Genomic DNA, 56909 nt, shown 5'->3' with positions numbered 1-56909 from the left:
GGGTGTTGCGGCGGATTATTATATCGTCCACAGCTATTATACGGCTTACAATACCAACTCCAATCCGCCGGAAGTGCTGGCATCTGCGGAAGCTGTTACCAAAGCCATGGCAGACCATGTGACAGCGGCGGCCACCGCCGCGGGCGTGCCTGTGAAGCCGCTGGCGCTTACGGAATGGAATATTTTCGCCGTGGGCTCACAGCAAATGGTGTCGCAGGTGGCGGGCATGCATGCCGTGATGGTGATAGGGGAGCTGATGCGCAACCGCTTCGGGCTCGCCTGCCGGTGGGACCTTGCCAACGCCTGGGAAAATGGCAATGATCATGGCCTTTTCAGCCAGGGCGAACCCGCTTCCGGCGAGCAACGCTGGGATCCCAGGCCAGCTTTTTATTATCTCTATTATTTCAAAAAATGCCTGGGCGACCGCTTCGTGAACACGTCAGTATCCGGTTCCAACAGCGGTATCAATGCCTATGCGTCTACCTTCAGCTCCGGCGAGGCGGGCGTTACGCTCGTCAATAAGTCCAGCTCCGCGCGCGATGTGCAGCTGGCCTTTAAAAACTTCAAACCCGGCAGCCGCTATTACTGGTACGTGCTCACCGGCGGCGATGGCGTGAGCAGCTTTTCACGGAAAGTGTTCGTGAACGGATCCGGCCCTTCGGGAATAGCGGGCGGGCCGGCGGATTATGCGTCTGTGAAGGCTTTCAGCGCCGAAGCCTCGCAGGGCGTGAAGGTGAGCCTGCCGCCCATGTCTGTGGTGTGCATGGTGATCGGGAAAAAATAGGTTGCAGAATAGGAAAACAAATGAGCCGGGGAAAAATGCAATGGCATTTTACCCGGCCATTTTTTTTGCATGCATGAAATCAACCTCGCGGGGCGATCAGGCCAAACTTACGGCGGCGTTCCCCAGATCAGCAGGAAATGAATAACTTGAAAAAAGATCAATTTCCTGTGTTATGCTCAACCGAAGAACCTATTTAAAACTGCAACAGTTGCGCATGATAATGATCACCTGGCTGGTGATCGGGTTCCTGATTGCGGTGTACGACCACCTGGTGCTGCATACCGGCAATTCAGCCGGACCTTCCGCCACGTATTCCTTCCCGCGCGCCATCGTGGTGAGCATGCTGGCGGGCCTGATCGGCGCGCTGCTGGGCGGCAGCCTGCTGGTATTCTATATTCACGAACGGTTCAGGGATAAATCCTATGGTTATACCATCGTGGCCGTTACCCTCGGCTTTGTACTGGTAATCCTTATCATCAGCGTGATCCTGCATTTTTTGGTGTATTCCGATATGGCGAGGGTGCTCAAAAGCGGGCTGGTATGGTCTGTAGTGGTGGCCGTAACGCAGCTGCTATTGCAGATCAACAGCAAGTTCGGGCCGGGCGTGTTCTGGAACATTATCCGCGGCCGGTACAATACGCCGCGCGAAGAAAAGCGCATCTTCATGTTCCTCGATCTCAATTCTTCCACCACTATCGCCGAAAAGCTGGGCGATAAAAAATATCATGCCTTCCTGAAAGACCTGTTCACAGACATTACCAATCCCATCCTTGACAACCGCGGCGAAATTTACCAGTACGTGGGCGACGAAGTGATCGTAGCCTGGAAGTACGGGGAAGGCGTGGAGAACAGCAAATGCATCCAGTGTTTCTTCGACATAAAACAACACCTGGAAGACCTGCGAAGCAAGTACATGGCCCGTTACGGCATTATGCCGGTATTCAAGGCGGGCATTCATTACGGGAAAGTGGTAGCGGGTGAAATAGGCGTTATCAAAAGAGACATCACTTACTCGGGCGATGTGCTGAACACCACATCGCGCATACAGGGGCTTTGCAAGGAATACAATGCGGAAGTGATCGCCTCCGGCGACCTGATGGCAGAACTGCGGCTCACCGGGCATTACGAAGCACAAACGCTGGGCAGCATCAGGCTGAGAGGAAAGGAAAAAGAAATGCTGCTGGTGGCCTTACGGCCTGTTGTGGGTTAACCGCAGCAAAAGCACAGCCCTGCCCGTTTTGAAGGCAGGGCTGGTCAATCAGGTTGATCATTTTAGTCGATCACTTCAATGCCTTCCATATTATCCAGCCGGGCAATCAATCCCCAGCCGTAGAAGTTATTGGAAATGCCGACGAGCAGTTCGTTTTCACCGGCTTTCAGCGGCAGATCGAAGTGCGCGTTGTCTGTAGACATCCTGCCCAGCGGCGGCTTGCTGGCGGGAGTGCCGAATACGTTCTTGTCCGTATACAACGAAATGCCATTGATGTATATCCATATCTCATCGTTGAAGCCCAGCTCCACGCGGCGTGTCTGGGCTACCGGGGTTTTCAGTTTCACCTTCAGCCATGCCAGTCTGCGGGCGCCGCGCGGCGTTCCGCCATGGAGGCGGGTAATGTTTATTATGCCCAGGCGTTCCGCGGTGATGCCGGTCCATTCTTCCTTCAGCTCAGGCGCTTTGACGTTGAAAGGTTCCTGGCCTACAGGCAGATCCTTCGGTTGGGAGATCTTCCACTTGCGGATGTACCGCGGGTCGTTGTAAGTCGGGTCCGACTCGGGTTCGGGGCTGAGGCCGCTCACCTGGTCGGGCCGTATGGTGAGATTGGCGATCTTGCCCGCTCCGTCGAAGGCCAGGGCGCCGGATTGGGTGTTGCCCATCAGCTGCGGCACTACCAGGGCAGGGCGTTCCATATCATTCACATAAGCCAGCATGCGCCTGCCGGAAATGACCAGTTTGAGGTGGTTCCATTCGTTCTTTTTGATATCGGCGGGCCCCTGGTAATTGGGCAGCAGGTCCCAGAGGTTTATCCCGTCCAGGTAGGGCGCGTATTGCACGGCCTGCATGGCATTGGGAACGCCTTCCACATGGGTGCGGAGGTAAAAACATTCCGTTTCCAGCGTGTCTTTGCGGCGGAAATAAAACGCGGCGAAATTAGGGCCGTCGGGCGCCCAGTCGAATTCAACGGTGCCATTGGTAAAATTGAGGTCTTTCACCACCACCGCATTGTTCTGCGTAAGCAGCTGGATGGCCGGTTTGGATTTGAACTCGGTGAACGTTGCCGTGCCAGCCTTAACTTCCCAGCGTTCGGGCGTCATAGGAACACGCACTTCTGCGGGCATTTTCTTTTGAGCGGATAATGAAAGGGCGGAAGGGAGGAATGCCAGTGCGATGATAACTTTTTTCATATCGGATTTTTTTTAAACTTTGAATGCGGACGGAAACGACCAGTCAAAGGTTAGAAGAATGAAAAGAGGGAGCATTCCAAACCCGTTTCAACTTTGTGCAAGTTCGTGCACGGAGTTAAAAAACTGACTATCAATGAAAAACAATAATGATGCGGAATACCTCGCCGCCTGTTGCAAAGCGGTGGAAGAGAAACTGAACTGGGGCGTCAGTGCCGTATGGACGAACCAGGACTTTGAGAATCTCTCAGAAAACATCCTCGAAGCCACCGGCGTTACCCTGAGCAGCACCACGCTCAAACGCATCTGGGGCCGGGTGAAATATGACAGCGCGCCTACGGTTACCACGCTCAATACACTGGCGCAATACCTGGGGTTTGAGCATTGGCGGGCGTTCCGGCAAAGCGTGGATAAAACACCGCAGCCGGGCAATGAAGACACCCGGCATAAAACGGTCATTACCCCGGTCATCCCGGGCAAACAGGGCCGTTACATATGGGCAGGTCTTGGTTTTGGGGTGATCATTGTGACAGCTATCCTGGGCTTCAATTCCATCAGGAATAAAAAAACGGCTGCGGCAGGTCCGGCTGCGGAAGTTTACCGGTTCTCCAGCCGCAAAACCGTTACGGAAGGCGTTCCTAATTCGGTCATCTTTGATTACGATGCGTCCGCCGCGCCGGAGGATTCGGTGTATATTCAGCAGAACTGGGACCCTACGCGGCGCATAAGAGTGTCCAGGAACCAGCGGCAGGCTACTTCGGTGTATTATTATCCCGGTCATTTCCAGGCCAGGCTGGTGGTAAGCGGCGAAGTGGTGAAGAAGCACCAGTTGATGATCACCACCAAAGGCTGGCTGCCCATGATCGAGCAGCAGGGCGTGCCAGTGTACTTTGAGGAAAAGGACGCTGTAAAAGGCGGTGAAATGGGGCTTAGCGAAGCGCAGATAAAAGCGAAGAACATTCCCATGCAGCCTGAAGCGCCCTGGGTGCGTTACAGCAAGATTGGCGGCTGGGATTCACTCAGCTCAAAAAATTTCCATTTCGAAGCGGAAGTAGTGAACGATTATGGGGAAGGCACTGCTGTTTGCAGGCATTCAGAGATATACCTGCTCTGCGCCGGCAGCGCCATTATCATACCGCTGGCAGGCGTAGGCTGTGTGTCTGACCTGAATATAATGGTAGTAGATAAATTCGTTTCAGGAAAAGAACATGATCTCTCCGGCCTGGGCGCAGACCTTTCCCAATGGACGAAAGTAGCCTGTGATGCAAAGGACGGACTGGTGACCGTGCGGGTGGATGGCCGGCCCGCTTACCAGGTTACGACCGGGGAAGATATGAAGATCGTGGGCGTTAGTTTCCGTTTTAAAGGAACGGGCAGGGTGCGGAATGTGAGACTTACGAAATAACCCTATATTTTAAGCATAATTCCAACGTCTATGAATAAGCGGCAGGCCCTTGTTTCCGGCTTCATTGTTTCCTGTATCGTCATCTTATCCCAATGCACCGGCAACCGCCCGGCAAAAAAAACAGATCTCCGCGGGGAGCAATATGCCAGCCAGGCTTCCTGTGCTACATGCCACCAGGCTGTGTACGATGCTTATCTTCAGACCGCTCATTTTAACACTTCTGCCGAAGCCGGCGCGCAAACCGTAAAGGGCAGCTTTACTGGCCCGGGGAATATCTATCATTATACCAGTGACAAGGTGGTGGCCATGGAAAAACGCGACAGCGGCCTTTTCCAGGCCAGTTACGATAAAGGCATACTGAAAGAAGCGCACCGGTTCGATATCACGGTAGGGTCGGGGAGAAAGGCGCAGACCTTTTTGTACTGGGATGACGGCAGTTTTTTCCAGCTGCCGGTTTCCTGGCTTAGCGGCGCGGGCCAGTGGGCCAACAGCCCGGGCTTTCCGCCCACCCACCCCAAGTTCGACCGAAGCATACCCAGCGCCTGCTTTGGCTGCCATACTTCTTCCGTGGGGATCAAAGACACGAAGATCGAGGGTTTGCAGATCAGGGAAACCTTTCACCGCGACCGTACCCTGTACGGCATCGATTGCCAGCGTTGCCACGGTCCCGCCGCAGCACATGCGGATTACCATACCACGCATCCCGGGGAGAAACAGGCGCAGCATATCACGCGCATCAGGGCGCTTACCAACCAGCAGCGGCTGGACCAGTGCGCGCTCTGCCATTCGGGCCTGAGCACCGCGCAGCAATCCGTTTTTGATTTCAAACCTGGTGACGACCTCACCGATTATTTCTTCCCGGACATCGGCATGCCGGCGAAAGCCGCTTCGCTGGACGTTCACGGCAACCAATACCAGTTGTTTACTGCCAGCAAATGTTTTATGGAAAGCAAAGACATGAACTGCTCCAGCTGCCACAACCCGCATATCCGCGAAACAAGCAATATGCAGGCTTTCTCCCAACGCTGCATGAATTGTCACCAGGCAGGCAGTAAAGACTTTTGTGCACTCACTTCCCTGCCGGCAGCCACATTGTCGCAGAACTGCATAGATTGCCATATGCCCGCGCTACCCAGCAACACGATCACCCTGCTTACCAACGGCGCAGCCAATCCCACGCCGGACTCCATACGTACGCACCTCATCACGCTTTACCCTGAAGAAACAAAACGGATCATCGCCATGCTGAAGGGTCAGTAAAAAAAAGTTCTATGCCGCGACGCACGGGCATAGAACCAGGGTTTACAACGGACGCTATGAAGATCATTTTGCAGCGCCTGCGGCCGCGGTTTCGATCACCTCGCAGACGGCTTTGGGCTGGCTGACATATACCACGTGACTGGCTTTCACCTCGGTAACGGTGGCGCCTGCACGTTTTGCCATGAAACGCTGGCCGTCCGGGTGAATGGATTCATCCTGCGTGGCCACCACGTACCAGCTTTTTTTGGTTTTCCAGGCGGGATTGGCGATCACGGCGCCAAATACAGAGGCCGCTACAGGTACCTGGGAGTCGGCCATGAATGCGGCTTTATCCTTCGGCAGGTCTGCACAAAAACCGGAGTGGTATTTTGTTTTGTCGTACCAAACGAAGCCATCCTTATCCGGCGGCAGGTAACCGGCTTTTGGAGTGGGAGGGGCAGATTCCAGCAGTTTCAGCAGCGGTTCGTTGGCATCGGGAGCAAATGCGGCTACGTATACCAAACCAGCCACCCGCTCGTGATTACCGGCTTCGGTGATGATGGCGCCGCCGTAAGAGTGACCTACCAGCAGCACGGGCTCGGTGATCTTGTCCAGCACGCGGTGAACGGCCGCCACATCATCCGGCAGGCCCGTGTTCGGATTGCCGACAACATGTACCGTGTAGCCTTTTTTGGAAAGGATCTTATACACATCCTCCCAGCCGGAACCATCGGCAAATGCGCCGTGCACCAGTACAATATTTTTCAGGGGGCTTTGGCCAAAAGCGAGGCCGGTTTGCAGGACCAGGATAAGGAACGCGGCGATGCATTTCGTGACGAGGGCGCCGTTCCGGGAAAGGGTTCGTTTTTTCATACTGATGAATTTTAAATAAGCGTGAAGCGGATACCAGCAAAGCTATCACGCTTATGGGGCGTCATCAATACCCGGATAGTGTTTAATGATGCGGAATTACTGTGTTTGTCCTGCCCGGCCGGGCCTGCGAACAAACCGCGTCACAATAACCCCTGCTGCACCGCTGTTTTGATCAGCGCGGCTACGTTCTTTACTTCAAATTTCTGTAAAAGGTTCCGGCGGTGGGTTTCTACGGTAAGCGGGCTCAGCGATAGTTCTTCCGCAATGCCGGCGGTGGTTTTGCCATCGGAGATCAGCTGGAGTATTTCCTTTTCCCGGCGCGTGAGTTGCGGCAGCTGCTTCAGTTCGCTCAGGCCCGGGCGCGCTATGATTTCCTTTACTTCCCTGCTGAATGTGACCTGCCCGCTGAGCGCCTCGTTGATGCAGCTCATCAGCTCGTCGCCGGATGCATTCTTCAGCAGGTAGCCGCTGGCGCCGTTCTGCAACATCTGCATGATGATGCTCCGCTCGCTGTGATTGCTCAGCGCCAGCACGCAGGTGGAAGGGGAGAGCTGCTTGATCTCTTTGCAAAGGTCCATGCCATTGGCGTCGGGCAAGGTAATGTCCAGCAGCACAATGTCCGCGCGGTTGGTTTTGAGGAAATCCATGATGCCGGCGCCTGTTGTAAAGCAGCCCGCAATGCGGATGTGCTCCTTGTTTTCCAGCAGCTTCTGCAGGCCCTCGATCACCACCGGGTGATCGTCTGCTATGGCCAGCGCTATCTTGTCGTTATGCAACATTCAATTCTATGTTTATAGTGGTGCCTTCATTTTCAGCGGATACGATCTCCATATTGCCATGCAGGTAATCCACCCTGCGTTTCACATTGCTCAGCCCGATGCCTTTGGCCCTGGACGCGAGCGCAGTGTCAAAACCTTTGCCATTGTCTTCGATGGTCACCAGGAAGGTATCGCCGTTCTGGCTGCATTGCACGAGGATGTTGCTGGCGTTGGCATGACGCGTGGCGTTGGTCAGCAGTTCCTGCACGATGCGGTAGATGGTCACCTGGGTGTTTTGCGGGATGGACCCTTCGATGCCGAAAGACTGGTAACCGATCTTCACGGTTTCCGTCATCATGGAACCGCAGAGGTCTTTCAATGCAATGTCCAACCCGAATTTCAGCAATGCTTCCGGCATCATGTTGCGCGCAATGCGGCGCAGCTCGCTGATAGAGGAATCCAATTGGTTGATCACTTTGTGAAGTTCGGAACCGTTGCCTGCCACGGGCGCTGCGGTAAGGCCGGTCAGGTTCATCTTCACGCCGGCCAGCATACCGCCGAGCCCGTCGTGCAGATCGCCGGCCACCCTGCGGCGTTCGCGCTCTTCGCCCTGCAGCATGGCCTGGCTGAATTGTATCTCCTGCTGCTGTTCGATCTCTTTGAGCTGCTGCTCCGCCAGTTTTTTGTTGTTGCGGTAGATCAGCCAGGAGAATACGGCGAGCACGAGCAGGAACATACTGGCGGTACCCAGCAGCCAGTTGATCAGGCGGTTGTTGCGGGCGGAAAGCTCGGCCTTTTCACGTTCTATTTTCAGTGCGGCGATCTCTTTTTGTTTTTCCGCCGAGCTGAATTTGATCTCCAGCGCATGTATGTTGTTGGCGAGCTTCACTTCATTCACGCTGTCGCTCAGCAGGCTGTAACGTTTCAGCCAGTTATAGGCGGCAGGCATGGAGCCCAGGGTAGAATTGGTTTCAGCAAGACCGTAATACACCTGCAGCCGGTTGCCGATCTGGCTCATCATTTCGGGTTGTTCTACCAGGTAGTTCAATACTTCCCGGGCATTCGTATAGTCTTTCGCGTTAAAGTACGTGTAATATTTCTGCAGCAGCAGGCGCTGTTCCTCATACTGTTTGCTGTGCTGCCGGGCGAGGGCAACGCCTTTGTCTATGCTGGCCAGCGATTTCCGGAAGTCCTTCGTTTCATCGTAATACATGCTTTCCGCGGTGTAGTAGTCAATGTAAAGTTCTTTGGCGGGCCAGTCTGCCAGCAGTTTCCACGCACTGTCCAGCATGGCTCTGGCTTCGGGATATTTTTTATCGAGCACGTAGTTCTCCGCGCCGGTGTTGTAGGCCACGATCAGGTCGCCGGCGGAGTATTTGGTCCTGAACACCTGGATGGACTGCAGGATGTAACCTGTGGCTTTGCTGTATTGCATGGTGTTCTTGAACACGAGTGAAAGGTCCAGGTAATTTTTCCCGACGGCAATGGTATCTCCCGCCTGTTGCGCCAGCGGGATGGCTTTGTGGATGAGAAGGTCCGCGAAACCTTCTTCGTCTCCTCCCGCCTGCCGGAGTATGCCTATGTTGCGCCAGGTTTTGGAACGGAAGCTGATGGCTTCTTTTGTGCTGAACTGGCTCAGCAGGCTGTCTGCCTTCATAAATGCGATCTCACTGCCTGCAACATCAGAAACGCCGTAGCGCGCTACGCCATCGTAGAAGTAGGAAAGTGCATAGAGGAACGGATATGGCGCGGCTGCTTTCCGGCCATGGTCAAGGTTTTGCCGGGCAAGGGCCGAATCGCGGAATGCGTAATAGTAAGAAAGAAGCAGGTAGGCGGATGCTTTGCTGCTGTCTGAAGCGGAATGCTGCGTAATGTGCAGAAGGCTGTCTGCATACTTGCTGCCGTTGGACTGCGCCCTGCCAACCAGGGACGCACACACGATGAGGCAGGCCAGGCATATGGATCGTTTCATGAGGGCAAATAAACAATAAATGTTGAACATTAGTTTCCGGTACCGCGAATATACCGGAAAACCAGTAGACAAAATTCGTTGTTTGGCGGTATTGATGAAAGGCATATGCACAGGTACCTTTGCGCTTGTAAGCAGTCCTTACTATATCTCCTATACCCCTGAATGCAGAGAAAAAAATTTAAACATACATAGATGAAGTACCTGTCATTAAAGAAAATTTTCGCGGGCTTTTTTACCATTTTCGCCGCTGTTACATTGTTGGCCTCCTGTTCAGACAAAGATGACCCGGTAAACCCCATGGCCGGTTACCCGAAAGACGTGAATATCGAGTACAGGGTAAGATCAACCACCGGTGTCACGAAGGCCGATATTGCCTACGACAACCAGACGGGGGGAAGGACCACCCTGGATGACGCGGCATTGCCCTTCAGCGTGAAATTCAAGCGCAGGGTAGAGTATGCGACCACTATCGGTTTCAGTGCACACGCTACCGTGGCCGGCACACTGATCATCGAAATCCTGGCGGACGACAAAGTGGTGAAAACCGAAACTTTTACAGCAACTAGCAACGTGGGAGGCACGGTAGTATATGGATTTAACTAAACGATTTCAGTAAACGGAAACCCCACAGTTTCACAAAAAAACAAAAACAGAGAATGCCTTGGTCTTCAGGGCATTTTTTATTTACACCATTTATCCCCGGTATTTTCCGTTTATCAGTTATTTCATCTGTTTATAGTACTATGTATAAAATAGTACTATGTTTCATTATCTTGTGGACGAATTTAAACATCCGCCATCAATGAAAAAGTATTTCCTCATTATTTTATTGACTGTTGCCACAACTGCGCGCCTTTTCGCGCAGGATAACAAATCGCAGCTTACCGCGCTCATCCTGGAAAAGGACAGTCTTTTCTGGCAAGCCTACAACACCTGCGACCTGAAAGGTCTTGCCGGCTTTTTTTCAGACAGCGTAGAGTTCTACCACGACAAAGGGGGCATCACCCTCGGGCTGGATGCGCTGCTGGCCTCCATGAAAGATGGTCTCTGCAAGCAGCCTGATGAATTTCACCTGAGAAGGGAGGCGGTGCCCGGCACAGTAAAGGTTTTCCCGATGGAAAAAAATGAGGTCATTTACGGCGCCATTATCAGCGGGGAACATTATTTCTATATCAACAAAAAAGGAGCGCCCGAGCACCGCGATGGCTGGGCAAAATTCACGCATCTCTGGCTAAAGCAGAACGGCCAGTGGAAGATGACCCGTGTGCTCAGCTACGATCATGCGCCTGCGCCATACCTCAGCACCCGCAAAGCAATCACGCTGCCTGCTGATGTGCTTCGTGCCTATGCGGGCAAATACAAAGGCCCGCAAACCGGCGTTGCTGAGATCAGCGCCGGCGAGGATGCGCTGCTGGTAACGGCCTATGGCAAACAATTCGCCATTTACCCGGAAAAGCAAGGCGTTTTCTTCATGAAGGAGCGCGACCTTACTTTCGAGTTTGTCAATGGAAACAAGCTGCTGGTAAAGGAAAAAGGAGAAGTGGCGGAAGAGCTGGTGAAGGAATAAGAGGGCTTTGCAATAATAGAAAATCCCCGGAAGCATCATGCCCCGGGGATTTTCTATTGTATCCCTGCTTATCGTTTCATTTTTGAAATATCGCAGAGCATATCCGAGTGGATATTCAATCCCAGGTTGGTCAGGTTGTACAGGTGCTCGCTGGCCACCAGCCATACAATGCCGCAGACCTGGCTTTCGTCGTAATAATGCGCCAGCCTTGCAAAGGTCGATGGATGTATCTTTTTTTCGCGGGTCAGCTCGGTGGCGTAATCCAGCGCGGCACGCTCCGCTTCGGTGAACAGCGGGCTGGTCTTGTATTCATCCAGCGCATCGAACTTGGCCGCATTCATGGAGCCGTTGATCAGCGCATAACGCGAAGCGTCCATGCAGAAGAGGCAGATGTTGATGCGGGCCACCTGGTGGCGGATCAGCAGGATGGTTTCTTCAGGCAGTTGTACTTTTTTGTCGAGGGAGTTCACTTTGCCGTAAAACATCCCGAAGGCCAGCGGCAGGCGCGCGGAGTGCACTTTCAGCGGCATCAGCACTTTGCCGAACTGGCGGCTCGTAAAGAAATACGCCAGTTTCATCATCAGCCCTTTGGGCTTTTCAATGGGAGCAAGAAATGTATCCATTTTACAGTCATTTTTGATGGTTAAATATCAGATTCAACCTTATAATGACCGGACTCACAGAAATTGGACATCTCCTACGGATTATTTTTAAACAGGTACTTAATTAACTCCTACCCACCATTGTGTGAACTGCTGGGCGGTATCTTTCAGGTTCACCGGCTCGCCGAAAAAAGGCGTAACGAGGGGAATGCCCGCCGTTTTATTCAGCTCCGAGAGTTTGGCCAGCGGCTCGTCCCAGGGGTGATTGGCCAGCATGAACTTGGAGGAATGAACGGGGAAAAGGCGTTTGGCCTTCAGGTCTTTAGCCGCCTGCAGTACTTCTTCGGGCATGGAATGGATGTATTTCCATTTCGGGTCGTATTGCCCGTTTTCGAGTATGGCAAGATCGAACGGCCCGAATTTGTGGCCGATCTCCGAGAAATGGGTGTCGTAGCCACTGTCCCCGCCGATGTATATCTTATGGGAAGGCGTTTGCAGAACGTACGACATCCATAGAGTGTTGTTCCGCACGAAACCGCGGCCGGAGAAATGCCTTGCGGGCGTGGTATGTACGGTGAAACCGCCGCCCAGCGGCACTTCCTGGTGCCAGTCCTTTTCGATCAGCTGGTCTTTCGCATAGCCCCAGTACTCAAAGTGGGAACCGACACCCAGGCCGCAGATCACCTTTTTTACTTTAGACCGCAGCTGGATAATGGTTTCATAATCCAGGTGGTCGTAGTGGTCGTGGGAAATCAGCAGGTAATCGATGTCAGGCAACTCCGCCACGGTGTAGATGTCCGCCCCGTTGAAGGATTTGGTGGTGCCCGGGATGGGAGAGGCGTTGCCGCTGAAAACGGGGTCTACGAGGAAACGTTTACCGTCCGCCTGTATAAAATAAGAGGAATGGCCGAACCATACCAGCACGTCCTTGTCTGCCGGGAGGTTCCGCAGGTCGGTCTTGATGGAAGGCAGGCTGTCTGCCGGCCTGCGGCGCGGCGACCTTTTGAAAAGGATTTCACTGATCACCCCGATGTAACCATAGCCTTCCGTGAGCGCAGGCGTGTTGTGGATGTTCTGGAATTTGCCGTCTTTATAGTTAGGCGATTGTTTCATGATTTCCAGCCTTTCCCCGGCCGGACTTTTACCGAACTTGCTTTGTTTCATGTATATAAAAGTTATGACAGTCAGCAGTACGAGGAGGCCCAGTACTGCCAGGAATGTGTGTGTGAGGATGCGGAATATCTTTTTTCTCATTTACAACAGTTAAAAGCTGTTGTTTCAGTAGACGAACAGGTTGGGGGAATATTTTAAGACTTGCAAAAAAGACCTGCGTACTGGCTAAGGGATTAAAGGCTGCCTTTTAAAGCTATTTTAAGATAGGAGTAATATTTCATATGTACAAGAGGGTAGGTAAGCGGCCCGCAATGCATGCGGGCCGCTATTCAGATGGATCTATTGTCACAAAGACATTCCGCCGTCCACCAGGAAATCGGCGCCCGTGATGAAGTTGGCCGGCTCCCCGCACAGGAAGACGACCATTTGCGCCACATCTTCGGCTGCGCCCCATTTGGCAAGCGGGATGCGGTTTACCAGCGTTTCGGAAATAAGTTTCAGCGTTGCTCCATCGAATGCGCCTTTATTCAGTACTTCCGTTTTGGTAGGACCGGGGCTCACGGCATTTACCCTTATTTTCCGCGGAGCCAGTTCCAATGCCGCGATCTTCATCACCGAATTAAGCGCGGCCTTGCTGGCTGAATACACGGATGAGCCCGGCCCGCTCATGCTCGCGGTATTGGAGGAAAGGAACACTACCGAAGCGCCGTCCGCCAGCAGGGGAATTAATTTGCTGAGCGTAAAATAAGCGCCTTTAAAGTTGATATTCATGATATCATCGAAGTGCTTTTCCGTGGCCTGTTCTACCGGGAGAGAACCGGTAATGCCGGCATTGATGAAAAGAATATCCAGCTTCCCGAAACGGTCCTTTACCTCTTCCGCCAGGCGGTCTGTGTCTCCCAGGCAGGACTGGTCAGCAACGAAGGGGATCACTCCCAGTTCCGCCGCAGCTTTTTCCACGGCTTCTTTCCTTCTGCCGGTAATGATCACTGCAGCACCCCTTGCTTTTAATTCCTTTGCCGTGGCATACCCGATACCACTGTTGCCGCCCGTGACCAGGGCTGTTTTGTGTTGCATGCTCATTAGCTTGTCATTTTTATGATTACAAAAACAAAGTTACCGGCAGATTGGTATAACTTTGTAACCAGTATAACGCATGATACCAGATGAATAAAGAGATACGCGAAATATTATCCAACCCGCGGAACCAGGCGGAGGAGGTGCAGGCCCTGCAGGACACCATCTACGTGATCGGCGGCAAATGGAAGCTGCCGATTATCAACTCCATTTGCAACGGCAACAGGCGATTCCGGGAAATTGAGCGCAGCATCCCCGGCATTACCACGCGCATGCTGTCGCGCGAGCTGAAGGAGATGGAGCTGAACAAGCTGGTGAAACGGGTGGAAGACCCTGATTTTCCCACGAAAGTGGAATATATGTCCACAGAGTACTGCAAGTCCTTCGGCGGCATCATCCTTGAAATGATCCGCTGGGGAAAGGAACATAGAAAAAAGATCAGGGGGAAATAGGAAGATGCCGCCTGCCCGCCGGGCCCGGAAAACAAAAGAGCCGCGTATTAAGCGCGGCTCTTTGCAATATGGGAATCGTTTAGTGCTCCTTTAATATCTCCTTATAGGTTCTTTCGTACTTCTTCGTATTGTCCAGGAATTCTTTCGCGATCTTGTCTGTTACCTGCACGGGCGGATAGTTCTGGCCAAACATGCTGGTGGCGAATTCCATCTGGAACAGCAAACGTTCTCCCTGTTCCAGCGGTTTGCCTTTGTGGAAGCCGGAAGTATCCACCGCCAGTATCGTTCCTGCTTTCCCGGTGATCTCCGCGAAATCGGCGGCGGGGTAGTTGGCCATCAGCTCCTCATCGGGTATCCTGCCGTCCCTGCGTACGGGCCTGGGTTTGATGCGGTGCGACCTTTTCACGTAGCAGTGGGGGCCGTTGTGCGTATTCACATCGGAGAGGTAAATGAAGAACTTGAGGAATTTGATCCTGTCCATATCGAAGTGATACAGCTGCGCGGCGCCGGAAAGGTCTGTGTTCCTGCGGGCGGCGGTACTCCACCACATGGTCACCAGGTCCAGCATGGGCCTGGGGCCCAGGTATTCCTGCGCTACGGCCAGGGCGGTGGGGTCTGTCAGCAGCGACTGTATCACCGGCGCTTCGAACAAGGATTGCGCCGTGAAATCGTATACCGGGCTCACTGGTTGTTCGCTGCTGTATACCGCCGGGGTTCTGTCGCCCGCGATGCGGGGAATGGCGGGTGTTGTGCGGGCGAACCTGATCAGCTCGTCTACTTTTTCTTTTTCCAGCGGGCGGGGAAAAACATAAAAGCCGTTTTCCCGGATGGACTGGCTCACCTGTTTCACTTCGTCCGGCGAAAGCGTGCCCAGTATGCCGTTAATGCTGGCGCCGAATTTATATTTGGGCAGGAAAGCAGTTTCCAGCGAAGCGGCAATGTTGTTGAAGCGGCCGTTGGTCTTGGCGAACAGCCTCCGCATGCTGAGATAGGCGGCTTCGGGTGTTTGTTTTTCCTTTTTGTATACGGAATAACCTTTGAGGAATATCCGTATATCCTTGATCAAGCTCATATGGGTAAGTTTATACTGTGAATGTTATTGAAGCCCTGCCTCAGCAAGGTAGAGCTTTGCCTGCCCCGGGCCTGCGGCGGCCGGGAATGTCAGTGTGAATTGATACATGCCATCGGTCGCCGCGCCGGCCGGGAATGTATATTTGTGAATACCCTCCTGCAGCGTTTGCGCGTGACCGTTATATTGCAGCGTAGTTCCGCCGGGAAGCTGCCGGGCGTCCACCTGCAGGCTGATCTCTTTTACAGCCGTTTCCGCCGCAGGTTTCAGGCAAACTACGAATTCTCTGCCCATTCGCATGAGGGAACTTCCGTTCTGTGTTTCCAGCAGGAGCCCGGAATAGAAAAAGGGCCATTGTTCTTTTACAGTTACATTGATGTAAGAAGGCGGTACGAAATTGAACCGTGGCTTCAGCTTTTTGGCGGGTATGCCGCCTGCGATCCAATAGGGGTCTATGTCGCGGGTGACCACCGCGTTCGCCCCGATGATGGCTCCCTTGCCGATCCTCACGCCCCGCATGATCACGACGTTCGTGCCGATCCAGCAATCGTCTTCAATCACCACTTCCTGGCTCCGCAGCGCTTCATATTCCGCGTTGGAATGCACCAGCTCGTCCTGGTAGCGGATGGGCGCATAAGGTTCCACATCGTAAAAGTGATTGCCGGAAGAAATAAAGACATTAGGCGCCAGCAGCACATTGGCGCCAATGGTCACCTCGCCGATCAAACGGCAGCGGTCCTGTATGGAACTCCGGTCGTTGATCACAACCGCGCCGCCGGGAACGGGTTCTATCAGCACGTCTTTGCCCACCCAGGAGCCCTTGCCCAGGTATATGCGCGACCGTTCGGTAAGGATGATGCTGGAATGCTCGCCTACGGCATTGCCCTGCGTGTAATCGAAAACGCCGCCATGCGCGAGGATGTTGGCGGAAGGGTGTATGTCAATTCCCCTGAACCTGCGCCTGTAGCGCATATATCTGAGGGGCAAGGAATAAGAGAGTGCAGTCTTTATCGTTCTGATGAATCTTTTCATGCGGAGATCATATCCAGCCTTTACCTGCCCGGCTGTCAATATATTTCAAAAATACAGTATTTCTTTTTCAAAGTCCATCAAAATCAAAGCGAATGCATGCCGTAAGCTATGCGGTCATTTCAAAATTCCTTCAAAATCGGGCGTCAATTTGTGGGCCAAGCACCGGCGGCAGAATATTATAGAAACTTGGATTATATTTAAGTAGCAATCGTAACATAAAACCATTTTATGAACATGTATCCGAAACCCGGCTTTCTGGCGGCGATCTGCCTTGGAGGCACTTTCATTTTAGCATCCTGCGGCCAGAGCGCTCCCAAAAACACCGGCGAGGCAACGGCAGACAGTGCTGTTGCCGGCGCGCCCGTTGAAACCAAAGCCGCCAACACCGATTATAAACCGGCATTCCCCGGGCAAACGAGGATCGGCGGCATAAAATCCGCCACTGCCTACGAAGGCAAGGTGCTGAGCACTGACCTCAAATCCCCCTGGGGCATTACCACGCTGCCAGACGGCCGTTTTCTCATCACTGAGAAAAAAGGCACCATGCGCATTGCTACGGCAGACGGGAAGGTGAGCGATTCCATCACCGGCCTGCCACCCGTAAACCCCGCCGGCCAGGGCGGTTTGCTGGGCCTGCGCGCAGACCCTGACTTTGCGAACAACCGCATGGTATACTGGGTATTCTCCGAAGCACTGCCCGAAGGCAACCTGACCGCTGTAGCGAAAGGAAAACTTTCCGCGGACGAAAAGAAAATAGAAGGCGCCACCGTGATCTACCGCGCTACGCCTGCTTATAAAGGCACGCTGCATTATGGTGGCCGCATCCTGATAGACAAAAGCGGCAACCTGGTGGTGAGCACCGGCGAACGTTCGGACCTAGAAACAAGGCCGCAGGCGCAGGACCTGAAATCAGGTCTTGGGAAAATAGTGCGTATCACGAAAGACGGCAAACCCGTTGCCGGCAATCCCTTTGAAGGTAAAGCCGATGCAAGGCCCGAGCTGTATTCATACGGCCACCGCAATGTGCAGGGGCTTGCGTTCCACCCCGCTACCGGCGATCTCTGGGAAACGGAGTTTGGCCCCAGGGGCGGAGACGAGTTGAACAGGATAGAAGCAGGAAAGAACTACGGCTGGCCTACCATTACGTATGGCCTTGAGTACAGCGGTAAAAAGATCGGCGACAGCATCCAGCAGAAAGCAGGGCTGGAGCAGCCTGTGTATTACTGGGACCCTGTACTGTCTCCCAGCGGCATTACCTTTTACAGCAGCGACAGCATTCCTGAATGGAAGAACAATCTTTTCATTGCAGGGCTCAGCAGCACGCACATTGCGCGGCTGGTGATCGAGAACAATAAAGTGACGGGAGAAGAAAGGCTGCTGGAAAACGAAAAAGAGCGCTTCCGTGATATCACCGAAGGAAAGGACGGGGCTTTGTATGCCGTTACAGATGGCGGCAAACTGTACCGCATATACAAGAAGTAAGAAGATATTTTTCAAAAGATATAAAAGCTTCCCGGTATGCCCGGGAGGCTTTTTTTATGCGGAAAACTGAACCCGCGCCGCCAGTTGTATCGTCCGCTCCGGGACGCCCGGTTGCCCGCTGCCGGACAGATATCGAAAAATTACATACATAAGTGATGTGTATTACGTGCCGCTCCAGGTTGGCAGCCTTCTTGTGGCGGAGGCGGTATAATACGTACGTTATGAGCCACATTGTTATTCCTATTCCTCCGCTCCCGGGCAAGCAGGAGATCGAAGTTGAGGTGACCATCAACAACCAGAAGCAACAATTGCACTACCGGGTGGAGTTGTTTTATTGGGACGATTGCGCCAATCCCATGGGGCACCGCGCGGACTGTATCAGCGAAATGCTTGCGCAGCATGACCCTGAGTGGACCGTGTATTATATCGGCGCGCCTACAGACACATTTGTGCCGATAACATTTGTGAGCAAAGAAAGCAGGAAGCTGTTGCAGCGGGTGAAGGCATAAGAGCGCGCAGGATAGGCGCAATAACCCGGGAAACTGCAAAAAGGCTTGCGGTAAAAAACGCTTTTTGTCAAGCCGGGAGGGCCGGAGGTGTAAAGTTTTACGCGGGCTGGCGGGCTGGTTGTAGCTTTCAGGAAAACGCAGGGTTATGAAATTTTCCTTTTTGACGATAGGCTTAGTGTTGTTGTCGGTAATGCATGCATATTCGCAAAGCGACGTTCCGCCGCCGGTCATTTTCGCAGCCAGCACGCCCTGCAGCCAGGGCACGCGGCCTTTGCCCGGCATGGATGCGAAAGAAGGCTGCGGGCTGATGAAATGGGAGCTGGCGTTGTATGAGCGCACTTTCAGACTGCGGTGCACTTACGGGATGCCGGCGCAGGGCACCAAAGGATTTGCAGGAGGCGGGAAAACCATTGCGCTGGAAGGCCAATGGGATATTCAAAAAGGCGCAGCTTCCAATCCCCAGGCAACCGTATATCAACTGCATGATACGCAAAGCGGTAAAACGATTTCCCTGCTCAGGCTCAACGATCAGCTGCTTCACCTGCTGGACAGCGAGTTGCACCTGATGACGGGCAACGGCGGCTGGAGCTACACCCTGAACAGGATCACCGGTAAATCTCCCAAACAATGAAAACGTTACTGACCATTGCCGCCTGCATGCTGATAACAGGCCTTTCAAAAGCGCAGACAGCCGCGGCAGACAACAAGATATCAGAAGCCATCACCTTCCAGCCCATTCCCGGGGGACCATCTTTTTTAGGCGCTTTTGAAGGGCGGGCGCCCTGCGCAGGTCTTGCGCAACAGCTGAAACTGGCCATACCCGGCGATTGCGAAAAACTCAAATGCCGCCTCACGCTTTTCCGCGACCCGGCTACTTCAAAACCCGCCAGGTTTATGCTGCGCATAACGGGAGGAGGCGATGTGAAGTGGCAGGACGGCCATTCTTACCGGTTGAAGGAGCTGGAAGGCAAATGGTCCGTTTCCAAAGGCCTCCCTTCAGACCCTAACGGGGAGGTATATACGCTGGAAGTAAGTAACCCCGGGGTGCAGGTGTATTTGCTGAAAGGGGATGACAACGTGTTTTTTATACTGGATGAACAGAAACGGTTCAGGGTGGGGAACGGCGAATACAGCTATACACTGAACCGGGTGAAGCTCGTGCCGGGAAAATAATGAAACCCATGGCAGTTGCCGGTTTAGATGATGTAGCCGAACTAATGCTGCATCACTGCCCGGATAAACGGATCGTGATTCAGCAGGTAAGTTTTATCGCCAAGGTTGCCGCTGTAGGTGCTGGTAGTGATGAAATCACGGATATCAATGGGCACTTCTATTTCAGCCTGGTCGTGCATAAGGTCCGCCGGGTGGGTTGCGCCGGTGGTTTCCAGCGAAGGCGCAATGCGGTAGGGCAGCTTTGAATGCGGCAGTGTGAGCACCAGCGGCGCAAACCCCACGCCCAGGAAATGCCTGTTTCCTTTTCTTTCCCAAATCCTTTATTGGCGCTGATCTTCAGCGGATACGAAACCGGCACGGGCAGGATGGCCGCGTAGAGCGACTGCCAGGTGGTATCGCCGCCGCCGCCGTTATTCCTGAAATCGATAATGATCCGGCTGAGGTCTTGCGTGCGGTAGCGTGCCAGTTCCCTTTGCAGGAAAGGAATGGAGTCCGCATTCATCTCGGTGAGAAACGCGGGCGATGGTGTGGATCAGTGTGTCCAGGTCTTCCTGCATCTGGGCTTTGGTAAAGGATTGGGAGAAAACGCCGGAGGCAGTGCAAACAAGAAGGAGGGCAGCCTACAGGAAATTTTTAAAGAAATGCATGAGGAGATCCGTAATGTTTTTGTTACGAATACAATAAGCCGGGCTGCCGCAGGGCATTGTATCAAATATATCAAATTTTACTCCGCGGTAAAAGGTGTGAACTTCTCAAGTTGCAAAAAACAACCTCCTGTGCCTGAAACTTTTCCTGTACCCGGGCGTCTTAGCTAAAAAGCACCCTATCCCTGGCAAAACAAACCAAATCCATATACAATGAAACATGCTATAGTCTTATTCTTTTCCCTTTGGATAATTCCGGTGTACGGGCAGGACAAAACCAATTATGTTCACTTTAACAAGCTGAAAGAAATTACCGGCACGGATTATACCATCGCGACCATTGAGCACCTGGGGAAAATGGCGACCCTGAACAGCACGCAGCTGTTATTCATCAACACAAAGACCGGCCGGAGCAGGCAGGTCGATTTCCCAAAGGACGGGAATATATCGGAGCTTGAGCAGATCAGGATAGACAGCCTGCAGATCAACCGGGTGATCGTGGAGGCGCGCACGGTGAACCTGGATAACAGCAAACGCATAGACTGGAGTGACCCTTACCAGCTTTTCGGGCTTTCTGTAGACGGGGAAGAAAAAGTGCAGTTGACGCCGGATAATTTTTATACGCGAACCTGGGGCGTGAACCGGCAGACGGGAGGACTTGTGATCACCGGGCACTACGACAGCAACAATAATGGCAGATACGATAAGACAGACAAAAGCGAGATCCTGCTGTTTGACCTGAAAACGCTGAAACTTATCGCGAAGATCTAGTTATATACCGGCTATATTGCAAATTGCAAAATAGATGACCACCATCAAAACCTCTTGATGGTGGTCATTTATCAATAACGGTCAGGTTCTTCTGACTAGCCGCCTCAATGTCTTAAGCTAAATACCCTGACGCATAAAGGGACCAACCCGATCGAAACCGCTATAAAAATGGCTACCCGGATGTAGTTGAGCGTTTGCCAGAGAGATGTTCTCGCAGCCAGGTCTTTTACCAGGGAAGGCGTTTCCGCTATTTTCTGGAAATTGATGATGTTGGGCGCGAAGAACGCAAGCGTCCAAACCCTTACTGCAAAGTGAATGGCGAATAAGATCAGCAGCCAGTTCCGGGCAAAACCGATCTTCCAGCAGAATATGATCGCGAGTATGAATGTGATCTCATGTAATGAATGGAAGATGATCCAGAAGTTTTTCAGGCTGGCTCCGCGCCCGTCCAGCAATAGTTTGAAATTGGAGGGCGGAGCATCTGTCCATTTGGGGACAAACACAAGGGTCTCAAAGATCTGCGCGCCGTTCATGAGAAAATAGATGAGCGTGGTGATGCATAGCCATATCTCAGCCCTGGTAAGGTAACTTGCTGTTATATTGTCCATTTTGATCATTTTGTGGGTTGTTTTTACTTTATCGTTTTCGCTCTATTTTAATGTTTAAAATGTCTGTTTCGATACAAATGTAGGTATAAAATCCAATTATTGCCTCTTTTTTGCTATTTTTATGTCGAATTCGATATAAGTTATGACTGAACTGGTGAAACTAATCGGCGCCTGGGAAGAATATTCCCGGAAGAACACGGCGGCTTCGGCAACGGAATTCTGCATGTATTTCCTGGCCAAAGAAAGCAACAGCCAATTATTCAGCGGGCTTACCCCGCCTGACCTGGATACTGTATTTGCAAAGTTGATAGGGAGACTTGCAGGTATGCAAACAGTATATTCAAAAATGGCCTTGCAGGAAATGCCGGGGTTTGAACTGGAATGGTTCTATTTCCTAAACTCCATTTACCATTTAAAAGAAGTAAAGAAAGCGCAGATCATACAATACAATTTCACCGAGCAGACCACGGGCATTGATATCCTCAGCAGGTTGAAAAAACTGGGATACGTGGCGGAAAGAACTGACCCGGATGATAAGCGGGCAAAGCTTGTCAGCATAACAAAAGCCGGCGAAAAGATCCTGTTCAAAATATACCAGCTTTTGTATAAACCCACGCTGCTGATGTATCAGGGTATAGATCCTAAAGACAAACAGGTGGTCATTAACATCCTGAAGGATACCGAGCATCAGCACCAGGAATTGCTGTCAAATTCCAGGAACAAATCTATAGACGACCTGCTCCTGGAAGCATTGGGAGAGGAAAAGATGGCCCAGGTAGCGTTGGAACAGAAAAAGCGGATCGCTAAGTTTTCGGATTCAAAACAACGAAACGATAAAAATACTCAATGACGCCAGCTTACACCAGCCATTCCGTAGGCGCTTTGCCAAATTTTTTCTTGAAAGAATGCGAAAAGTGGGAGAGGCTTTCGAAGCCTAAATCCAAATAAATAGCTGAAGGCTTTTTGTTCTTTTTTTCTATCAGGTGCCGGGCTTCCGCCAGCCTTCTTTCCAGCAGCCACTGCCGGGGCGCCATGCCGAATATCTTCTGGAAATCGCGCTTGAACCCGGCCAGGCTTCGGCCGGTGAGCCTTGCAAATTGTTCGAGCGGGATGTTGTAGTGGAAATTGAGGACCATGAACTTTTCCAGGTCCATCTTATAAGGTTCCGAAAAGTCGAATAACAATTCCCGGAGCGCGGGCATGGTATTGAGGAGGAGGTATACCGCCTCCTTTACTTTCAGCATGCCTACCGTATGGGTTATTTTTTCTTCCGGGTGGCGGATGTAGGGCAGCAGGGATTGGAAAAAAGCATGCAGGAAATCGTTGCCGGGAACAATAACGCTGGAGGGGCCGGTGTATTTCCGGCCTATCTCTATCCGTTCCTCCAGCGCTATTTTCCTGAGCAGGTCTTCCTGCAGGCTGATGACAATGGTTTGATAATCCCCGCCATCCAAAGGCGTTTTGGTGATCTCTCCCAGCTGGTTCTTTTGGATCAGCATCATTTCGCCCGGTCCCATGGAGGCGCTGTGGCTGGCCGTTTGCAGCATGAAGCGGCCTGAGACCTGCAATACCAGGATATTATGCTCCAGGAATGCTACCTTCTCCTTGCGCACGGCTGCATAGTAGGAGTAGAAGATGAGCCCGGGGATTATTTCAGTTGGATTTGTCATCGCATAAAGATAATAAACAGGCCGCTACCGCTGCAGGTAGGTGCCTCCCAATATTGCGCCGGGTGAAAAATGCGTGTTAAGCGTATTCATTTCTTCGGGCGTGAATGTGATCTCCATGGCCTGCATGTTTTCCGGCAGGCGCGACCTGCTGCTCATGCTGACCAACGGCATGATATGCCCGCCCTGCGCATTCACCCAGGCAATGGCCAGCTGTGTGGGCGTGTATCCTTTTTCTTTTGCCATTTGTTTCAATACTTCCACTTTTTCCAGGTTCTTTACCAGGTTATTGCCCTGGAAACGCGGGAAATGGTGCTGATATGCGCCGGCGGGAAGAGGCGCTTTCATATCGCCTGTGAGCAGCCCTTCGGCTGTGTTGGCAAATGCCACCACGCCTATGCCCAGCTCTTTGGCGGTAGGAAGCAGCTCGCTTTCTATCTGGCGGTCCGCCAACGAATAACCGATTTCCAGCGCTGTTACCGGGTGAATGCTGTGTGCCTTGCGCAGCTGGCCTGCAGTGATCTCCGAAACGCCGAGGTAGCGCACTTTCCCTTCTTTGATGAGGTCTGCCACCGTGCCGATCACATCTTCTACCGGTACGCTGTTATCGAGCCTGCAGGGTTCATACAGGTCGATGGTATCTACGCCCAGGCGCACGAGGGAATAATTGATAAAATTCCTGATGGCGACGGGCCGCAGGTCCAGGCCTATGAACTGGCCGCCATAGACGAGCCCGCCGAATTTAACGCTGATAAACGCATCGTTCCTCCTGCCCTTGATGGCTTTGCCCACCAGCAGTTCATTGTGGCCGGCGCCGTAAAAGTCTCCTGTGTTCAGGAAGTTGATACCATTGTCTAAAGCCGTTTGAATGGTGGCGATGCTTTCATTGTCGTCGCGGGAGGGGCCTCCCCAGACGGGTGACATGCGCATGCAGCCCAGGCCGAGCTTGGATACGAGCGGCCCGTTATTGCCCAGGGCTATTTTTGTTACTGTTGCCATTGTTTGCTGTTTTATTGATTTGATGATGCAAAGATCAGCTTTGCGCAACAGGAGCACTTTCTTCCATAGCTCAATTTACTTGCCTGCATGGCTCAGGAATGGGTTGAAGGGGTAAAGTCGTAAACACCCCCCAATTTGTCGTATACGACCACTGTTCAATTCCGGTTTTCCCGCCATCTTTGTTGTGTTGAAAACATCAGCAAAAAAACAAGTGGAGCAGCGACCACGAAAAAACGGGCGAAACCGAAAAGCCAGAAGAGTAGGAGCTAAAATAAAATGTTATGTCAAACAACACTGTTTCCCTGCACAGGGTCCTTAAAACATCCCCGGAAAAGGTTTACCGCGCATTTACCGAAGCTGCGGCTATTGCATCATGGCTGCCGCCTTATGGATTTGTTTGCACCGTTCATGAAATGAATGCAAAGACGGGCGGTTCCTTCAAAATGTCGTTCCAGAACTTTACCACCGGCAACAGCCATTCTTTCGGCGGAAAATACGTGGAACTGAAGCCCAACGAGGTTTTGAAATACACGGATACATTCGACGATCCCAACCTGCCGGGAGAAATGACCACCACCGTGCTGCTCAGTAAAAATATTGCCGGCACAGAGGTAAAGATCACACAGGAAGGTATTCCCGCTATGATACCTGTTGAAATGTGCTATTTAGGCTGGCAGGAATCCCTGGAAAAGCTGGCTAAGCTCGTAGAACCCGAAATACCGGACGCTCCCTGATCCTGGTATATATCACAAACACAAAAAAGAATGATCATGAGAAAGATCATAGCCATCACCCACGTAACGGTGGACGGCGTTATGCAGGCGCCCGGCGGCCCGGATGAAGACAGGAGCAACGGGTTTACCCATGGCGGCTGGTCCATGCCATTTGCAGACGAGGCCTCGGGCAAGGCTATCGGCAGGATCATGGCAGGCCGGTTCGACCTGCTGCTGGGCCGCCGGACCTACGACATATTCGCCGGCTACTGGCCGCACCAGCCGGCCGGCAACCCGATCGCCAAAGCATTCAACAAGGCAACGAAATACGTGGTGACGCATCGCCCAGGCCAGCTTAGCTGGGAGCATTCACAGGGTATAAGCGGCGAGGTAATAGAAGAGATCCGCCGGCTGAAGTCAGGGGATGGCCCGGAGCTGCATACCTGGGGCAGCAGCGTATTGCTGCAGGCGCTCACCGCCGCGGAGCTGGTGGATGAATACCGTTTGTGGGTGTACCCCGTGGTGCTGGGAGAAGGGAAGCGGCTGTTTGAGAATGGAGTGCCGGCTAAAGGGCTTTCGCTGGTGGAAACGGCCAGTACGCCGAAAGGGGTGATCTTTAATACTTACAGGCCGGCGGGAGAAGTGAAGATTGCAGGGAGGTAAATTGCGGATAAGTATGGGGTGCAGTGGATGGTGGATTTTGGAGGGAAGGAATAGCCAGGGAAAGTGATCAGGACTTACCTGTTCACGATCTTTTTGGTTATAAACTCATTGAAAAAGAAATCCCTGTAAATACTCCCGATAGGGATTTCGTTTGTACCTATATACACCGTGTTATTATCTACAGAGCCGATATGCTTAACGTTGATGACATAGGATTTGCTTACTCTCACAAACATATCTTTGGGTAACTGATCGTAGATGGTTTTGATATTCATCGCCGTAATTAATTTCTGGTTTTCGCTGTGCATCACGACATAATCTTTTAGACCCTGGATAAAAAGTATGTTATTGAAGTAGACCTTAAAGATCCTCCGGTCTGCTTTCACAAAGAAGAAATCATCTGCAACCTGTTCGATATTGTTATCAGCGTAATCCGCCTTGAATAATTTGGAGTAGGTGAGAGCTTTTTCAACAGCCTTCTGAAAACGCTCCAATTTCACGGGTTTTATCAGGTAGTCGATCGCATCTACTTCGTAGCTGTCAGTGGCAAATTCAGAATAGGCGGTTGTAAAGATCACAAATGTTTCTTTCGGAATGGTCCGGGCAAATTCAATTCCGTTGATCCCCGGCATTTGTATGTCAAGAAAGATTAATTCAACTGTATTGTTTTCAATAAACTTTGTGACGGCTTCAGGACTGCTGAACGAACCGACTAGGTCCAGGTTGTCGGTTTGACCGATCAGCATTTCTATGGCTTCCCTTGCCAAAGGTTCGTCATCTATAATAATACAGTTCATGCAGGTAATAGCTTTATGATCAAGGTTACGCAATATCTGTCCGAGTCTTCTTCGATTTGTAAACTATGTGTTGCCGGGAACAAAAGTTCCAGTCTTCTTTTAATATTTGTCAATCCCAATCCGCCAGTGTTATTAACGGATTTAAGCGCAGGTTTGGAGTTGATGCATTTGAAGAAAAGTTCGTCGTTCCTGACATCGAAATACAGGTTTACATAAGACGATTTAGTTGCGTCATTGTTGTGCTTCACCGCATTTTCCACGAACGAAATAAACAATAACGGGGGGATTTGCACGCCGCTCAGATCTCCCTCTTTTGAGATCAGGAAATCAAAACTATCCCGCCTTACTTTCTCCAAATTTAAAAAATCTTCCAGGAAATGAATATCCGAGGTTAGCAACACCTTTTCTCTTGTACTGTCATAAAGCTGGTAGCGAAGCAGATCGCTCAGCTTCATTAGGACCTGCGAGGCTTTTTCGGGGTCTTTCTTCGTTAAGACATTGGCATTGTTTAGCATATTGAACAAAAAATGCGGGTTGATCTGGTTTTTCAATTGTTCCAGTTCTGCATAGGCTTTGGATTGTTTCAGTTCATAGATCAATTGTTTGTCCATCATTCCCTTCTGGAACAGTTTTATAGACGAGGAAGCCGCTAACAGCAGCACGGTAAGGAAGGAAAAAAGCGGGACATTCACCCCATTCTCTTTACTAAAGGGATTGAAAAATTGACCGCCAATAGCCACTATAATAAGGATGCAGATAACAGCTAAGCAGTATGCGAAATTCCTGTTCCTGAACAAAAGCTTCGGTACCAGTACATACATATTTACATAGAATAATATAATGAAATATATAAATACCATTACCGGGTTTGGGATGATGGAAGTGCTGTTGTACAACACAATACCTATAAAAACGATGAGCAGCAGGTGCCGGAATATCCTGCGTTCGGGTGAAACCAGGAAACGGAAAAGCACGTTTTCGCTGATAGGCTGCTGATGGGTAAGATCATTCATTTACAAGATTGTATAGGACAAATTTACCATTTAAAGCGAATGGTCCGGCCTGCTTTTATACGAAAATGTGTGCTTTTTATACGAAAGCAGGAAGCATTGGAAAAACGCATAAAGCAAGAAATATCTGGTAGTACCCTGGCATACTTTGCTATAAAAGATGCCGTGTTTGGTATAATTAAAAAAAGGCGGTCATCCAGGGGAATAATTTTGTGTCCACGTTTCAATGTTAAATCGATTTTAAAAGATGAGGCACAAGATCATTCATACACTACTACTGTTTCTGACCATTTCATCCGGGGCCTATTCGCAGGAAAAGGTCACATTGAGTGGAACAATCACCATAAAAACAAATACCGAAACAATAAGCGGCGCAAGCATTTTCGTTCCTGAAGCCAAAGTTTCAGCCATTTCCAATGCGTATGGTTTTTATACTATCACCCTGCCCAAAGGAGAATATACGATCGTTATCAGCTGCATAGGATTTGAGAGTGTCGAGGAACATATCTCCCTGAAAGAAAGCACCAAGAAAAATTTTTCGATGCTTGAAAAAAGCAAGACTTTGGATGAAGTAGTGATAAAACACAATAGTTCAGCAAGCGACATCCAAAAGCCGGAAATGAGCGTGAATAAACTCTCCATTGCTACTGTTAAAAAGATGCCGGCAGTTATGGGAGAGGTGGATATTTTAAGAGCTATCCTGCAACTTCCCGGAGTTTCCACTGCGCAGGAAGGCGCAACAGGCTTTAACGTCAGGGGCGGCTCGGTTGACGGCAACCTGATATTGCTGGATGAAGCTGTTGTTTACAATACTTCGCACCTGTTCGGCTTTTTCTCCGTTTTTAATGCTGATGTGATCAAAGACCTGAAATTGTATAAAGGCGGAATACCCGCTAATTTTGGCGGGCGCACTTCCGCTGTTTTGGATATTTATCAAAAAGAAGGGAACAGCAAAGAATATCACGTAGCGGGCGGGATCGGGGCGATTTCGAGCAGGTTGCTGGCAGAAGGGCCTATCGTGAAAGATAAAGGTTCATTCGTGGTTGCCGGCCGCACTTCTTATGCTCATTTGTTCCTGAAACTGGCTGATAATTCTAATTCTGTTTCTTTTTATGATCTGAATGCTAAACTGAATTATAAGATCAATGACAATAACAGGATCTTCCTTTCGGGATATTTCGGCAAGGATAAAATGGATTTCAGCAATTCTTTCACCAATAATTATTCGAACTCATTCTTTAATCTTCGCTGGAATCATAACTTTTCCGGGAAATTATTTTCCAATGCATCGGTCATTTACAGCAAATACGATTACGGCCTGAAGATAAAATATGTTGGCATTGACTGGGCATCGGACATCCGGAATTACAACCTCAAGTACAATTTTAACCATCACCTGTCTGATAAGCTGGTTTTGAATTATGGCGTCAATTCCATTTACTACCAGTTCAACCCCGGCACAATAAGACCCATGGATGATAAATCGCCCATCAACGCCGACCAGATAGAAAAAAAATATGCCTGGGAAAATGCATTGTATATCAGTGCCGAGCAAAAACTCACGGATAAGATATCATTGAATTATGGACTGCGGTATAGCCATTTCCAGCGGTTAGGGGAACAGCATGTAAATAATTATGCCAATGATCAGGCAGTGGTTTTTAATCCCGGGTTACAGATCTATGAGGAAGGAACGCCTGCGGGTATGACATATTACGGGAAAAACAAAAAGATCATTGATTTTGGGAATTTAGAACCCCGCCTGGCCGTTTCCTATGCCATCAATGACAACCAGTCCATTAAGGCAAGTTATAACCGGATGAGCCAGTATATCCATTTAATTTCCAACACCGCTTCCGTTTCCCCGCTCGATATCTGGGCGCCGAGCGACCAGTACCTGAAACCTGAAATCCTCGACCAGGTCGCATTGGGCTATTTCAGGAATTTCAGCAATGGAAGATATTCTTTGGAAACAGAAGCCTTTTACAAGAAAATTAAAAACAAAGCCGATTACATTGACGGCGCCGAATTGATTGCCCACAAAGCCATAGAGCAGGTATTGCTGAACGGGGAGGCAAGGGCTTACGGGCTGGAGGTGATGCTGAAGAAAAATACCGGGAAACTGAGCGGCTGGCTTTCTTACACACTTTCTAAAGCAGAGCAGCGTACACCGGGCAGGAATGCAGGAGAACCCGGCATTAACAGCGGCCAATGGTACCGGGCCAATTATGATAAAACGCATAACCTTTCACTTACAGCCGCTTATCAACTGGCTAGAAAATGGAGTTTGGGCGGCATTTTTACCTATCAAACGGGGAAAGCTGCAACCTATCCCGTCGGCAAATACCAGTACCAGGGAATTACGATCGCGAATTACGGGGAGCGGAATATCAACTCGCTTCCGGCTTATCATCATCTGGATCTGTCGGCAACCTACACGCCAAAACCAGACAGTAAAAAAAGATGGAAAGGTGAATGGGTGTTCAGTATCTACAATGTTTACGGCAGGAACAATGCCGCGTCCCTCATGTTCGAGCAAAACAGGGAAACAGGGTTGAGCGAGGCAAAGAGGATATCGATCTTCGGTATCACCCCGGGAGTGACTTACAATTTCAAATTTTAATGCTAATAAAGTAAAGATGAAAAATATACTTACATCCCTGGTTGTTTCATCCTGTTTTTTCCTGCCGTCCTGCACCAAAGTAGTGGAAGTGGACCTGGAAACAGCAGCGCCGAAATTGGTCATTGACGCATCGATCGACTGGGTAAAGGGTACGGCAGGCAACGAGCAGAAGATCAGGCTCTCCACCACAACAGGATATTACAGTACGGAATTTCCAACAGTTTCCGGAGCGGATATAGTGATAACAAACTCGGCAAATATTGTTTTTAGTTTTATAGAAGATCCCGGTACGGGAGAATATATCTGCTCCAATTTCCGCCCGGTGATCGGGGAAACTTATACCTTAAAAGTAGTTTTAAACGGGGAAACCTATACCGCCACCGAAACTTGTATAGGCGTACCGGATATTGAAAATAATATTGCACAAAATAATGCCGGTGGGTTTGGAGGCGATGAAGTGGAGATCACATATTACTACCCGGATAATGGCGATGAGGAAAACCACTATCTGCACCGCATTATTTCACCTGTATCAACGTTCCCGGATTATAAGGCCAAAGATGACAAGAACAGCCAGGGCAAGCTGATGCAGGAATATTTTTCTGACGAAGACCTGAAGGCCGGGGATATGATAAACATCAGGCTGTATGGGATTTCCGGGAGATATTATGATTATTTCAGGAAATTGTTAACAGCGTCCGGGGCCGGTAGCGGGCCGTTTCAGACAGCGCCAGGTTCGGTGAGAGGAAACATCGTCAACCAGACCCATTTTGCAAACTTCGCTTATGGATATTTCAGGTTATCGGAAGTGGACGTAAAGGATTATACGATACAGTAATGGACAATTTACCCCGGGAAATATTAGTTTTTAGAACGAATGTAAACACTTCCAAAGCAATCAGGGAGCTAGCGCCTTTATTCAACGGGCACTTATTTATTTCAAGATGGAACTTTGACCTGGAAGACTGCGACAGGATCTTACGCATAGAAGCGTCAGCACAGATATCCGATGAGATAATCAAAATAGTGCGAAGCAAGGGTTTTGATTGTGAAGAGCTTATTTGAAGAACCACCGGGTAAAAAAATAGGACAAGTCTATTTTCAGACTTGTCCCAAGACGTGTGACCCTGTAGGGACTCGAACCCTAGGCCCGCTGATTAAGAGTCAGCTGCTCTACCAACTGAGCTACAGAGTCAATTCACTCATTTTAAATAAGGTGCACAAAGGTAATGAAAAGATTTTAATTCACTCTTTGCCCCCAATTCAAAAAATAAAAACCCGGCAGCAAAAAATAAACATTCATACATTTCGATGTTTCTATGTATCTTTGCATAGTACGAAACGGGAAAGCATGGAAAGCAAGAAATTTGAAAGGATCTCCAAGGCGTTAAGCGATGCCAGCAGAATTACCATCCTGGAAGCATTCCGGAAGAAAAAAGACTGCCTCTATTGTACTGAAATACACGATTTCCTGGACCTGGCGCAGCCTTCCATTTCTCACCATCTGAAACAACTGGTGGATGCGGACCTGCTTATTCCTGAAAAAGAAGGGCGAAACCTCAAGTACATGTTGAACCAGGCCGTCCTGGACGAATACATCAACTTCCTGCAAGCCCTTAAAAGCTAATCTCAACCTCCCGGTCAAAACTGGAACCATCACCCGATTTACATCACTTTCGATATAATATATCGAAACATCCGAATGTTTGAATTTATGAAAAAGTCGATCTATGTACTGGCGCTCGGCGCTTTTGGTATCATTACCACGGAATTTGGCGTGATTGGCATCATGCCCACCATTGCCCGGGAGTTTAATGTTTCTATTGATACAGCGGGTTGGCTGCTGAGCGGTTTTGCGCTTACCATCGCATTAACCGGCCCGTTCTCCGTGATGCTAACCTCGAGGATCAACCGCAAACTGATGATGTGTCTTGTGCTGGGGATCTTCGTATTATCAAATGTATTGTCTGCCGTAGCGCCTAACTTTACCGTGCTGATGATCGCACGGATACTGCCGGCATTCCTGCACCCGGTATTCTGGGCGGTAGCCACGGTGGCGGCGTCTAAACAGGTAGGGCCGAAAGACGCGCCCAAAGCGGTGTCTGTAGTATTGGGCGGTTTGAGCGTAGCTACGGTGTTAGGCGTTCCGATCACGACCTATGTAGCGGAGCTGATCAACTGGCAAGCTTCATTTATCCTGTCCGGCGTGATCAATCTTATTGCTTTCGTAGCGCTGGCGGCCCTGGTGCCCACTATGCCGGTAAATGAAGACGCGGCTCCCAAAGGACAATTGAAAGCATTGCGCCGCGGACAGCTTTGGGTCAACCTCATGGCTACCATGATCATGATCGCCGGGATGTTTGCTACTTACGGCTACCTGGCTGAATACCTGGGGAAAATATCCCGCATGAGCGGCAAAGAGATCAGCCTGATGCTCTTATTGTTCGGCACCACGGGGATTGCCGGTAATTGGCTTACGGGCATTGCACTCAGCAAAAATGTGATACTCACCACCCGGCTGTTTTTACTCTCACTTGTACTCGCGCACCTGCTGGCGTACACTTTCGGCGGATTGTTCGTTCCCATGGCCATCATCATTTCGATATGGGGTTTTGTCCACACCGGCGGTTTCCTGATCGGGCAAACGCGCAGTACAGCGGAAGCGCCTGAGGCTCCGGAACTGGCGGCGAGCCTGATGGTGTCTTTCGGTAATGCCGGCGTAACCCTTGGTTCGCTGCTGGGAGGTATCGTGATTGCCTGGTACGGTATCCATGAGGTGATCTGGTTAAGCATCGTATTGCTGATGGCAGCCTTTGGACTGAGCTTTGTATATGTGAAGCAACCGGCGCCGGCCGCCAAAACAGGAGCGGTTATAACGGAAGAAGCGGAGGAGGAAACAGAAATGGCGTCTGCATTGGAGTATTCAAAAGACTGACCAGCCATTAAAAAATAAAGACCTTCGGTTTTGATGAACTGAAGGTCTTTTTTATGTTTTTATTTTTACCGCAAGATCAAACAGGCAATATCCTGTACGCACAATGCCTCGCACCCTCCAGCACATGGTCCATGCGCTCTATGGTGCCCCATTCGCGGAAGATCTGCTGGAAGGTTTGCAACTCCACCTTGCAGATATCATGGCAGGCATTGGCGGCGGCGCAGATAGGGCAGTGGTTCTCTATCATCACGAACCCTTCGCCTTCGCGGCGGTATTCAGCCAGGTAGCCGTCGCGGCTGCGCAGCTCGGTAAACTTGCGCACTTTGGCTTCCAGGCCTTCTTCATCTTTTATTTCGTCATGGTAACGCAGCAGCACTTTGTACTCCCGGGCGGAGATCACATTGCCCAGGGCTTCGTCGCCCAGCACGTCGCGGATGGTGTTGATGAGCTGTACGGTGAGCTCGGCATGACTGTCCGGGAAACGGCGGTTGCCGCGGTCGCTCAGGCTCCATATCAGGCTCGGCCGGCCCACCCCCCTGGAAATAGACTCAAATACCACCCAGCCATCCTCCGCCAGGCGCTGCAGCTGCTGCCGCGCGCCTTCGCCGGTGATGCCCAGCTCCTGTGCTATCCCATTGGTACTCAATGGCCCTTTGGTCTTTAACAGCAGTAACAGCCGGTCGGTTGAAGAGGTATGATATGCCTTGTAATTTTCCAAGTTTTCACTTGCTTTATTCGCAAATATCGTAACTTTGTCGGGATTTCAAGCAATGAATTTATGATCCATTCCTGAAATTCCCGCTGACAATGAGGGATTCCCGCTTCCGAGGTACTATCTTTGTACCCTGATTTCGGAAAATAGGGAGCAAATTTAAGGTCATTCTCAGCATTTTAGACCCAATTCACTGATAGAGAAGTATATAAATATATGAGCGCAGAACAAGACATATTGCAGGAACTGGCAGGCCGGGATTATGAGTTCGGATTCGAGACGCAGATCGAAATGGATATTGCGCCTCCCGGGCTGAATGAAGACATTATCCGCTTCATTTCCGCCAAAAAACAGGAACCGGAATGGCTCCTGGAATGGCGGCTGAAAGGATACCAGCTTTTCCAGAAACTGACTATGCCCACCTGGCAGAATTTTAAACTCCCGGAAGTAGACTTCCAGGGCGTTTCCTATTATGCCGCACCGAAAAACAAAGTAAAGTACAACAGTCTTGATGAAGTAGACCCCGAGCTGCTCCGCACTTTCGAAAAGCTCGGCATCCCCCTCGAAGAACAGAAAATGCTTTCCGGTGTAGCGGTAGACGCGGTGTTTGACAGTATTTCCGTAGCCACCACCTTTAAAGCACAGCTGCACGAACTGGGCATTATCTTCTGCTCCTTCGGCGAAGCCGTGCAGGAACACCCCGAGCTGGTGAAAAAATACCTCGGCTCCGTGGTGCCCCAGGCAGACAACATTTACGCCGCGCTGAACTCCGCCGTGTTTTCAGACGGTTCTTTCGTATACATTCCAAAAGGCGTCCGCTGCCCGATGGAACTGTCCACTTACTTCCGCATCAACGCCAAGAACACCGGCCAGTTTGAGCGCACGCTCATCATTGCCGACGAAGGCAGCTATGTAAGCTACCTGGAAGGCTGCACCGCCCCGATGCGCGACGAGAACCAGCTGCACGCTGCAGTTGTAGAGCTTATTGCGCTGGACGATGCGGAGATCAAATACTCCACCGTGCAGAACTGGTACCCCGGCGATAAGGACGGTAAAGGCGGCATCTACAACTTCGTGACCAAACGCGGCATCTGTAAAGGAAAGAACTCCAAGATCAGCTGGACGCAGGTGGAAACAGGTTCCGCCATCACCTGGAAATATCCCGGCGTGATCCTCCAGGGCGACAATTCCATCGGCGAGTTTTATTCCGTAGCCGTTACCGCCAACAAACAGGTGGCGGATACCGGTACCAAAATGATCCATATCGGGAAGAATACGAAGAGCCGTATTATTTCCAAAGGCATATCCGCCGGCCACGGCCATAATACCTACCGCGGCCAGGTGAAAGTTGGTCCCAACGCAGCCAATGCCCGTAACTTCACGCAGTGCGACTCGCTGCTGATCGGCGACCGCTGCGGCGCGCATACGTTCCCCTACATCGAATCCAAGAACAACACGGCCATGGTAGAGCATGAAGCCACTACCTCCAAGATCGGGGAAGACCAGGTGTTTTACCTCAACCAGCGCGGGATAGACAACGAGCAGGCCGTGAATATGATCGTGAACGGATACGCAAAAGAAGTACTTAACCAGCTGCCCATGGAATTTGCCGTGGAAGCGCAAAAATTATTATCCATTACGCTGGAAGGCAGTGTTGGATAACATAAACAAACAAAGAAATGCTCAATATCAAGAACCTGCATGCTGCAGTAGAAGGAAATGCTATTCTGAAAGGCATTAATCTGAATGTGAAAGCGGGCGAAGTACACGCCATCATGGGGCCCAACGGTTCCGGTAAAAGTTCCCTGGCCTCCGTACTGGCCGGAAGGGAAGCTTATGAAGTGACAGAAGGCTCCGTGGATTTTGACGGAAAAGACCTGCTGGACATGAGCCCCGAGGTTCGTGCCCGCGAAGGCCTCTTCCTTGCCTTCCAGTACCCGGTAGAAATACCCGGTGTTTCCAACATCAACTTCCTGAAAACAGCGGTGAACGAGATCCGCGCTTATCACGGCCAGCCTCCCATGCAGGCCAAAGCGTTCCTGGACATGCTCAAATCCAAACAAAAACTGATGGAATTTGACGCCAACCTCATGAACCGCTCCCTGAACGAAGGTTTCTCCGGCGGTGAAAAGAAACGCAACGACATCTTCCAGATGGCCATGCTGGAGCCCAAACTGGCGATCATGGACGAAACGGATTCCGGCCTGGACATCGACGCCCTCCGCATCGTTTCCGCCGGGGTGAACAAGCTGCGCAGCAAAGACAATGCGTTCATCATCATCACGCACTACCAGCGCCTGCTGGAATACATCGTTCCGGATTTTGTACACGTACTCTATAACGGCCGTATCGTGAAATCAGGCACCAAAGAACTGGCGCTGGAACTGGAAGAAAAAGGATACGACTGGCTGAAAGAAGACATCCGTTTAGAAGAACCCGTACAATAGACCATGACCACTACTACCAGTAATAATATATCATTCGCTGAAACACTGCCGGCACTCTTCACCGCCCAGTTCGGCAACGCCGGCTGGCCCGGGAGGAAAGCCGCGCTGGACCGCTTCCAGGCGCTCGGCGGCATCCCCACCGTGAAAGTGGAGGACTGGAAATACACCAACGTTGTTCCTTACTTCAAAAGTCTCAGTATAGCCCTGCCTGCTGCGCCTTCCATCACGCAGCAACAGCTGGAAGCCACCGGCCTGCTGCTGCCTGACACTTACCGCCTAGTGCTGGTGAACGGCGTGCTGGACCAGGCGCTTTCCCTGCTGCCGCCCGCCGCGCAGGTAACGGTGAGCAAACTCAGCGAAGCCGGCAAACTGCCCGCGTATGAGCAGTATTTCAACAAAAGCAAAAAGCTGGAAGAACATCATTTTGCACAGCTGAACACAGCACTGTTCAACGACGGCCTCTTTATAGAAGTGAAAGCAAAAGCGCAGGTGGAACAAGCCATTCACATCATCCACCTGTATCACAACAACGGCAACCTGCTCGTAAACCCGCGCCACCTTTGGGTTGCGCAGGAAGGTTCATCTGCCCAGCTGATAGAATCAGCCGCTGCGGTAAACGTTGATGGCGCCGTATTGGTCAACAGCGTGACCGAAGCCGTAGTGGCCGAACGCGCGCAGCTGAGCCATTACCAGCTGCAGACCGGCGGCAACAAGCTGCGTTTCATCAACCAGACGCTGGTGGAACAAATGGGCAAAAGCCTTTACAACAACTATACTTTCACCCTGTCGGAATCCGACCTGGTGCGCAATAACCTCAACATCTCCCTGGACGCTGAGCGTACCGAAACCCATCTCTACGGTTTCTACATCGCCGCCGGCAGCCAGCTGGTAGACAATCACTCTTCCGTGGATCACCGCATGCCTCATTGCGAAAGCAACGAGCTGTACCGCGGCGTGATGATGGACAAAGCCACCGGCGTGTTTAACGGGAAGATCTTCGTGCATGAGGACGCACAGAAAACCAATGCTTTCCAGCAGAACAACAACCTCGTGATATCTCCCGAAGCCAACATTTACACCAAACCGCAGCTGGAAATATTTGCGGACGACGTGAAATGCAGCCATGGCACCACCATCGGGCAGGTGAGCGAAGACGCGCTGTTCTACCTCAAAGCCCGCGGCATCGGCGACGCTGAAGCCCGCAACATGCTGGTGAAAGCCTTCGCATTCGACGTGACCGCCCAGGTTAAAATTCCGGCCGTGCGCAAACAGGTGGAGCAGATCGCTTCCAGGTACCTGTCTGTTGCGACCAACAACTAAAAACGGAATAACATGGAAACCACAACAGCAGAGCATATTATCTGGCAGGAGCAGGACCTGGTGAGGAACGAGTTCCCGATACTGAAGCAAACGGTGAACGGCCGCCCGCTCGTGTACCTGGACAACGGGGCCACCACGCAGAAGCCTGTATCCGTGATCCGCTCCATGCAGGAGTACTACACCACCTACAACAGCAATGTGCACCGTGGCGTACATACCCTCAGCCAGCAGGCCACCGCGGCCTACGAAGCAGCCCGCCACCAGGTGGCCGCTTTCATTGGCGCGAATCACCACGAAGTGGTGTTCACCAAAGGCACTACAGACGCGATCAATCTCGTGGCCAATGGTTTCCGGAAAGATATCCTCAAAGAAGGCGATGAAGTGATCATCTCCGCCATGGAGCACCACTCCAACATCGTGCCCTGGCAGCTGGCCTGTGAGGAGAAGAATGCAAAGCTGAAAGTTGTTCCCATCAACGATAAGGGCGAGCTGGAAATGGATGTGTTCCGCTCCATGCTCAACCCGCGCGTGAAGATCGTTTCCATTGCCTGGGTGAGCAACACCATGGGCACCGTGAATCCCGTGAAGGAGATCATTGCCCTCGCGCACGAACAGGGCATCCCCGTGATGCTGGACGCCGCGCAGGCAGCCGCTCACATCCCCATCCGCGTACATGAGCTGGATGTGGACTTCCTCGCGCTTTCCGGCCACAAGCTGTTTGGCCCCACCGGCATCGGCATCCTGTACGGCAAAGAAAGCTGGCTGAACAAACTGCCGCCGTACCAGGGCGGTGGCGACATGATCAAACATGTGACCTTCGAAAAAACTACTTATAACGAACCGCCGCTGAAGTTCGAAGCCGGTACTCCCGCCATTTGCGAGGCTATCGGGCTGGGCGCTGCCGTGGCATGGGCTTCCAAGCTGGGCATCCACCGCATACAGGCCTATGAGCACCAGCTCACCGAATATGCGATCGCTGCGCTGAAAGCCATACCGGGCCTGCGTTTTATCGGCGAAGCCAGGCACCGCAGCGGGGCTATTTCTTTCCTCGTGGGAGACACGCACCCCTCCGACGTAGGCGTATTGCTGGACCAGCAGGGGATTGCCGTGCGCACCGGCCACCACTGCACGCAGCCGCTCTGCGACCGTTTCGGCATCCCCGGCACCGTACGCGCTTCACTGGCGGTGTACAACAACACGGAAGACATCGACCGCCTGGTGGAAGGTGTGCATAAAGCCGTAACTTTGCTGGGATAAACAAAACCAAGGGATGATGACTATCAAAGAGCAACAGGACAGGATCATAGAGGACTTCGAGGTGTTTGGCGACTGGATGGAGAAATACGAATACATCATCCAGCTGGGGAAAGACCTGCCGCTCATCGATCCGAAGTATAAAACAGACGATAACCTCATCCGCGGCTGCCAGAGCAAGGTTTGGCTGCATGCGGAACTGACGGACGGGAAACTGGTCTTCACCGCAGACAGCGACGCCGTGATCACCAAAGGCCTGGTAGGTCTCGTGATACGGGTGCTGAGCGGGCAAACGCCGAAAGACATTGCAGAAGCAGACATCTACTTCATAGACGCCATCGGCCTCACCAGCCATCTTTCCCCCACGCGCTCCAACGGCCTGCTGAGCATGCTGAAACAGATCAAACTGTACGCCATCGGTTACCAGGCCAAATCACTGCAAAACTGACGAATCATGGACACAACACTCAGAGACCAGGTGGAAGAAACGCTCCGCACCGTATATGACCCGGAGATCCCCGTGAACATCTACGACCTGGGCCTCGTATACAAGATCGAAATAGGGGAGGAAGGCAAAGTAATGGTGATCATGACCCTCACCGCACCCGGCTGCCCCGTGGCCGGCAGCATCATGGAGGAAGTGAATAACAAGATCACTGCCATTCCCGGCGTAACCAGCGCAGACGTGCGGCTCACCTTCGACCCGCCCTGGACGAAGGACATGATGAGCGAAGAAGCAAAACTCGAATTAGGATTTTTATAATAACCACTGAAGACGCTGTTTACAAGGCGTCTTTTTATTTTAATATCATGGCGGAAGACCTCAGCATTATACAAGGAAACAAAGCGGAGCAATACACCTCGCTGCTCCCGCAGATCAAAGCGCTCATCACCGGCGAGCCTGACCAGGTGGCCAATCTCGCAAACATTGCCGCGGCGCTGAAAGAACAATTTGGCTGGCTTTGGGTGGGTTTTTATCTCGTGAAAGGAGGGGAGCTGGTACTGGGCCCTTTCCAGGGGCCGGTGGCCTGTACGCGCATCCGCAAAGGGCGCGGCGTTTGCGGCACCAGCTGGGCGCAGGCGGCTACACTGGTAGTGCCCGATGTGGAAAAATTCCCCGGCCACATTGCCTGCAGCAGCCTGTCGCGCTCCGAAATAGTGGTGCCGCTGGTAAAGAACGGCGAAGTATTCGGCGTGCTGGACGTGGATAGTGCGGAATTGAATGAATTCGACGAAGTAGACCGCAAATTCCTGGAAGAGATCGTGAGCTGGATTGAATAAATTTCACCTACCTTCAGGGTGCATATCAACCAAATTTCCGCCCCATGAAACGCATAATTCCCTTCATACTTTTGATGGCCTGCGGTATCGCCGCACAGGCCCAGGTCACGTTCAACAAAGCCCTGGCAGACAGTCTAGGCGCAGACCAGTACGGCATGAAAATGTACCAGCTGGTGATCCTCAAAACCGGCAGCAACACCACTACCGACAAAGAAAAGGTCAATGAGCTTTTCAAAGGCCACATGACCAATATCGGCAAGCTGGTGAAAGACGGCAAACTGGTGGTGGCCGGCCCTCTCGGCAAAAACGACAAACAATACCGCGGCATCTTCATCCTCTCCGTTAAAACAAAAGAAGAAGCCGCCGCCCTGCTGGAAACAGACCCTGCCATCAAAGAAAAACTCCTGGATGCCGAGATCTACCCTTGGTACGGCTCTGCAGCCCTGCCGAAATACCTGGAGTATCATTCGCAGGTAGAGCAGGCGAAGCCTGGATCCTGAACGCACAACAACTGCTGGAAATAAGAAAGGCCCACGCTTTTATAAGCGCAGGCCTTCCGGTCAACCAATTGAAGCTATAAGTATTCAGTATCTCATCAAAGCCGCTATCACGGCTCCTTCTGGCATATTTTCCTTTTCAGTTACAAATACGGTGGCGCCGTTCTGCAATGCCTTTGACACGGCTGCATTCAGCATGCAGGCATCGTCGTTCTGCCGTTCGTCGTTAAGCGTAAGCTGGTTGTCTTGCTCGTTGAAAGAGCCCCAGAGATGCGCATCTTTCTGTACAAACAGTATTTCCGTTCTCGCGTAATAACAGGCAGGGATCACGTCTGCCGGGATGGTGGAGGTAAGGCCGTTGCCGGTATTGTTGAAATACCTGTCCACCGAATTGTTGAACGGATGTTCAAAATACGGCTGCATCAGGGCCCGGGCTTTATTATAAAGCCCGGCCGTACTTTCCCTGTCAAAGTTTCCCGCCAGGTGTTTTTCTTCAATATACCGGTAGCGGGAGCGCTGCCGGAACAGCGGTATCATATAGCTTACTCCGGCCAGCAGCAGGGGAATGGTTTGGGTAGACAGCAGTTTCTTCCACAACGTTTCATCCACTTCGTCCATATACATGGAAATATTTTCCTTTTCATCGGGCTTGCCCGCGCCAATGCCGTGGAAGTTAGCGCCTTCGCCTGCGCTCCTGCCGCCGGTGCGGAACAATTTCTGGTCATCTTTTTCCTCAAAGTGTACAACATCGTCTATGCCGCGCGGCATTTCCGGCACCGGTATCTCTTCCATGCCCCAGGCATCACCTTCATATAAAGTGGCCCCGCTCTTGGTGAGATACAGCAGGTAAAAGCGGTCGCGGCCCTGTAACAGGCCCATCAGCGGACTTATATAAAATGTATCGTGGATATAGGTAAATGCGTTGACCTTATAAGGCAGCAGCACATATCGGAAAACGCCGGGCGCAATGAACACTGCCAGGCTTTCCTGCTGGTTATGCCAGAATTCGTCGTCTTTGGTGAGGTCAAAGCCGCCCATGAGCAGCGATTCTATTTCCTGCATAGGCAGGCCTTTTTCCTGCAGTTCCTGTTGCAACTGCTGCAATGAGTTTTTGAACTGTATCATGTCGTGCAGCTCATTCACTTCCACGCCGGAGCGGTGGGTGGGCAGGAAGATAGAAATGGAATACGGTGAATTGTGCGTTGCCAGATCCAGCAGGTCGTTCCGTGAATAGATGTCCGGCATAGCCTGCGGCCGGGCTGTTTTTTCCGGCGGCTGCAAGGTTTCCGGCTGCTGTTTATAGGTAGAATATTCAGATTGTTTTTCGGTTAGCTCTGTTTCCTCTTCCTTCTTATCTACATTGCGGTTGGGGTGCATAATGTGCGCATCGCCGGTGTTGACGTCAATATCATCCAGTTCCTGCTGCACGTCTTTCCTGGTATCAAGCTCTTCTTCTTTACCAGCGCCGGAGGGTTTGCCTTTACGTGGGATAAAGTTCCCGTCTCTGCTCTTTGCCATGATCAAATGGTTTTACAGGATGGGGCACAAACACCATACCCAAAGAGTACGGCTGTTTTACCGGCATACTGCTTCCGGCCTCCTGAGTGCTCCTTCTGTTCTTTCGCATACGCCCGCCACATGATCTTTGTTGTCATCGCCCCACTTTTCAATCGAACGGATAACAGGCATGATGCTTTCACCAAGCGGGGTGAGATAATATTCCACCTTCAGGGGAACACTTTCCGGGTATACTTTTTTGGTAACAATGCTGAACTCTTCCAGCTCGCGCAGCTGCATATTGATCACGCGGGGAGCGGCGGCGGCGATCGCTGCATGCAGCTCAACAGGCCTGCGGATGCCGCGGTGAATGCTGTCTATGATGCAGGGTTTCCATTTCCCGCTCAGCACTTTCATGGTCACATTAATGCCGCAGTCAAGATCTTCGGGTATTTTACGCTCGTACATTTTTGCATGGTTTTAGCCATGCAATGTTATCGAAATAATGCAGAAAAATTAATTTCATTGGAAAAGAGGATAAATTGCATTATTTTGTATCCTAATATATACAAAACCCAATACGCTATGAAATTCAAAATCAGTTTGTTAGGAGCCATGCTGCTTACGTCCCTTTTTTCTTGTGAAGATGATAAGCCAGAACCCAAGCCTGAAGAAGAATCCTCCTGCCTTTATGGTATGCAGGGGGTGTTTTCCACCGACGCGCCCGTTTGGAGCGCTGATACCGTATCCATTCTCCCATATGTGACCGGCGGCGTATTCCGCATGCATTCCGGGCCATATGCGGCCCCATACTGGACTACCATGCAGTTGGAAAGAAATTCGGATACATGTTATTTAAGCAAGGCTTCCGCGGATACGCTGAACTTTACGGTAAGATTAAAAAATCCCTCGACCGGAGCCGGCGCACTGGCATCGTACGATATGTCGCTTCACCTGTATGGTCAAAATAAGATCGCTACCGTTTCTTTTATCGGCAATGCAGCGCATGTGGGATATACTCACCTGAAAGTGGGTACTGAAGGGGTGACCGGCGTACCTGAGCTGGTGCGTATTTTTGAGGACTGGACGGAAGTGAGCCTTCGCACCAATGGCACCAGCTGCACGGTGTACGTCAACGGTGTACTGGCTAAAAGTATGAATTATACCGGCGCCATCGGCCGTCTTAAAGATGTGCGTGTGACCTTCAAAGGTTACGGCAGCATCGATTATTTCCGCGTCACTGGCCTGCAGGGCGCGAAGATCGTACGTAACGAATTCAACAATGTAAATACTCCTTCCCAGGGCCTGGAATTCGGGTGGTAAGAACATTCATATCTTTTTCGAAAAGCGGTTGCGATGGCAGCCGCTTTTTTTGTTTCCATCTCTGGCAGATTATCTGTATTTTTCTTTACACCAAAATCAAGATCCCATGAGCTTAACCCGACGTTCCTTCATGAAAAACAGCCTGGGAGGCGCAGCCCTGCTGGGTTTGCCGGCTGCCGCCGTCCAGGCCGCCACGCCTCCGCCCGCGGGCAAACCATTTAAGCTGGCACTTTCGAGCTACTCTTACTGGCATTTCAGGACGCCTAAAGTGCCCATCGAAAAGGTGATCGACGAAGCGGCAAGGCTGAGCGTGGAAGGAGTAGATGTATTGCACCGCCAGATGGACGGCGAAGACAATGCCTACCTGCAAAAGCTGAAACGCCATGCTTTCGTGAACGGCGTAGACCTGGTGAGCCTCTCCATTCACCAGGACTTCGTTTCACCTGACGCCGCCGAGCGGCAGAAAGACATCGACCACACCATCCGCTGCATAGAACTGGCCTATAAAATGGGCATCCCAGCTATCAGGCTCAATTCCGGCCGCTGGGGCACCATCAAATCGTTTGACGATCTCATGAAAGCCCGCGGGGTAGAGCAGCCCATTCCCGGCTACACGGAAGAGGACGCTTTTAAATGGTGCATAGACAGCATAGAAAAATGCCTGCCCAAAGCCGCAGAGTGCGGCGTATTACTGGCGCTGGAAAACCACTGGGGCCTTACCAGCACGCCCGAAGGCCTGCTGCGCATCCGCAAGGCGATAGAAAGCCCCTGGCTCGGTTTGCTGATGGATACGGGCAACTTCCTGGAAGATCCTTACGACAAGCTGGAGAAGGTAGCGCCATATGCTGATTTCGTACAGGCGAAAACGTATTACGGCGGCGGGGAATGGTATACGCTGGACCTCGATTATCCGCGCATCATCCAGATACTGCGGAAAGTGGATTACCGCGGCTACATCGCCATCGAGTTTGAAGGGAAAGAGGCCGCGGAAACCGGCGTGCAGAAGAGCGTGGAAATGCTGCGCAGGGCGATGGGTTAACCGGCCGCATAAGCTGCTTCCACTTCCTTCGTCCAGGCGGCGATCGTATCAGTATCCGCTTTATCCGCCCGGTCGAAGAATAAATGCTGCTTGATCTCGAAGCCGCAATAGCTGTAAATACCGGTGTCTGACGTGAGTTTGAGGGCCCGGTCCATCCCAATGGACCGGTACTCTTCATGGCTTTTGCCGTGGGTGTTGAAAATGTACGCGCTTTTCCCTTTCAGCAATCCTTTCTGCACACCTTTATCGTAGCGGTAAGCAAAGCCATAGGTCATCACCCTGTCAATATATCCTTTCATGATAGCAGGCATGCCGGTCCACCACACGGGATAGATGAAAGTAACGGCATCTGCCCGGCTGAGGTATGCCTGTTCTTTTACAATATTCTCTTCATTTTGCCCGGTCATCTGGCCGTGCATGTCGTGCAGCGACAGCACGGGATCGAAGCCGATGGCATAGAGGTCCCGTATTTCCACATCGTGCCCGGCCCGGCGGATGGCGGCGGCAGCGGTTTCTTTCAGTTGATGGTTAACGCTTTGGGCGTTTGGATGCGCGTAAATGATAAGATGTTGCATGATCAGTGTTTTTACTGATGCAAACATAGCGCGGCGCGCATCCCTGGTATTGTAAGAAAACGAAAATGGTCATCCGCCCGCCACGCAAACGTCTTCCCGCAGGCGCAGGTATTCGGTGGGGGAAATGCCGAGGTAGTGGTTGAAGTCGCGGATCAGGTGACTTTGATCGTAGAACCCGCATTGGTCGATCACTTCAAACCAATCGGGCGTGCCCCGGTTGTTCAGCAGTTCCACGGCCCGCAGGAAACGGCGGTGGCGGTGGGCTTCTTTGGCACTGAAGCCGAGGTATTTCTGGTAATTCAGCTGCACGTTCCGTTCGCTTTGCCCTGTTTCGGAGGCGATCACCTTCACGGGGTTCAGCGGCGTATCCTGGTTGCGGATAATATCTTCCGAAGCGGCTTCGCGGTCGCGGAGGTAACCTGCGGTCACCTCCAGGATCAGTTCCACTCTTTTTTCGTTGTCCGGCGTAGCGTTGAGCGTTTCCCAGAGGGATGAAAAACAATGTCCCTTTACCAGCGCGTCAGGGTCTTTGAGGTACTGGCTGCGGCCTTGCAGGCTTTGGCCGAAGAGGCGGTAAAACGCATCCAGCCTGAAGTTGGCCACGAGTATCTCGTTGCCCGGCGGCTGGGTGTATTCCAAGGCTGTCTTCAACGGGCCGATGGCGATGCTTTTAGCCACGGGCACATCTTTATCCGGCAAATGCACGATCACCGGGTTGCCGAAGCTGAACGCGAGGATGGTCTCGAACGAGGGTACCAGCGTTTTACGTACCGGCGCGTTGCCGGTATTGGCGGCGAAATAAAAATGAGAGAATACCTCTTCCCAGTTAGCCGGTACGGGTATTCTCCCATTTGAATATTTTTCCTGTGGTTCCATACAGGATATAAAAGTACATAATCTGCCTCAGAAGGAAGCGCGGAGTTTCAGCACGAGGCTCCGCGCCGGGCTGCCGATACCTGATGCGAATACGCGATAATGCTCATCCAGCAGGTTTTCCAGCCCTGCCTGCGCCTTCAGTTTGGGGTGCAGGGTGAAGGTGGCGGACAGGTTGAGGGTGTACCAGGAAGGCATGCCTTCCGGCGTGGCGTACTGCAGGTTGTCTTCGCCGTTCGGGTTGTAGTCCTTCACTTTTTTCCAGCCGTTATACAACGCGTAGGCTTCTGTTTCCAGCCATTTCCAGCGGTAGTTCACGCCTGTTTTGCCGAACAGCGGCGGGATGTGGTCCATGGGCGCCTCTTTGCCGTCTGCACCCGTGTAGCGGCCGTAGGTGTAAGTGATATGGCTGTACACGCGCAGGCCTTCCACGGGTTGCAGGGAGGCTGCGCCCTGGAAGCCCGTGATATGGGCCTTCGCCTTGTTCTGGCTGGCCACCACCGGCGTCAGCTGGCCATTGTACAGCATTTCGTTCTTGCCGTTGAACGTGAATTTGTCCAGCACGATGGCATTGCGGAATATGCTGTAAAAGCCGTTCACTTCCACGTACAGGATATTGCCGAAAAGCCGGCTCAGCCCCAGGTCGAAATTAAAGGTCTGCTCTGGTTTGAGGTCAGGGTTGGGCACTACCAGCTGCTCGCCGCCGGCGGATTCGAATACTTTGGCGATATCGTCTATGTTAGGGGCGCGGAAGCCGGTGGAAAAGCCTAATGTGAGCTTGCTTTTGGCGTCGGGCAGGTAGATGAGGCCGGCATTGGCGCTATAGGTCACGTTTTGCTGCGACGCGCCGGTGAAGGGCAGGTGCAGCAGCGCTGTGTCTGTAAAGCGGCTGTTCAGCGTTACATAGTTCACACGCAGGCCGTCGTTGAGGATCAGCTTGCCGGGAATGATCTTGTAGAGATGCTGTATGTACGCGCCGGTGTAATGCATGGTGCTGCCGCCGTCAGGATACCGCGTGTCCAGCCCCTCTTTTTTCTCCCGCGTGCCGGTATGGGTGAAAAATGCGGTGGACTCCAGGAAATTGAATTGCCCGTCGATCCCCACGTTCAGCTCGCTGCGGCCTTTGCTCTTCCGCAGGTCGGCATTAAAAGCGGCCACCTGTATATTCTCCATGCGCGATTCCAGTTCGGGATTGCGGTATGCGCGCTGCATGCGGCTTTCCTCGATGTCCTGGTAACTGGCGCCCAGCAGCAGCTGGTCGAAGAAGCCGCGCAGGCGGGTGCTCCTGTACTGGTAAGCGGCCATCAGTCTTTCCTGCGGACCGTAGTACCATTCGGCCCAGCGCAGCCTGCCGTTGCGGATGTCCGTCAGGCGGTCGTACCGCGGGATGTCTGAGCTGGTGGAATATTGCAGGTTCAGCATGTGACTGCTCCCTTCACGCGGCTGCCATAGCAGTTTTTGCAGGAGGTCGTATTGTTTGTACCCGCTGAAACGCTGGATGTCCGGGTTATTGTTCTTTACAATGGAATCCCGGCCGTTGATGGTTGTGATGTATTCATTCCTTAATCCCCAGCTGCCATCGGCATCATTGCGCCTTGCGCCCTGCCGCTGGTCGCCGAAGCGGCTGTAGCTGAAAGAGGTAAGCGAAGCGAAGCGTTTGCCGCCAATGTTCACGTCGGCATGACCGGTGAATTCATTATTGCCGCTGTTGAAACGCGTCGAAAAGTTGCTTTTAAAGGCATTTAAGGCCGGTTTCTTCGTCTGGAAGTGTATGACCCCGCCGAGCGCGTCGGAGCCGTAAATGGTGCTCGCAGGGCCGTAAATGATCTCCACTTTTTCAGTGATATCGTCGTCAATGGTGATCACGTTCTGCAAATGACCGGTGCGGTAAATGGCGTTGTTCATCCGCACACCGTCTACCACCAGCAAAATGCGGCTGGCCTCAAAGCCGCGCAGTACGGGGCTCCCGCCACCCATCTGGCTGCGCTGTACGAATACTTTTCCCGTTTGTTCCAGCAATCCGCCGGTGTTGTTCGATAAAGAATTTTCGATCGCATGAAAAGGGATCACTTCCACCTTCTGCGCTACGTACCGGCTCTTTTCCTCGAATTTATTGGCGGTCACGACCACTTCTGACAGCGGGTGTATGCTGTCCGTCTTTTGCTGTTGCGCCATGGCAGGCGCGGATAACAGGAGCCAGGTAAATCTGTAAAGTTTCATGCATTGTATTTTGAATTTTGGTTGAAAAAGACCGCCTCCAACCGGAAGCGGTCTTTTTAAGATCATTTACCGCTGCACTACGAACCGCAGGGTCTGCCGCCCTTCCATGCCTTCGATGGTGAGGATGTACATACCGTTGGCCAGTGAGGCGATATTGAGCTGGTGGATGCTGCGCGGCAGCATGCCGAACTGGCGCAGCCTGCCGTCCATATTGTGGATCCAGTAACGCAGCGGCAGCTTGGCGTTGCCGGGCAGCTGGATGTTCAGGAACTGCTGTGCGGGGTTCGGGTAAATGATCGTGCTGCTCACGCTGCTGGCTTCAGGCTCTGGTTTCACGGCCATCGGCAGTGGTTCGTACACGTTTATTTCCGCCGCGCTGGCCCATGCGCCGCTGCTGATGCTGCTGAGGCTGCGGAGCCTTACAAACCGGGCGTTGCGGGCCGTGAAGGTCACGATGCGCTCGGTTTTGCCGCTGGTGCTCCAGGTGCCGGTGGCGGCTGCGGTGCCCCAGTTCACGCCGTCACTGCTGGTATAGATCTCGTACTGGGCAATGGTGCCGTTGGTGCCGGCGTCCTGCCGCGGCAGGTAACCGATGCGGCCAATGGAAGTGCAGGCTCCCAGGTCGATCTGTATCTCATGCGGATGCGCGGGCGAACCGGTGCTCCAGGCGGTGTGCCAGTAAGTGGCGGTATTGCCGTCTATGGCATGAATGGCGCGGCCGTTGTTGGCGCCTTCGCCGGTGAGCTCTTCGGAATCAACATACTTCACTGTCCACGATGTTTTGGCCGGCACTGCGCCGCCGCTGGAACAGGTGGGAGCGGAGATGAGGTCGAAGCGCCATTTCTGGGCGTTGCTGCCATTGTCTGTATAGATCTGCACATTGGTGTTGTTGCTGTCTGCGCCGTCCTGCACGTCCAGCACCTTGTTGAGGTCGTTGTAAGCCTGCAGCTTGAAATATCCGCCGCCTACATCGGCGATCTTCCACTTCTGAGCATTGCCGCTGTTGTCTGTCCACATCTGCACATTGGTGCCGTCTGCGGTGAAGCCGCCGTTCACGTCCAGGGCTTTGCCGGTGGTGTGTTGCGGCAGCAGCTTGTAGTAGCCGCTTCCCAGGTTCACCAGTTTCCAGCGGTGATGGGAGGCGTTATTGTCCGTGAAGATGTTCACATTGGCGCCGTCTGTTGTGCCGCCCTGGTATACCTGCAGGTTGCGGGTGAGCGCGTTGGCAGGTTTCAGCTCGTAAATGGCGTCGTTGATGAGATTGAGACCGCCGGTAACGGTGATGAAATTCGTGTTGGTGATGCTGTTGTTCCCCTGGTCGTCCGTTACGGTGAGAGACACGGAATACACGCCGGGCGCGCCATACACTACTTTGGGATTACGTTGTGTGCTGGTAGAGGGCGTGCCGCCGGGAAAGCTCCAGGAATAGGCCGCGCTGGTTACCTGGTGGGCGGAATTGTTGTAGAATCTTGCCGTGTCACCGATGGCTTTGGTAGTGCCGTCTACGGCTATCATGGCTTCGGGCGGGGAGGCTTCGTAAAGGTCGCTCATGTATACGCTGCGGCTGGTGGCGTTGAGGATGACCGCATCCTTGTAGTCGATGTGCAGGCGTGTACTAAAGCTGAGCGCGGGCAGGCCGGTGTTGTAGATCACCCAGTCTGCCATCGTGTTGTTCCGGTAATACACGGCGCGTTTGGTGCCGATGTATACGCCGCCGTTGGTGCCGCGCTGGTACACGATGTTGGTGATCTGCTCGCCGTTGAGCGTTGCGGTGCTCAGGTTGGTCCAGGTGGCGCCGCCGTCTGTGCTTTTGTATACTTTCTGCCCGTCTACGGTGGAGTTCACGCGGGCCAGCCATACATGGTCCGGGTTGGCGGAACTTACGGCCACATCAAAAGCCACGCCGGTGCTGGACAGCCCGGTGGGCGTTATCAGCGTCCAGCTGGCGCCGCCGTCTGCCGAGCGGTATACTTTTTTGACAGAGCCCAGCGTGGTGGCGTACATGATGGAATTGTTCCGGTAACCAACGGCAATGTTGCCCACTTTTTCGGCGAAGTCGTAGAGGGACGTGTAGTTCGCGCCGCCGTCCACCGATTTCCAGAACTGGTTGCCTTCGCCAAGGTACACGATGTTGTAGTTCTGCGCATCCCAGATGATGTCGCTGCTCTGGCCGATGGTGTAGGAACGGTTGGGCAGCTTGCCGTTGGCAAGACTGATGGGCGCCTGCGTACGGTTGCCGGTAAGCTGTTTGCGCCCGTAGTCGAACACGACGATGCGGTCCTGCGCATACGACACCGCGCCCAGGTAATTGTCGCCACCGCCGGTGCTGATCCATCCGTCTGTATATGTGTTGTTGTCCTTCAGTAAAGTGCCGTTGTGATAGGTGCCGCCGAGCATTACGCGGTTACCTTCCCAGTTGCCCGCGCCGAAGCCCCAGAAATCCGTTCCCATAATGCCTTTCATGCGTATCTGGAAAGTGGCGCCGCCATCGCTGGAATAAAAAATGCCGCCGTCGCAGGCGATCCAGAGGTCGCTGCCGTAGAAGCGGATGTCGTGCACGTCTGCATGCACGTAATTCACTTTGTTGGAATGGCTCCATTTGGCAGGGCAGGTCCAGGTTACGCCGCCGTCGGCGCTTTCCCAGCGGTTCACCGCGCCCAGCTGGATCTTGTTGGCGTCTGAATGATTGACGTCCAGGGCGAGGTCGTAGTAATATTGGCCGCCGTCGTCGGAGCCGTCATCGGCCCAGGCCATAAGGTTCTTATTGGTCGTGGCATTGGGCACTCCGCCGGGACCGGTGCCGCAGCAGGCAAACGACCATGTTTCCCCGGAATCGGTGCTTTTGTAAATGCCGTACAACCCGCTGCCGCCGTCGGCTGCGCCGGTGGCATTCGCATACACGATGTTTGCATTGGCGGGCGTGACGGCGATCTCTGTGCGTTTCTGTTCTTCCCCGGCAGCGGTAGGATTGGGCCAGCCGGTAGTCTTGAGGGTGAAGGTAACGCCGGCGTCCGTGCTTTTGTAAAACTCGGTCTTGACGCCGGTTTGCCGGATGGCGTAAATGGTGCTGTTGTTGCCCGGCTTGAATTCTATTTCCTGGAAAGTGCCGGTCATCACCTGTGTGAAGGTAGCGCCCGCGTCTGTAGAGCGGTACAGGCCCTGGCTGGACGCTACAAAGAGCGTGCTGGCAAACCCGGGGCGTGAAACGATGTCATTGATCGAATGGTTTACGCTGTTGAAAGTGGCGTCGCCGGCCTGGTTGAAGGTAGTGCCGCCGTCTGTGCTTTTGTACAGCTTGTTGTTGCCGCCGAAATACACGGTGTTGTGGTTCGTTTGGTCTATCTCCACGGCGAGGATGCTTTGCACGAGCATGTTGTCCGTCAGCGGGGTCCAGTTGAGGCCTTTGTCGGTAGACTTGTACAGCCCTGCTGTGGCCGTGCCTGCGTAGAGTACGCTGGTATTGCTGAGCGATTGCTCTACTGTGTAAACATGCGCCGCGCCTGAAGCGTAGCTGGTGCCGGCAGCGCCGTTATCGAAATTAACAGGGCCGAGGCCGGTCCAGTTGGCGACACCGCTGAGTGCGCGGAGGTTACGCGCCTGGTCTGACCGGGCGAGGTAATTGCGCGCCTGCTGGATGTCGTAGCTGCTGAGTTTTTTGCCGGGCGGCGTGCTGTAAGGGTTTCGCCTGATCTCGCGGATCCAGCGCTTGTAGTACTGTGTGTACTCATTCTTTTCGAAAGGATGGCTTTCATAATACTTCTCAAATTCTTCGGTCACTTTCTCGGGATCGGGATTGTCGCTGTACATGAGCTTTACCCAGTAAGGCATGTTAGGGTTGCCGGTGTTGCTTTTCATCTCAAGCTGCTGGGCGGAAGCGGTTTCAAGCCCGTCTGCAAGACTGAGGGCAATGGCCAGGACAATGGTTCGTAACGATACAAGGATCGGGAAACGCGTTCGCAGGGAACGGCAGGCGGTAAAATTGCGCATGAGGGTTCGATTTAATTGGTTGAAAAATGCTTATCAGAGAATTACAAACGGTCAGGGCTATTCATGTAAATGATAGAATGCGCGGGCTAATCATACTGTGCTCAACGGTTTACGTCAGGTTATCAACGTAGAATCTGCATATGGATCAATGACATGACTGCTTATCATACTTAACAAAAGGAAATTACTTTATTATAGTCTTCACCGTTAATTTGATGTATTCCATTTTACAATTATATTACAAAGGGCTGAAAACCGCGATCAATAATTGTCAGCATTGCTTTGCATTAACATTTTGCCTGCGGCATGGCGGCGGGTATTAACAAATGCCGCATCAGGGATGGTATCCCGCATCCGCATATTTTTTCCTGTAAGCCAGCGGGTTGTAGGCCGTTACGCTTTTGAACTGCCGGTTGAAGTTCGATAATGTCTGGAACCCGCTCTCATAGCATATCTCCGTAATGTCCATCTTTTTCTCCAGCAGCAGCTTGCAGGCATGCCCGATCCTGATCTCCGAAAGGAAATCGGAAAAAGTTTTGTTGGCGTGGGTCTTAAAATAACGGCTGAAGGAAGAAGGCGTCATATTCGCGATCTCCGCCACTTCATCGAGCGAGATCTTTTCACGGAAATTTTTCATCACATAAGCATGTACTTTGTTCATGCGCTCTGTATCGGAAGCCTTCAGCAGGTTGGTATACCCGGCGCTGCTCAGCAGCCTGTATTCGTTTGAGGCGGCCAGGAAATTCAGCAGGTGCAGGAGGGACAGGATGCTGTCGAAGTCCTTCGCTTTCAGCAGCTCTTTCATCAGCTTCTCCGCTTTTTCCTGCGTGGGCCCCACGAAGCGGATGCCTTGCTGCGCGCGGTTAAACAATTGCCGCAGCCGGTATGCTTCTTTTTTTTGCAGGAACTCATGGCCCAGGAAATCTTCATGGAAATACACGACGATCCCTTCGGTCCAGTTATTTTTATTTCCTTCAAAATACTCGTGCCCGCTCTGCCAGAGATGCGGCAGGTTTGGACCGGTAAACACCAGGTCGCCCTGCGTGAACGGCGTTACATGATCGCCGATAAAACGTGTGCCGGTGCCGCGCAATACCACAAACAGCTGGTATTCGGAATGAAAGTGCCAGTTGGGATCGAAGTGCTGGGCTTTGAGATATTTTACCTCGAAAGCCCTGTCCGGCGAAATACGCGATTTTTGTAGTGCAGCCCTCATGTTTTACCCTTTATTTGTCATAAACAAGGTGATTTGGCCCAAAAGTATGACAAAATACAGTCAAAACCCGATAAGATTCAGGAAAGGGTTGTTTTTATTTATTTGGAAATTCGGTATAGAATTTAAACAATCATGAATATCCGTTTTTTCCACGTTTTCCTGTTCGTCGCCGTATTAATGGCCTCATGCCGCCAGCAATCGCGCAGCGGTAATATTGAAGTGCTTTTCCTCGGGCACGCCAGCGAACATCATTATTCCGAAAAATATATGCCGATGCTGGCCTCCGCATTGGCTACGGAAGGCATTCATTTTACCTATACAAATGATCCCGCATCGCTGAACAAAAAGAACCTTGAGCTGTTCGATGCGGTCATGATCTATGCCAACCATGATTCTATTACGCCGGAGCAGGAAACTGCGCTGGTGGATTTTGTGAAATCCGGCAAAGGGTTTATCCCGCTGCATTGTGCCAGTTACTGCTTCCGTAATTCCCCCGCTTATATTGATATGGTGGGCGGGCAGTTCCAACGGCACGACACCGGTACGTTCACCGCTACGATCATTAATAAGGACCACCCGGTTACCAAAGGCCTGCAGGAGTTTTCCACCTGGGACGAAACCTATGTGCACACGCAACTCAGCAACGACCGCACCGTGCTCATGGAGAGGGTAGAGGGCGTGCACCGCGAACCCTGGACCTGGGTGAAGGAATATGGCAAAGGCCGCGTGTTTTACACCGCCTACGGCCACGACGAGCGCACCTGGGGCAATCCCGGTTTTCATAAACTGGTGGAGAACGGTATTCTCTGGGCAGTGGGCGACGATGTGCGGAGCAATTGGGAAAAACACCGCAAAGAGCTTCCCACGCTGGTTTACCGCGACGAAGCCAATATTCCCAACTACGAAAAACGCGACCCCGCCCCGAAATTCCAGGAGCCGCTGTCGGCCGAAGCGTCCGCAAAACTCATACAGGTGCCGCCCGGCTTCGACCTGGAGCTGTTCGCTTCCGAGCCTGACGTGATCAATCCCATATCCATGGCCTGGGACGAAAAAGGAAGGCTGTGGGTGATAGAGACAGTGGACTATCCTAACTCTGTGCGCGACGAAGATGGCACTGGCGACGACCGGATCAAAATATGTGAAGATACAGACGGCGACGGCAGGGCAGACAAGTTCACCGTTTTCGCCGACAACCTGAACATCCCCACCAGCTTGGTGTTTTACAACGGCGGCGTGATCGTATCGCAGGCGCCGCACTTCCTCTGGCTGAAAGACACGAATGGCGACGGCAAGGCAGACGAACGTAAAGTACTGATAGACGGCTGGGGCACCTTTGATACGCATGCCGGCCCGAGCAACCTGCAATATGGCATGGACAACCACATCTGGGGCTGCGTAGGGTATTCCGGCTTCAAAGGTACGGTGGGCGGCTCTTTCAGGGAGTTCGGCCAGGGCTTCTACCGCTTTACGCCCGACGCGCGTTACTTCGAATTCATGACCAATACCAGCAACAACACCTGGGGCCTTGCATTCACCGAGCAGAACGATGTGTTCGGCTCCACGGCTAATAATACACACAGCGTGTTCATGGGTATCCCGCAAAGATCGCTGCAGGGCGTGGAAGGCGCGGCCATTGCGGGCAGCATGAAGATCGACGGGCACTATGCCATGCATCCCATCACGCAGCACGTGCGGCAGGTGGATGTGTTCGGCGGCTTCACCGCGGCGGCAGGGCATCATTTCTACACGGCCAACAATTATCCTGAATATTACAGGCGGACCGCTTTTGTGTGTGAGCCAACGGGCCACCTGGTGCACGTTGCCGAGATAGAAAAAGCAGGTGCGGGCTTTAAGGAAAAAGACGGCTGGAATTTGTTTGCCAGCGCAGATGAATGGGTATCACCTGTGGAGGCCAAAACAGGCCCTGATGGCGCGGTTTGGGTACTGGACTGGTACAATTTCATCATCCAGCACAACCCAACGCCAACGCCCGAACGGGGCGGTTATGCAGCCGAGAACGGCAAAGGCAACGCCTACGAAAACCCGCTGCGCGATAAAACGCATGGCCGCATCTGGCGCGTGGTGTACCGCGAAGGAAAGAAACCCGCGAAGCTGGAACTGTCTAAAGACAAACCCGCAGAGCTGATCAAAGCATTGAGCAACGACAACCTCTTCTGGCGCCTCACCGCGCAACGCCTGCTGGTGGAGCGCAACGATAAAGCAGTAGTACCTGAGCTGGAAAAGCTCGCCGCAGGCGAAGCTCCCGCCGCATTGCACGCCCTGTGGGCGATAGACGGCCTGGGTGCAACAACTACCTCCCGCAAAGCAGTGTTGGGTGCGTTAAAACATAAAGACCCGGCTGTGAGAAAAGCAGCCATCCAGATACTTTCAAAATATCAGAACAGTGAACAGGAAATACTCGCTACAGGCATCCTGAAAGATGCCGATGCGAACACCCGGCTGGCCGCGCTCGTGTCCCTCACCGAAGCAGCGCCTTCTGAAGCTATTGGCCGTGAGTTATACGCCTTCAGCCTCGAAGACGCCGTTAAGCAGGACGAATGGCTTTCCAAAGCCGTTTATGCAGCGGCCAGCCGGCATCGCAAAGGATTTATCAGCGCATTTATGGCTGCCAATCCGGGTTTCAGCGTGGCACCGGCTCCGGCGGTGAGCCGCGAAGCAGTGGCGTTGAATGATGCTGATTGGAAAGAAATGAATCTGCCTACGCACATCGAAGATGCGGGGCTGGATATAGACGGCATTGTATGGTTCCGCCGCGTGGTGGACGTACCGGCTGCTGCCGCGGGCAAAAAGGCAGTATTATCCCTTGGCCCGATCGACGATTCAGATGATACTTTTGTGAATGGCAAACCTGTCGGCAAAACCGTCAAAGCATGGGCGAAGCCGCGTATCTACACAATTCCCGCCGGAGTGCTGAAAGCCGGGAAGAACGTGATAGCCGTGAAGATGGAAGATACCGGTAGCGGCGGCGGCATATACGGCAGAGCGGAAAATCTCTTCCTTGAAATAGACGGCACAAAGATCCCGCTGAAAGGCCCCTGGAAATATGAAGTGGAAAAGGTTGCCAGTGGCGGTGGTCAACAGTTGTTCAAAGACATGCCGCTGGCTGAAACGTTTGTGCGTACCTACCTGAACAAGCAGGATCCCGCAGCTGGAAACAGCCCGTCTGCAGGCGGTCCGGCTACCGTGATCCATCTCAGGGTCATCAAAAATGAAATGAAGTATGACCTGAAAAGCTTCACCGTACCAGCTGGTAAGCCGGTAGAGATCGTATTCGAGAACCCTGATTTCATGCAGCATAACCTCGTGATCACGCAGCAGGGCGCGCTGGAAACAGTGGGCCGCTCGGCAGACAAGCTGGCTGCTGATCCCAAAGGCGCTGAAATGCAATATGTGCCTTCCGTCGGCGAGGTGTTATTTTCCACGAGGCTGGTAAACCCGCAGGAGAGCGTTACGCTGAAGTTCACCGCTCCCGCGCAAGCCGGCGACTACCCGTTTGTATGCACTTTCCCCGGCCACTGGCGTATTATGAACGGGGTGATGAAAGTGGTGAAGCAATAGAAAAACGAAAACCATATGATGAATAATATCCGCCTGGGCGTAAGCACCTGGCTCTGGACCTCGCCATTCACCACCGCAACTGTGAAGCTTTTCCCGAAGATCAAAGCGATGGGGTACCAGGCCGTGGAAATACCCGTGGAATATCCTGAACA

At 52.2% G+C, this 56909-nt stretch carries 55 protein-coding genes and 1 tRNA gene (2 of these 56 cut by a window edge); 31 read left to right on the top strand and 25 right to left on the bottom strand.

The genetic code is table 11. The features are described 5' to 3' along the window. Positions 1-784, top strand: partial view of an alpha-L-arabinofuranosidase gene (locus tag R3I13_RS10435; RefSeq protein ID WP_346317887.1) — the 3' portion only. It extends 962 nt beyond the left edge of the window; the window shows 784 of its 1746 coding nt (coding positions 963-1746); its start codon lies beyond the left edge, outside the window; its stop codon occupies positions 782-784. A 214-nt stretch (positions 785-998) separates the two neighbouring features. Next, positions 999-1994, top strand: coding sequence for an adenylate/guanylate cyclase domain-containing protein (locus tag R3I13_RS10430; protein WP_346317886.1), 996 nt, complete (start codon positions 999-1001; stop codon positions 1992-1994). A 62-nt stretch (positions 1995-2056) separates the two neighbouring features. On the opposite strand, the gene R3I13_RS10425 is transcribed toward R3I13_RS10430, so the two are convergent. After that, complete coding sequence (locus R3I13_RS10425; protein ID WP_346317885.1) at positions 2057-3187, bottom strand: hypothetical protein; 1131 nt, start codon at positions 3185-3187, stop codon at positions 2057-2059. A 133-nt stretch (positions 3188-3320) separates the two neighbouring features. Here R3I13_RS10425 and R3I13_RS10420 point away from each other — a divergent pair, with 133 nt between their 5' ends. Together R3I13_RS10420 and R3I13_RS10415 are read left to right on the top strand one after the other, a co-directional pair. Beyond that, complete coding sequence (locus R3I13_RS10420) at positions 3321-4589, top strand: hypothetical protein (protein ID WP_346317884.1); 1269 nt, start codon at positions 3321-3323, stop codon at positions 4587-4589. A gap of 30 nt (positions 4590-4619) precedes the next feature. Further along, on the top strand, positions 4620-5849 hold the full coding sequence (locus tag R3I13_RS10415; RefSeq protein ID WP_346317883.1) for a hypothetical protein: 1230 nt from the start codon (positions 4620-4622) through the stop codon (positions 5847-5849). Between the two features lie 63 nt (positions 5850-5912). Here R3I13_RS10415 and R3I13_RS10410 read toward each other — a convergent pair whose 3' ends face one another. The 3 genes from R3I13_RS10410 to R3I13_RS10400 all read right to left on the bottom strand — a co-directional run bounded on the left by R3I13_RS10410 (position 5913) and on the right by R3I13_RS10400 (position 9431). Further along, a complete protein-coding gene (locus tag R3I13_RS10410; protein WP_346317882.1) occupies positions 5913-6701 on the bottom strand; it encodes an alpha/beta hydrolase in 789 nt (262 codons plus the stop codon). Between the two features lie 140 nt (positions 6702-6841). Beyond that, a complete protein-coding gene (locus R3I13_RS10405; RefSeq protein WP_346317881.1) occupies positions 6842-7480 on the bottom strand; it encodes a response regulator transcription factor in 639 nt (212 codons plus the stop codon). Continuing rightward, positions 7470-9431, bottom strand: a complete 1962-nt coding sequence (locus R3I13_RS10400) for a sensor histidine kinase (RefSeq protein ID WP_346317880.1) — start codon at positions 9429-9431, stop codon at positions 7470-7472. Before R3I13_RS10400 ends, R3I13_RS10405 begins: the two co-directional genes overlap by 11 nt. Before the next feature lie 192 nt (positions 9432-9623). Between R3I13_RS10400 and R3I13_RS10395 the strand changes: the two genes are divergently transcribed. Further along, positions 9624-10034: a hypothetical protein gene (locus R3I13_RS10395; protein WP_346317879.1), complete on the top strand. Its 411-nt coding sequence runs from the start codon at positions 9624-9626 to the stop codon at positions 10032-10034. Between the two features lie 199 nt (positions 10035-10233). Continuing rightward, entirely contained in the window at positions 10234-10998 is a 765-nt protein-coding gene (locus R3I13_RS10390; RefSeq protein WP_346317878.1) for a nuclear transport factor 2 family protein, read from the top strand. Between the two features lie 68 nt (positions 10999-11066). Here R3I13_RS10390 and R3I13_RS10385 read toward each other — a convergent pair whose 3' ends face one another. The 3 genes from R3I13_RS10385 to R3I13_RS10375 all read right to left on the bottom strand — a co-directional run bounded on the left by R3I13_RS10385 (position 11067) and on the right by R3I13_RS10375 (position 13796). Next, positions 11067-11621, bottom strand: a complete 555-nt coding sequence (locus R3I13_RS10385; RefSeq protein WP_346317877.1) for a carboxymuconolactone decarboxylase family protein — start codon at positions 11619-11621, stop codon at positions 11067-11069. Positions 11622-11720: 99 nt separating this feature from the next. Beyond that, positions 11721-12854: an MBL fold metallo-hydrolase gene (locus R3I13_RS10380; RefSeq protein WP_346317876.1), complete on the bottom strand. Its 1134-nt coding sequence runs from the start codon at positions 12852-12854 to the stop codon at positions 11721-11723. Positions 12855-13058: 204 nt separating this feature from the next. Beyond that, positions 13059-13796, bottom strand: a complete 738-nt coding sequence (locus R3I13_RS10375) for an SDR family oxidoreductase (protein ID WP_346317875.1) — start codon at positions 13794-13796, stop codon at positions 13059-13061. An 83-nt stretch (positions 13797-13879) separates the two neighbouring features. Between R3I13_RS10375 and R3I13_RS10370 the strand changes: the two genes are divergently transcribed. Beyond that, complete coding sequence (locus R3I13_RS10370; protein WP_346317874.1) at positions 13880-14242, top strand: helix-turn-helix domain-containing protein; 363 nt, start codon at positions 13880-13882, stop codon at positions 14240-14242. A 79-nt stretch (positions 14243-14321) separates the two neighbouring features. Here the strand turns inward: R3I13_RS10370 and R3I13_RS10365 are convergent, their stop codons facing one another. Both R3I13_RS10365 and R3I13_RS10360 read right to left on the bottom strand, forming a co-directional pair. Continuing rightward, positions 14322-15314 carry a phytanoyl-CoA dioxygenase family protein gene (locus R3I13_RS10365; RefSeq protein ID WP_346317873.1) on the bottom strand — a complete coding sequence of 331 codons (993 nt, stop codon included), beginning with the start codon at positions 15312-15314 and terminating at the stop codon, positions 14322-14324. A gap of 24 nt (positions 15315-15338) precedes the next feature. Continuing rightward, positions 15339-16343 carry an acyltransferase gene (locus R3I13_RS10360; protein WP_346317872.1) on the bottom strand — a complete coding sequence of 335 codons (1005 nt, stop codon included), beginning with the start codon at positions 16341-16343 and terminating at the stop codon, positions 15339-15341. Between the two features lie 228 nt (positions 16344-16571). Here R3I13_RS10360 and R3I13_RS10355 point away from each other — a divergent pair, with 228 nt between their 5' ends. The 4 genes from R3I13_RS10355 to R3I13_RS10340 all read left to right on the top strand — a co-directional run bounded on the left by R3I13_RS10355 (position 16572) and on the right by R3I13_RS10340 (position 19507). Next, entirely contained in the window at positions 16572-17825 is a 1254-nt protein-coding gene (locus tag R3I13_RS10355) for a PQQ-dependent sugar dehydrogenase (RefSeq protein ID WP_346317871.1), read from the top strand. A 221-nt stretch (positions 17826-18046) separates the two neighbouring features. Further along, positions 18047-18334 (top strand): hypothetical protein, encoded by a 288-nt coding sequence (locus R3I13_RS10350; RefSeq protein ID WP_346317870.1) that lies wholly within the window; start codon positions 18047-18049, stop codon positions 18332-18334. 145 nt (positions 18335-18479) lie between these two features. Further along, positions 18480-18965, top strand: coding sequence for a hypothetical protein (locus R3I13_RS10345; RefSeq protein ID WP_346317869.1), 486 nt, complete (start codon positions 18480-18482; stop codon positions 18963-18965). Beyond that, positions 18962-19507: a hypothetical protein gene (locus R3I13_RS10340; RefSeq protein WP_346317868.1), complete on the top strand. Its 546-nt coding sequence runs from the start codon at positions 18962-18964 to the stop codon at positions 19505-19507. The genes R3I13_RS10345 and R3I13_RS10340 overlap by 4 nt, the downstream gene beginning before the upstream one ends. A 41-nt stretch (positions 19508-19548) precedes the next feature. Here R3I13_RS10340 and R3I13_RS10335 read toward each other — a convergent pair whose 3' ends face one another. Then, the gene (locus tag R3I13_RS10335; RefSeq protein WP_346317867.1) at positions 19549-19686 is read right to left on the bottom strand and encodes a hypothetical protein; all 138 of its coding nucleotides are present in this window, start codon (positions 19684-19686) and stop codon (positions 19549-19551) included. Next, a complete protein-coding gene (locus tag R3I13_RS10330) occupies positions 19665-20009 on the bottom strand; it encodes a hypothetical protein (protein WP_346317866.1) in 345 nt (114 codons plus the stop codon). Before R3I13_RS10330 ends, R3I13_RS10335 begins: the two co-directional genes overlap by 22 nt. 355 nt (positions 20010-20364) lie before the next feature. On the opposite strand from R3I13_RS10330, the gene R3I13_RS10325 reads away from it, so the two are divergent. Next, on the top strand, positions 20365-20922 hold the full coding sequence (locus R3I13_RS10325) for a hypothetical protein (RefSeq protein ID WP_346317865.1): 558 nt from the start codon (positions 20365-20367) through the stop codon (positions 20920-20922). Between the two features lie 104 nt (positions 20923-21026). Here R3I13_RS10325 and R3I13_RS10320 read toward each other — a convergent pair whose 3' ends face one another. Continuing rightward, complete coding sequence (locus tag R3I13_RS10320; protein ID WP_346317864.1) at positions 21027-21530, bottom strand: transposase; 504 nt, start codon at positions 21528-21530, stop codon at positions 21027-21029. Between the two features lie 142 nt (positions 21531-21672). On the opposite strand from R3I13_RS10320, the gene R3I13_RS10315 reads away from it, so the two are divergent. Beyond that, complete coding sequence (locus R3I13_RS10315; protein WP_346317863.1) at positions 21673-22380, top strand: MarR family transcriptional regulator; 708 nt, start codon at positions 21673-21675, stop codon at positions 22378-22380. A gap of 7 nt (positions 22381-22387) precedes the next feature. Here the strand turns inward: R3I13_RS10315 and R3I13_RS10310 are convergent, their stop codons facing one another. Together R3I13_RS10310 and R3I13_RS10305 are read right to left on the bottom strand one after the other, a co-directional pair. After that, positions 22388-23200 (bottom strand): AraC family transcriptional regulator, encoded by an 813-nt coding sequence (locus R3I13_RS10310; protein WP_346317862.1) that lies wholly within the window; start codon positions 23198-23200, stop codon positions 22388-22390. Between the two features lie 24 nt (positions 23201-23224). Beyond that, positions 23225-24196, bottom strand: coding sequence for an aldo/keto reductase (locus R3I13_RS10305; RefSeq protein WP_346317861.1), 972 nt, complete (start codon positions 24194-24196; stop codon positions 23225-23227). Positions 24197-24477: 281 nt separating this feature from the next. Between R3I13_RS10305 and R3I13_RS10300 the strand changes: the two genes are divergently transcribed. Both R3I13_RS10300 and R3I13_RS10295 read left to right on the top strand, forming a co-directional pair. Further along, entirely contained in the window at positions 24478-24930 is a 453-nt protein-coding gene (locus tag R3I13_RS10300; RefSeq protein ID WP_346317860.1) for an SRPBCC family protein, read from the top strand. Between the two features lie 36 nt (positions 24931-24966). Next, complete coding sequence (locus R3I13_RS10295) at positions 24967-25572, top strand: dihydrofolate reductase family protein (RefSeq protein ID WP_346317859.1); 606 nt, start codon at positions 24967-24969, stop codon at positions 25570-25572. A gap of 74 nt (positions 25573-25646) precedes the next feature. On the opposite strand, the gene R3I13_RS10290 is transcribed toward R3I13_RS10295, so the two are convergent. After that, positions 25647-26369 (bottom strand): LytTR family DNA-binding domain-containing protein, encoded by a 723-nt coding sequence (locus tag R3I13_RS10290; RefSeq protein WP_346317858.1) that lies wholly within the window; start codon positions 26367-26369, stop codon positions 25647-25649. Continuing rightward, complete coding sequence (locus R3I13_RS10285; RefSeq protein ID WP_346317857.1) at positions 26366-27190, bottom strand: histidine kinase; 825 nt, start codon at positions 27188-27190, stop codon at positions 26366-26368. Before R3I13_RS10285 ends, R3I13_RS10290 begins: the two co-directional genes overlap by 4 nt. Before the next feature lie 436 nt (positions 27191-27626). Here R3I13_RS10285 and R3I13_RS10280 point away from each other — a divergent pair, with 436 nt between their 5' ends. Together R3I13_RS10280 and R3I13_RS10275 are read left to right on the top strand one after the other, a co-directional pair. Beyond that, positions 27627-30002: a TonB-dependent receptor gene (locus tag R3I13_RS10280; RefSeq protein ID WP_346317856.1), complete on the top strand. Its 2376-nt coding sequence runs from the start codon at positions 27627-27629 to the stop codon at positions 30000-30002. 16 nt (positions 30003-30018) lie between these two features. Further along, positions 30019-30840 (top strand): DUF4249 domain-containing protein, encoded by an 822-nt coding sequence (locus R3I13_RS10275; RefSeq protein ID WP_346317855.1) that lies wholly within the window; start codon positions 30019-30021, stop codon positions 30838-30840. Positions 30841-31124: 284 nt separating this feature from the next. Here the strand turns inward: R3I13_RS10275 and R3I13_RS10270 are convergent. Further along, a tRNA-Lys gene (locus R3I13_RS10270) sits at positions 31125-31197 on the bottom strand. A gap of 156 nt (positions 31198-31353) precedes the next feature. Between R3I13_RS10270 and R3I13_RS10265 the strand changes: the two genes are divergently transcribed. Next, a complete protein-coding gene (locus tag R3I13_RS10265; RefSeq protein WP_346317854.1) occupies positions 31354-31629 on the top strand; it encodes a metalloregulator ArsR/SmtB family transcription factor in 276 nt (91 codons plus the stop codon). 87 nt (positions 31630-31716) lie between these two features. Beyond that, positions 31717-32937: an MFS transporter gene (locus R3I13_RS10260; RefSeq protein ID WP_346317853.1), complete on the top strand. Its 1221-nt coding sequence runs from the start codon at positions 31717-31719 to the stop codon at positions 32935-32937. 76 nt (positions 32938-33013) lie between these two features. On the opposite strand, the gene R3I13_RS10255 is transcribed toward R3I13_RS10260, so the two are convergent. Beyond that, positions 33014-33655 (bottom strand): metalloregulator ArsR/SmtB family transcription factor, encoded by a 642-nt coding sequence (locus R3I13_RS10255; RefSeq protein WP_346317852.1) that lies wholly within the window; start codon positions 33653-33655, stop codon positions 33014-33016. A gap of 210 nt (positions 33656-33865) precedes the next feature. On the opposite strand from R3I13_RS10255, the gene sufB reads away from it, so the two are divergent. From sufB to R3I13_RS10215, 8 genes are read left to right on the top strand one after another with little or no spacing between them, the layout of a single operon-like run. Then, complete coding sequence (gene sufB / locus R3I13_RS10250; protein ID WP_346317851.1) at positions 33866-35311, top strand: Fe-S cluster assembly protein SufB; 1446 nt, start codon at positions 33866-33868, stop codon at positions 35309-35311. Between the two features lie 17 nt (positions 35312-35328). Continuing rightward, on the top strand, positions 35329-36096 hold the full coding sequence (gene sufC, locus R3I13_RS10245) for a Fe-S cluster assembly ATPase SufC (RefSeq protein WP_346317850.1): 768 nt from the start codon (positions 35329-35331) through the stop codon (positions 36094-36096). A 3-nt stretch (positions 36097-36099) separates the two neighbouring features. Beyond that, positions 36100-37416: a Fe-S cluster assembly protein SufD gene (gene sufD / locus R3I13_RS10240; protein WP_346317849.1), complete on the top strand. Its 1317-nt coding sequence runs from the start codon at positions 36100-36102 to the stop codon at positions 37414-37416. Between the two features lie 12 nt (positions 37417-37428). Further along, the gene (locus R3I13_RS10235; protein WP_346317848.1) at positions 37429-38673 is read left to right on the top strand and encodes a cysteine desulfurase; all 1245 of its coding nucleotides are present in this window, start codon (positions 37429-37431) and stop codon (positions 38671-38673) included. A gap of 13 nt (positions 38674-38686) precedes the next feature. Continuing rightward, a complete protein-coding gene (locus R3I13_RS10230) occupies positions 38687-39118 on the top strand; it encodes a SufE family protein (RefSeq protein WP_346317847.1) in 432 nt (143 codons plus the stop codon). Positions 39119-39124: 6 nt separating this feature from the next. Further along, positions 39125-39433: an SUF system Fe-S cluster assembly protein gene (locus R3I13_RS10225; RefSeq protein WP_346317846.1), complete on the top strand. Its 309-nt coding sequence runs from the start codon at positions 39125-39127 to the stop codon at positions 39431-39433. A 47-nt stretch (positions 39434-39480) separates the two neighbouring features. Continuing rightward, positions 39481-39951 (top strand): GAF domain-containing protein, encoded by a 471-nt coding sequence (locus R3I13_RS10220; protein ID WP_346317845.1) that lies wholly within the window; start codon positions 39481-39483, stop codon positions 39949-39951. A gap of 44 nt (positions 39952-39995) precedes the next feature. Further along, positions 39996-40451, top strand: coding sequence for a YciI family protein (locus R3I13_RS10215; protein WP_346317844.1), 456 nt, complete (start codon positions 39996-39998; stop codon positions 40449-40451). Between the two features lie 84 nt (positions 40452-40535). Here R3I13_RS10215 and R3I13_RS10210 read toward each other — a convergent pair whose 3' ends face one another. Further along, on the bottom strand, positions 40536-41966 hold the full coding sequence (locus tag R3I13_RS10210; RefSeq protein WP_346317843.1) for a hypothetical protein: 1431 nt from the start codon (positions 41964-41966) through the stop codon (positions 40536-40538). Positions 41967-42023: 57 nt separating this feature from the next. Then, on the bottom strand, positions 42024-42413 hold the full coding sequence (locus R3I13_RS10205; RefSeq protein WP_346317842.1) for a helix-turn-helix domain-containing protein: 390 nt from the start codon (positions 42411-42413) through the stop codon (positions 42024-42026). Between the two features lie 117 nt (positions 42414-42530). Between R3I13_RS10205 and R3I13_RS10200 the strand changes: the two genes are divergently transcribed. After that, positions 42531-43268, top strand: coding sequence for a hypothetical protein (locus tag R3I13_RS10200; RefSeq protein WP_346317841.1), 738 nt, complete (start codon positions 42531-42533; stop codon positions 43266-43268). A gap of 106 nt (positions 43269-43374) precedes the next feature. After that, positions 43375-44307, top strand: a complete 933-nt coding sequence (locus R3I13_RS10195; RefSeq protein ID WP_346317840.1) for a sugar phosphate isomerase/epimerase family protein — start codon at positions 43375-43377, stop codon at positions 44305-44307. Here R3I13_RS10195 and R3I13_RS10190 read toward each other — a convergent pair. From R3I13_RS10190 to R3I13_RS10170, 5 genes are all read right to left on the bottom strand, one after another. Beyond that, a complete protein-coding gene (locus R3I13_RS10190) occupies positions 44304-44882 on the bottom strand; it encodes an NAD(P)H-dependent oxidoreductase (protein ID WP_346317839.1) in 579 nt (192 codons plus the stop codon). The genes R3I13_RS10195 and R3I13_RS10190 overlap by 4 nt on opposite strands. A gap of 69 nt (positions 44883-44951) precedes the next feature. Beyond that, positions 44952-45758 (bottom strand): AraC family transcriptional regulator, encoded by an 807-nt coding sequence (locus R3I13_RS10185; protein WP_346317838.1) that lies wholly within the window; start codon positions 45756-45758, stop codon positions 44952-44954. Between the two features lie 27 nt (positions 45759-45785). Beyond that, positions 45786-47975: a TonB-dependent receptor gene (locus R3I13_RS10180; RefSeq protein ID WP_346317837.1), complete on the bottom strand. Its 2190-nt coding sequence runs from the start codon at positions 47973-47975 to the stop codon at positions 45786-45788. Positions 47976-48041: 66 nt separating this feature from the next. Then, complete coding sequence (locus tag R3I13_RS10175) at positions 48042-51962, bottom strand: discoidin domain-containing protein (protein WP_346317836.1); 3921 nt, start codon at positions 51960-51962, stop codon at positions 48042-48044. 334 nt (positions 51963-52296) lie between these two features. Further along, the gene (locus R3I13_RS10170) at positions 52297-53178 is read right to left on the bottom strand and encodes an AraC family transcriptional regulator (RefSeq protein ID WP_346317835.1); all 882 of its coding nucleotides are present in this window, start codon (positions 53176-53178) and stop codon (positions 52297-52299) included. Between the two features lie 132 nt (positions 53179-53310). On the opposite strand from R3I13_RS10170, the gene R3I13_RS10165 reads away from it, so the two are divergent. Further along, on the top strand, positions 53311-56757 hold the full coding sequence (locus R3I13_RS10165) for a PVC-type heme-binding CxxCH protein (RefSeq protein WP_346317834.1): 3447 nt from the start codon (positions 53311-53313) through the stop codon (positions 56755-56757). 15 nt (positions 56758-56772) lie between these two features. Next, a protein-coding gene (locus R3I13_RS10160; RefSeq protein ID WP_346317833.1) for a sugar phosphate isomerase/epimerase family protein crosses the window boundary here: on the top strand, positions 56773-56909 show its 5' end (the start). 721 nt of this gene lie beyond the right edge of the window; only the first 137 of its 858 coding nucleotides appear in the window; it begins with the start codon at positions 56773-56775; the stop codon falls past the right edge of the window.

Origin of the sequence: Chitinophaga sp. YIM B06452, assembly GCF_039655965.1 — a bacterium.
Lineage (GTDB): Bacteria > Bacteroidota > Bacteroidia > Chitinophagales > Chitinophagaceae > Chitinophaga.
The sequence above is the reverse complement of the archived record's forward strand: the minus strand, read 5'-3'. Positions and strand labels throughout refer to the sequence as shown.

Bases quoted from the DNA above. Each gene is read 5' to 3' on its own strand.
- R3I13_RS10335 (WP_346317867.1), bottom strand. From the start codon at position 19,686: ATGCACGACCAGGCTGAAATAGAAGTGCCCATTGATATCCGTGATTTC.
- R3I13_RS10305 (WP_346317861.1), bottom strand. From the start codon at position 24,196: ATGGCAACAGTAACAAAAATAGCCCTGGGCAATAACGGGCCGCTCGTA.
- R3I13_RS10180 (WP_346317837.1), bottom strand. From the start codon at position 47,975: ATGAAACTTTACAGATTTACCTGGCTCCTGTTATCCGCGCCTGCCATG.
- R3I13_RS10350 (WP_346317870.1), top strand. From the start codon at position 18,047: ATGAGCCACATTGTTATTCCTATTCCTCCGCTCCCGGGCAAGCAGGAG.
- R3I13_RS10230 (WP_346317847.1), top strand. From the start codon at position 38,687: ATGATGACTATCAAAGAGCAACAGGACAGGATCATAGAGGACTTCGAG.
- R3I13_RS10300 (WP_346317860.1), top strand. From the start codon at position 24,478: ATGTCAAACAACACTGTTTCCCTGCACAGGGTCCTTAAAACATCCCCG.
- R3I13_RS10345 (WP_346317869.1), top strand. From the start codon at position 18,480: ATGAAATTTTCCTTTTTGACGATAGGCTTAGTGTTGTTGTCGGTAATG.
- R3I13_RS10425 (WP_346317885.1), bottom strand. From the start codon at position 3,187: ATGAAAAAAGTTATCATCGCACTGGCATTCCTCCCTTCCGCCCTTTCA.
- R3I13_RS10370 (WP_346317874.1), top strand. From the start codon at position 13,880: ATGAATAAAGAGATACGCGAAATATTATCCAACCCGCGGAACCAGGCG.
- R3I13_RS10165 (WP_346317834.1), top strand. From the start codon at position 53,311: ATGAATATCCGTTTTTTCCACGTTTTCCTGTTCGTCGCCGTATTAATG.
- sufD (WP_346317849.1), top strand. From the start codon at position 36,100: ATGACCACTACTACCAGTAATAATATATCATTCGCTGAAACACTGCCG.
- R3I13_RS10215 (WP_346317844.1), top strand. From the start codon at position 39,996: ATGAAACGCATAATTCCCTTCATACTTTTGATGGCCTGCGGTATCGCC.
- R3I13_RS10355 (WP_346317871.1), top strand. From the start codon at position 16,572: ATGAACATGTATCCGAAACCCGGCTTTCTGGCGGCGATCTGCCTTGGA.
- R3I13_RS10315 (WP_346317863.1), top strand. From the start codon at position 21,673: ATGACTGAACTGGTGAAACTAATCGGCGCCTGGGAAGAATATTCCCGG.
- R3I13_RS10285 (WP_346317857.1), bottom strand. From the start codon at position 27,190: ATGTATGTACTGGTACCGAAGCTTTTGTTCAGGAACAGGAATTTCGCA.
- R3I13_RS10325 (WP_346317865.1), top strand. From the start codon at position 20,365: ATGAAACATGCTATAGTCTTATTCTTTTCCCTTTGGATAATTCCGGTG.
- R3I13_RS10330 (WP_346317866.1), bottom strand. From the start codon at position 20,009: ATGAATGCGGACTCCATTCCTTTCCTGCAAAGGGAACTGGCACGCTAC.
- R3I13_RS10220 (WP_346317845.1), top strand. From the start codon at position 39,481: ATGGCGGAAGACCTCAGCATTATACAAGGAAACAAAGCGGAGCAATAC.
- R3I13_RS10265 (WP_346317854.1), top strand. From the start codon at position 31,354: ATGGAAAGCAAGAAATTTGAAAGGATCTCCAAGGCGTTAAGCGATGCC.
- R3I13_RS10235 (WP_346317848.1), top strand. From the start codon at position 37,429: ATGGAAACCACAACAGCAGAGCATATTATCTGGCAGGAGCAGGACCTG.
- R3I13_RS10185 (WP_346317838.1), bottom strand. From the start codon at position 45,758: ATGGAACCACAGGAAAAATATTCAAATGGGAGAATACCCGTACCGGCT.
- R3I13_RS10275 (WP_346317855.1), top strand. From the start codon at position 30,019: ATGAAAAATATACTTACATCCCTGGTTGTTTCATCCTGTTTTTTCCTG.
- R3I13_RS10415 (WP_346317883.1), top strand. From the start codon at position 4,620: ATGAATAAGCGGCAGGCCCTTGTTTCCGGCTTCATTGTTTCCTGTATC.
- R3I13_RS10430 (WP_346317886.1), top strand. From the start codon at position 999: ATGATAATGATCACCTGGCTGGTGATCGGGTTCCTGATTGCGGTGTAC.
- R3I13_RS10280 (WP_346317856.1), top strand. From the start codon at position 27,627: ATGAGGCACAAGATCATTCATACACTACTACTGTTTCTGACCATTTCA.
- R3I13_RS10260 (WP_346317853.1), top strand. From the start codon at position 31,717: ATGAAAAAGTCGATCTATGTACTGGCGCTCGGCGCTTTTGGTATCATT.
- R3I13_RS10420 (WP_346317884.1), top strand. From the start codon at position 3,321: ATGAAAAACAATAATGATGCGGAATACCTCGCCGCCTGTTGCAAAGCG.
- R3I13_RS10310 (WP_346317862.1), bottom strand. From the start codon at position 23,200: ATGACAAATCCAACTGAAATAATCCCCGGGCTCATCTTCTACTCCTAC.
- R3I13_RS10360 (WP_346317872.1), bottom strand. From the start codon at position 16,343: ATGAAAAGATTCATCAGAACGATAAAGACTGCACTCTCTTATTCCTTG.
- R3I13_RS10395 (WP_346317879.1), top strand. From the start codon at position 9,624: ATGAAGTACCTGTCATTAAAGAAAATTTTCGCGGGCTTTTTTACCATT.
- R3I13_RS10375 (WP_346317875.1), bottom strand. From the start codon at position 13,796: ATGAGCATGCAACACAAAACAGCCCTGGTCACGGGCGGCAACAGTGGT.
- R3I13_RS10205 (WP_346317842.1), bottom strand. From the start codon at position 42,413: ATGTACGAGCGTAAAATACCCGAAGATCTTGACTGCGGCATTAATGTG.
- R3I13_RS10340 (WP_346317868.1), top strand. From the start codon at position 18,962: ATGAAAACGTTACTGACCATTGCCGCCTGCATGCTGATAACAGGCCTT.
- R3I13_RS10390 (WP_346317878.1), top strand. From the start codon at position 10,234: ATGAAAAAGTATTTCCTCATTATTTTATTGACTGTTGCCACAACTGCG.
- R3I13_RS10320 (WP_346317864.1), bottom strand. From the start codon at position 21,530: ATGGACAATATAACAGCAAGTTACCTTACCAGGGCTGAGATATGGCTA.
- R3I13_RS10365 (WP_346317873.1), bottom strand. From the start codon at position 15,314: ATGAGCTTGATCAAGGATATACGGATATTCCTCAAAGGTTATTCCGTA.
- R3I13_RS10200 (WP_346317841.1), top strand. From the start codon at position 42,531: ATGAAATTCAAAATCAGTTTGTTAGGAGCCATGCTGCTTACGTCCCTT.
- R3I13_RS10400 (WP_346317880.1), bottom strand. From the start codon at position 9,431: ATGAAACGATCCATATGCCTGGCCTGCCTCATCGTGTGTGCGTCCCTG.
- R3I13_RS10290 (WP_346317858.1), bottom strand. From the start codon at position 26,369: ATGAACTGTATTATTATAGATGACGAACCTTTGGCAAGGGAAGCCATA.
- R3I13_RS10225 (WP_346317846.1), top strand. From the start codon at position 39,125: ATGGACACAACACTCAGAGACCAGGTGGAAGAAACGCTCCGCACCGTA.
- sufC (WP_346317850.1), top strand. From the start codon at position 35,329: ATGCTCAATATCAAGAACCTGCATGCTGCAGTAGAAGGAAATGCTATT.
- R3I13_RS10170 (WP_346317835.1), bottom strand. From the start codon at position 53,178: ATGAGGGCTGCACTACAAAAATCGCGTATTTCGCCGGACAGGGCTTTC.
- R3I13_RS10195 (WP_346317840.1), top strand. From the start codon at position 43,375: ATGAGCTTAACCCGACGTTCCTTCATGAAAAACAGCCTGGGAGGCGCA.
- R3I13_RS10385 (WP_346317877.1), bottom strand. From the start codon at position 11,621: ATGGATACATTTCTTGCTCCCATTGAAAAGCCCAAAGGGCTGATGATG.
- R3I13_RS10210 (WP_346317843.1), bottom strand. From the start codon at position 41,966: ATGGCAAAGAGCAGAGACGGGAACTTTATCCCACGTAAAGGCAAACCC.
- R3I13_RS10410 (WP_346317882.1), bottom strand. From the start codon at position 6,701: ATGAAAAAACGAACCCTTTCCCGGAACGGCGCCCTCGTCACGAAATGC.
- R3I13_RS10175 (WP_346317836.1), bottom strand. From the start codon at position 51,962: ATGCGCAATTTTACCGCCTGCCGTTCCCTGCGAACGCGTTTCCCGATC.
- R3I13_RS10405 (WP_346317881.1), bottom strand. From the start codon at position 7,480: ATGTTGCATAACGACAAGATAGCGCTGGCCATAGCAGACGATCACCCG.
- R3I13_RS10295 (WP_346317859.1), top strand. From the start codon at position 24,967: ATGAGAAAGATCATAGCCATCACCCACGTAACGGTGGACGGCGTTATG.
- sufB (WP_346317851.1), top strand. From the start codon at position 33,866: ATGAGCGCAGAACAAGACATATTGCAGGAACTGGCAGGCCGGGATTAT.
- R3I13_RS10380 (WP_346317876.1), bottom strand. From the start codon at position 12,854: ATGAGAAAAAAGATATTCCGCATCCTCACACACACATTCCTGGCAGTA.
- R3I13_RS10190 (WP_346317839.1), bottom strand. From the start codon at position 44,882: ATGCAACATCTTATCATTTACGCGCATCCAAACGCCCAAAGCGTTAAC.